We start from the raw sequence: 55,233 nt of genomic DNA on the forward strand, positions 1-55,233 counted from the left end.
TGGGTGCGCTCATCAGGGATCGGCCTCTCACTCGTGCGGGACGACGGCGACGGGGCAGCCGACGTGATGGATGGCGGCGTGGGTGACGGGGCCGGTGCGGGGGCCGGTCGGGCGGTCGGTCGTCCGGCGGCCCACCACCAGCAGGCTCGCCCCGGAGGCGGCCCGGACCAGCACGGACTGCGGGCGGCCCTCGGTCACGGTCTCGACGACCTCGATCTCGGGATACTTGTCCCGCCACACCTGCAGGACGGCGGTCAGGAACCCGAGCCACTCGTCGGCCTGTGCGGGACCCTCGACCAGACCGATGTCGCCCGGGCCGAGCCCGATCGGGGACTGCGCCTGCCAGGCGTGCACGACGTGCAGGCGCGCGCCGCGCAGCCGGGCCTCCTCGAAGGCGAATTCGATCACCTCGTCGCAGGGGTCACCGAGGTCGATACCGAGGACGACGTCCCGATAGCCGGTGCCGGTGGACGGGCTGCCGTCGCCGGCCAGCAGGTGCTCGTCCGCCGCCTCCTCGCCCGCCCGGACGAGAACGACCGGCCGGGTGGCGCGGGCCACCACGCCCAGGGCGACCGACCCGACCAGGAACCCGCTGAAGCCACTGAGGCCGCGCGAGCCGAGGACGAGCAGGTCGGCCTGGTCGGCGGCGTGGAGAAGGGCGGCGGTCGCGGGTCCCTCGATCTGCTCGTCGTCGAGTTTGACGCCGGGGCAGGTACGGCGGATGCGGTCCTCGGCCTGGCGCAGCGCGCGCCGGGCCAGGTAGCGCTGCGCTGCCGTCGCCGGCTCGCCGGCTCCCTGGCGGGGGTGCCAGTTCCAGGCGTGCACCAGACGCAGCGGCCGGTCCCGGCGCGCCGCCTCGCGGGCGGCCCACTCCGCGGCGGCAAGACTCTCGGCGGATCCGTCGACTCCGGCCATGACGGGCGGAAGCATGGCGCGCACCTCCTGCGGTCGGTCTGCTCCTCCATGCCAGCGTCGTCCCGCGCCCTACCGCCAGGTATGGGCCGCCAGGGCTCCGATCCGGGCCCGTTCGGCCCCCTGTGCAGAGGCCAAGGGCGCGGCGACGCTGGACCGGCCCGGGCATCGGGTTTCCCCGGGCGGAAGGCGGCACACCATGGAACGAGCCATCATCGCCGGCGTCGACGGGTCGGCACGCAGCCGTGCCGCCGCCGACTGGGCCGCACGCGAGGCACTGATGCGCGGGCTGCCCCTGCGGGTGGTGCATGTGTCGCCGCCGGACGGTCCGGATGCGGCCGGGCAGTGGCAGTGGCCGTACCGCCCCGAGACCGTGGCGGACCGGGTGGTCGCCGAACTCACCGACCGGCACCCGGCTCTGCGGGCCCATGGCCTGAATGTCACCGGGGTCCCGGTGGCGGCTCTGCGGACGGTGACCGAGAGCGCGGAGCTCCTGGTACTCGGGCTGCGGGGCGAGGGCAGTCATCCCAAAACGCCCGTGGGCTCGACCGCCACCGCCCTGGCCCGGACGTACGAACGACCGGTGGTCCTGGTCCCCGGCACCTTCACCGGCGAGGGACCGCCCGGCCGCGCCGACGGCGTGGCCCTCGGGATCGACGCGCACAATCCGCCGAGCGGCGCCGTCGGCCTCGGCTTCGAGGCGGCCCGGCTGCGCGGCGCACGCCTGCACGCCGTACATGCCTGGGTACTGCCCGCCCAGGCGGCGCGGCGGCCCTTCCCCGCACTGGAGGAGGACCGCGCCACCTGGGAGGACGACGAGGTGCAGCGGCTGTCGGACGTGCTGCGGCCGTGGCGCGCCAAGTATCCGGACGTCGACGTCCTGGAGGACGTCGTCCTGCTCGCGCCGGAGGAGGCACTCGCCCACGCCGCCGGGAACTCCGGCCTGCTGGTGACGGGCCGCCGCTCGGGCGCCACGGCGCTCGCGCTGCTGGGGCAGGTCAGGTGCCCGGTCGCCGTCGTGCCGGCATAGCGGACGACGGGTTTCACAGCAGGATCTCCCTGGGGAGCACCCCGCTCAGGGAGCGTCGGCCCTCCCGGTTGGGTCGTTCGGCCCATGCGGTGGGCGGCGGCCAAGGCTCACCGTGAAGGCATGAGGGGCCGCGGTGGGATCGCTGTCATCGGCGTCGGGAACGAGTTCCGGCGCGACGACGGCGTGGGCTGGGCCGTGCTCGGCCGCCTGCGCGAACGGGCCGAGGAACGGGCGTTGCCGCCGGACACCGTCCTCGCGACCTGTGACGGCGATCCCGGACGGCTGATCTGCCTGTGGGAGGGCGCCCGTGTCGCGGTAGTCGTCGACGCGGCCCACGCCCACCCGGGCACGCCCGGCCGCGTGCACCGCCTGGAGATCGACGGCGGGCTCCTGGTCCGGTCTGCGACCACGAGCTCGCACGGACTGGGACTCGGTGAGGCGGTCGAGCTGGCGCGGGCGCTGGGGCTGCTGCCCGAGCGGCTGATCGTGTACGCCGTGGAGGGCGAGGAGAGTGAGCTCGGCACGGGGCTCTCCCCCGCCGTCGCGGACGCGGTGGAGCCCCTCGTACGGGCCGTCGAGGACGAGATCGCACGCCATCGGGACGCAGCCTCGGGGAGGCCCGCATGACCGTGCGCCGGTTCCATGTGGAGGGCATCGTCCAGGGCGTCGGCTTCCGGCCCTTCGTCTACCGCACCGCGGCCGGGCTCGGCCTGGACGGCTGGGTGGCCAATGTCAACGGGCATGTGGAGGGCGAGGTCGCCGGACCGGCGCGGGCCGTCGAGGAGTTCGCCGCCCGGCTGCACACGGACGCCCCGGCCCTCGCCCGGGTTCGTCGCGTACGGCTGACCGGCGGCGCGCGGCAGTCGACGTACGACACGGGTTTCCAGGTACGGCGCAGCGCCCCCCGCGACTCGGCCGCAGCGCCCCGCGAGATTCCGCCCGACGCGGCGATCTGCGACGCCTGCCTCGGCGAACTGCGCGACCCGCGCGACCGCCGCCACCGCTACCCGTTCATCAACTGCACCGAGTGCGGCCCCCGCGCCACGATCATCGAGGACCTGCCGTACGACCGGATCCGCACGACGATGCGCCGCTTTCCGCTGTGCGCCGCGTGCGCCGCCGAGTACGCCGATCCCGGCGACCGGCGCTTCCACGCCGAGCCCGTCGCCTGCCCCGTCTGCGGGCCGCGGTTGGCCTGGGAGGAGCTGCGCGGTGAGGCGGCATTGCGGGCGGCGGTGAAGGCGATCGGCGACGGCGGGATCGTGGCGCTGAAGGGGCTGGGTGGCTACCAGCTCGTGTGTGACGCGGGCGATCCGACGGTCGTGGCGGAGTTGCGGCACCGCAAGCGGCGACCGACGAAACCGTTCGCCGTGATGGTCCGGGACATCGAGGCGGCCGCGCGGCTCGCGCAGATCGGCGCCGGCGAGCGTGCGGCCCTGACCTCCCCCGAGCGCCCCGTCGTCCTGCTGGGCCGGCGCCGGTGGCCTGGGCGTACGGCTCCGCTCGCTCCCGGGATCCACCCCGGGCTGACCCGCGTCGGCCTGTTCCTGCCCACCACCGGCCTGCACCACCTCCTCCTCGACGAGCTGGCCCGGCCCCTCGTGGTCACCAGCGGCAACCTCAGCGACGAGCCGATCGCCGTCGACGACGAGGAGGCCCGGGTCGCCCTGGCCGCCGTGGCGGACGGGTTCCTGACGCACGACCGGCCCATCCGCTCCCGGTACGACGACTCCGTGGTGCAGTTCACCGGACGGACCCGGATCACGGTCCGCCGGGCACGCGGGCTCGCTCCCGCCGCGCTGCCGCTGGCGGTCCGGCGGCCCGTCGCCGGGGTCGGCGCCCAGTTGAAGCACACGTTCACGCTGGCCGCCGACGGCCGGGCCCACATCGGACCGCACACCGGGGACCTGGCCGACCTGGCGACGTACGAGGCGTTCACGGCGTCGTACGACCACCTGAAGGAGCTCACCGGCATCGAGCCGACCGTCCTCGCCCACGACCTGCATCCCGGCTACCTGTCCACGCAGTGGGCCCAGGCGCAACCGCTGCGCCGGATCCCGGTCCAGCACCACCACGCGCACGTGGCCGCCTGCGCGGCCGAACACGGGGTGCGGGGCCGGTTCGTCGGTGTCGCCTACGACGGGCTGGGGCTGGGAGACGACGGCACACTGTGGGGCGGCGAGGTCCTCGTCGCCGATCGATGCGGCTACCGCCGCGTGGGCCGGTTCGCCTCGGCGCCCCTGCCCGGCGGCGACGCGGCGGTACGCCATCCTTCCCGCACCGCCCTCGGTCATCTGCTGGGCGGCGAGACGCTGGGCTCCCCGCGCCCGTATGCCTGGCTCACCCGCCCCTTCACCGACCGGCTCGCCGCGGACGAGGTCGCCGCCGTCTCCGTCATGATCGCGCGGGGCGTCAACTGCCCGCGGGCGTCCAGCGCGGGACGGCTCTTCGACACCGTGGCCGCGCTGCTCGGGCTCGCCGACCGGGTGAGTTACGAGGGTGAGGCGGCCGTCCTGCTGGAAGCGGCGGCGGGCGACGAGCATGTCGTGCCCCTCGCCCATCGGGTGGTGCGGGCAGAGGGTCTGTGGGTGTACGACTCCGCGGCGACGCTGGCCGATCTGCTGCGACGTCAGCTGGACGGGGAGCCGGTGGGGCGGCTGGCGGCGGCCTTCCATGCGACGCTCGCGCTCGTCACGGCCGACCTCGTCGCACGGGCCGTGGCCGAGGGCGCCCCGCGCACTGTGTGTCTGGGCGGCGGCTGCTTCGTCAACCGGCGGCTGCTCACCGAGGTGAAGCGCCGGCTGCACGCTCAGGGGTTGCGGGTGCTGGTCGGCGGTCAGGTCCCGGTCGGGGACGGCGGCATCAGTTACGGCCAGGCGGCGGTCGCGGCGGCGCGGCTGGCCCAGGAGGGGTGAGCGGACATGTGCCTGGGCATCCCCGGCCGGATCCTGGAGATCCACGACGACGCCGGGCTGCGCATGGCGACCGTCGACTTCGGCGGCATCCGGCGCGAGGTCTGCCTGAGCTGCACGCCCGAGGCGGATGTCGGGTCGTACGTCATCGTGCACGTCGGCTTCGCGATCACCCAGGTCGACGAGGCGGAGGCGCGGCGGACGCTCGACGTGCTGCGGGCGATGGCGGGCGCGGTGGAGGGCGAGCTGGGCGAGCCGCTTCCCGCCGAGGGGCCGTCCTGAGTCAGTCGCCGGCTGCGAACTTCCGCGCCAGATCGCGGTGGTGCTCCGCCACCCGGTGGGCCCGGGCCGGGGTGATGGTGGAGCCCGGCATGGTGGCCAGGTGTTGCAGCTGTTCGGCCAGGCGCAGGTGCTGGACGCGGGCGTGCTCGCGGCAGGCCAGGCACGTGACGCTGTCCGGACGCGGCGAGGTCATCGCGTACGGCACCCGCAGCCCGCACCCCGTGGCGATCGCCCATCCTGCTCCTCGGCGGGGCCCCCGGAGGTACCCGGTCGGCCCGTCGAGAGGGCCGGTCAGCCCCTGCCGCAGGCACCCTTGCGCGTCGGAACCTGACGGTGGAGAAGCACGGAGCCGCCCAGACAAGGAGGACCGTCATGACCGCCCCCGCAGCCCCGGCCGTGCTCGACCGGGATGGCCTGAACGCGCTGGTCGCGGCTCTGGTGGTGCAGGGGCGAACGGTCGTCGGGCCGACGGTCCGCGACGGCGCGATCGTGCTGGCCGAGCTGACCTCGGCGGATGCGCTGCCCTACGGCTGGGGCGTCGAACTCGACGCCGGACGCTATCGGCTGGTCCGCCGTGAGGACGGGGCGGCCTTCGCGCACAGCGCCGGGCCGCACTCCTGGAAGTCCTTTCTGCACCCGGCAAGGGAGCGGCTGTGGAGCGCCGACCGGACGCCCGACGGCGCCGTCTCCTTCACCCCGCACGAGCCGGAGGTGCCGTCGTACGCCTTCCTCGGTGTCCGCCCCTGTGATCTGCAGGCCATCGCGATCCAGGACCGCGTCCTGACCGGCGGGCGCTACGCGGACGACGGTTACGGGAGGCGTCGTCGCAAGGCGCTGCTGATCGCCGCCGAGTGCACCGAGCCCGGCGCGACCTGCTTCTGCGTGTCCACCGGCGGCGGCCCCGCAGCCGACCCGGGTTACGACCTGGCGCTCACCGAGATCGTGGACGGCAGCGGGCACCGCTTTCTGGTACGCGTCGGCAGCGACGAAGGCGCCGAACTCCTGGACGGGATACCGCACCGCACCGCCGACCAGGTGACCCAGGACACCGCCGATGCTGTCGTGGACGCGGCCCGCGACCGCATGGGCCGTTCACTGCCCCCGGTCGATCTGCGCACGCTGATGGGCGCGAGCCTCGACGCCGAGCGCTGGGACGACGTCGCCGCCCGCTGTCTGACCTGCGGCAACTGCACCATGGTGTGCCCGACCTGCTTCTGCACCACCACCGAGGAGGTCACCGACCTCACCGGTGACCACACCGAGCGCCGGCAGCGCTGGGACTCCTGCTTCGACCTGGACTTCTCGTATCTGCACGGCGGCCCGGTCCGCTCCTCGGCACGCAGCCGTTACCGGCAGTGGCTCACCCACAAGCTCTCCACCTGGCACGACCAGTTCGGCACGACCGGATGCGTGGGCTGCGGGCGCTGCATCGCCTGGTGCCCGGCCGGCATCGACATCACGGAGGAAGTCGCCGCCCTGGACGCCGAACGCGCCGAGGACCCGGAACACGCGCATGCTGGAACGGAGACGGACTGATGCCTCCCTCGATCGCGCTGCGCATGAACCACGCCCTGCCCGTCGAGCACCGCGAGCGGCTGCTGCGCCTCGGCCGCGAGGTGAGTTTCGCGCCGGGCACCCGCCTGTTCGAGGAGGGCGGGCACGCGAACCGCTTCTGGATCATCCGGGACGGTACGGCCGCCCTCGACATGCATGTGCCCGGCCGTCGGCCGCCGGTCGTCGAGACGCTCGGCGCCGGCGACCTCGTCGGCTGGTCCTGGATGTACGAGCCGTTCGTCTGGCAGCTGGGCGCGGAAACCCTGACGCCGCTGCGGGCTTTCGAGTTCGACGCCGTCGCCGTCCGCCTGATGTGCCTGGACGACCCCGTGTTCGGGCGTGCGGTCGAGCACTGGGTCGGCCGCGTGCTGGCGCACCGGCTGAACGCGGCCCGCGCCCGTCTGGTCGACCTGTACGGGATCCACGAGACGAAGGAAGCACGATGACCACAGTGCCGGTCCCCCATCGCGTGATCGTCCGCCGGCCGGAGACCGCGGACACGGTCACGCTGTGCCTGGAACCGGTGGGCGCGGCGCTGCCCGACTTTGCTCCGGGACAGTTCGCGATGGTGCACTCCTTCGGCCGGGGCGAGATCCCCGTCTCGGTGAGCTCCGTCCAGGCGACGGGCGGACTCGCGCACACCGTCCGCTCCGTGGGTGCCGTCTCCGAGGGGCTGTGCGCAAGCCGCGTGGGCGACGTCGTCGGCCTCCGCGGCCCCTACGGAAACACCTGGGAACTGGAGCAGGCGCGCGGCGCCGACGTGCTGGTCGTGGCCGGCGGCATCGGCCTCGCCCCGCTGCGGCCGCTGATCCTGAGCGCGCTGGCCGATCCGGAAGCGTACCGCCGGGTCAGCGTCCTGATCGGGGCGCGCACCCCGGACGATCTGATCGCCCGACAGGACGTGGCGGGCTGGGCCACGGCATACACCGGAGTGACGGTCGACCGGCCCGACGCGGACTGGCGCGGGGACGTCGGTATGGTCACCCAGTTGCTGGGTCGGGCGCCCTTCGAGCCGGACGGCACCTCGGCGTTCGTGTGCGGGCCCGAGCCGATGATCCGCGCCACCGCCCGCGAACTCGCCCAGCGGGGTGTGCCCCGCCGACGCATCCGTGTCTCGCTCGAACGGAACATGCGCTGCGCGACAGGGCACTGCGGACACTGCCAGCTCGGACCCCTGCTGCTGTGCCAGGTGGGCCCCGTCGTGAACTGGGCGCAGGCCGAACCCCTCCTGTCGGTAAGGGAGTTGTGAGATGGCCCCGACACTCGCCGTGTTCAAACTGGCCTCCTGCGACGGCTGCCAGCTCACCCTGCTGGACTGCGAGGACGAACTCCTGGCGCTGGCGGGCGAGGTGGAGATCGCGCACTTCCTGGAGGCGTCCAGCGCGGTGGCGCCCGGACCGTACGACCTCTCGCTCGTCGAGGGCTCGGTCACCACGGCCGAGGACGCCGAGCGGGTCCGCGCGATCCGGGCCGCCTCGCGCCACCTGGTGACCATCGGGGCGTGCGCGACCGCCGGGGGCATCCAGGCGCTGAGGAACTTCGCGGACGTCGACGAGTACCGGCGCGTGGTGTACGCGCATCCGGAGTACGTGGACACGCTGGCCACCTCCACGCCCGTGTCCGCACATGTGGACGTCGACTTCGAGCTGCGCGGCTGCCCGATCGACAAGCGCCAGCTCATCGAGGTGATCACCGCCTTCCTCGCCGGTCGCAGGCCCGACATCCCGGACCACAGCGTGTGCTTCGAGTGCAAGCGGCGCGGGACCGTCTGTGTGACCGTCGCCCACGGCACGCCCTGTCTGGGCCCGGTCACCCATGCCGGATGCGGGGCGCTGTGTCCGGCGTACGGCCGCGGCTGCTTCGGCTGCTTCGGGCCGTCCGGGTCGGTGAACCTGCCCGCGCTGATCCCGCTGCTGCGCCGCGACGGCCTCGACGACGCCGCCGTGGAGCGGTTCCTGCACACCTTCAACGCCGCCGCGTTCGAGAAGTTCGAGAAATCCGCGACACCTGCGAAATCCGCGAAGTCCGACAAGGAGGCGGCCAAGTGACGCACCGTGGTTCCCGTCTGCTGCACGTCGGCTCACTGTCCCGGGTCGAGGGAGAGGGCTCGCTGCGCCTGCACGTCCACGACGGAACGGTCACCGAGGCGCGGCTGGAGATCTACGAGCCACCCCGGTTCTTCGAGGCGTTCCTGCGGGGCCGTTCGTACACGGAGCCGCCGGACATCACGGCCCGGGTGTGCGGGATCTGCCCGGTGGCGTACCAGATGAGCGCCTGCGCGGCGATCGAGGACGCGTGCGGGGTGACGGTGGATCCGGTGATCCGCGATCTGCGCCGGTTGCTGTACTGCGGCGAGTGGATCGAGAGCCAGGCGCTGCACATGTATCTGCTGCACGCGCCGGACTTCCTGGGCCGCGCGAGCGCGATCGAACTGGCCCGCACGCACCGGGCCGAGGTCGCGCGGGGGCTCCGGCTGAAGAAGGCGGGCAACTCCCTGATGGAGCTGCTCGGCGGGCGCGCGGTGCATCCCGTGAACGTCCGTCTGGGCGGCTTCCACCGGGTGCCGACGCGAGCGGAACTCCGACCGGTCGCCGAGGAGTTGAAGCAGGCGCTCGACGACGCGTGGGACACCGTGCGCTGGGTCGCGGGCTTCGAGTTCCCCGAGGCCCGGGTCGAGGCCGACCTGCTGGCGCTGGCCGAGCCGGGCACGTACGCCATCGAGAGCGGGACGCCTACCGTCCTGCGCACCGACGGCGGCACGGGCTCCTTCGCCGTGCGGGACTTCACCGAGCACGTCGCCGAGACACACCTGCCGCACTCGACGGCACTGCACTCCCGGCTCGACGGACGGCTGCATCTCACCGGCTCCCTGGCCCGGTTCGCGATCAGCGGCGCACGGCTGTCGCCGGTGGCACTGCAGGCGGCCGTGGAGGCCGGGCTCGGCGATCCGCGGGAGGGGGCCGTATGCCGTAATCCCTTCCGGTCGATCCTGGTGCGGGCCGTGGAGACCGTGTACGCCGTCGGCGAGGCACTGCGGATCATCGAGGCGTACGAGCCGCCCGCGCGTCCGTACGCCGAGGTGCCCCCGGTCGCCGGCGTCGGCCACGGCGCCACCGAGGCGCCGCGCGGGGTGCTCTACCACCGCTACGCACTCGACGCCGAGGGCCTCGTCACCAGCGCGCTGCTCGTGCCGCCCACGGCACAGAACCAGGGCGCGATCGAGGACGACCTGCGGCGGCTGACGCAGCGGGCGATCGGCGAGGGCGACCCGGACGACGGCGAACTGACGGCCCTGTGCGAGCGGGCGATCCGCAATCACGATCCGTGCATTTCCTGCTCCACCCACTTCCTCGACCTGACGGTCGTCCGTACCTGAGGAGAGACATGCGGGAGGTTGCGATGCCTGAATCTCCGTACACCGTGAGCGACGTGATGACGCACACCGTCGTCGCCGTCGGCAGCGAGGCACCCTTCAAGGAGATCGTCGAGCTGCTCGACCAGTGGAAGGTCAGTGCGATGCCGGTGCTGGCCGGTGAGGGGCGGGTCGTCGGGGTGGTGTCCGAGGCCGACCTGCTGCCCAAGGAGGAGATGCGCGACGGCAACGAGGCCGGGAGCGATGTCGAAGTGCGGCTCAAGGCGGCCGCGCTGACCGCGGGTGAGCTGATGAGCACCCCGGCGGTGACCGTGCACGCGGACGCCTCGCTGGCCGAGGCCGCCCGCATCATGGCCCGCCGGCACGTCAAGCGGCTCCCGGTCGTGGACGGCGTCGGCATGCTGCAGGGCGTCGTCAGCCGCAGTGACCTGCTGAAGGTGTTCCTGCGGCGCGACGCGGAGATCGCCGACGAGGTCCGCGGCAGCGTGCTCACCCATCTCCCGGTCACCACCGATCTGGGGGTCTCGGTCACCGAGGGCGTGGTGACGTTGACCGGCGCGATGCCCGAGCGCGGGCTCGTGCCCGTGGTGGCGCGGGCCGTGCGCGCGGTCGAGGGAGTCGTCGACGTCCAGCTGGATCTGAGCCACCGATGAAGGGCCCGCGCGACCGATGAAGTACCTCGACGAGTACCGCGATCCCGTCCTCGCCCGGCGGCTGCTGGACGAGCTGCGGCGGGCGGCCACGTGTCCCTGGCGGATCATGGAGGTGTGCGGCGGCCAGACCCACACCCTCGTCCGTCAGGGCATCGACGAACTGCTGCCCGCCGGCATGCGGATGATCCACGGCCCCGGCTGCCCGGTCTGTGTCACGCCGCTGGAGACCCTGGACCGGGCCATGGCGATCGCCGCCCGCCCCGGCGTGATCCTCACCAGCTTCGGCGACATGCTGCGCGTGCCCGGCACGGAAACCGACCTGCTGTCGCTGCGGGCGCGGGGAGCGGACGTCCGGGTGGTCTACGCCCCGATGGACGCCGTACGCCTCGCCGCCGAGCACCCCGATAAGGAGGTCGTCTTCCTCGCCGTCGGCTTCGAGACGACCGCGCCCGCCAACGCGACGGCCGTGCTGCACGCGGACCGCCTGGGGCTGACGAACTTCTCGATGCTGGTCAGTCATGTCCTCGTGCCGCCCGCGATGACGGCGCTGCTGGACGACCCGGACTGCGAGGTGCAGGCGTTCCTGGCGGCCGGGCATGTGTGCGCGGTGATGGGCTGGCGGGAGTACGAGCCCATCGCCGCGAAGTACCGGGCGCCGATCGTCGTCACCGGGTTCGAGCCGCTGGACCTGCTGGAGGGCATCCTCATGGCCGTACGGCAGCTGGAGGCCGGTCGGTACGAGGTACAGAACCAGTACGTGCGGGCCGTGCGGCGCTCCGGCAACACCGAGGCGCAGGACGCGGTCCGTGAGGTGTTCCGGGTGACCGACCGGGCCTGGCGGGGCATCGGGGCGCTGCCCGGCAGCGGGCTGGAACTGGCCGGGAACTACCGGCGGTTCGATGCCGCCCGGCGCTTCGACGTGGGCGGGCTGTGTCCCGTCGAGGACGCCGAGTGCATCGCCGGCGCCATCCTCACCGGGGCCAGGCTGCCCACCGACTGCGCGGCGTACGGCACGCGCTGCACGCCCCGCCATCCTCTCGGCGCGCCCATGGTGTCGTCCGAGGGCACGTGTGCCGCCTTTTACGCGGCCGGACGCACTCCTGCGAGGAGGACGGCATGACCATCCAGTGCCCCACCCCCCACCACGACGACGAGGTCGTCCTGCTCGGCCACGGAGCCGGCGGCCGTCTCACCGCGGAACTCCTGGACCGGCTGATCCTGCCCGCCCTGGACGGCGACGCGGGCCCCCTGGAGGACGCGGCGCTGCTGCCCGGCTACCGGGAACTGGTGATCAGCACCGACAGTTTCGTCGTCAGTCCGCTGTTCTTCCCCGGCGGGGACATCGGGTCCCTCGCCGTCCACGGCACGGTCAACGACCTCGCCATGCGGGGCGCGTGGCCGCTCGCGCTGTCCGTCTCCCTGATCGTCGAGGAGGGGCTGCCGCTGACCGAACTCCGGTCGGTCATGGCCTCGTTGGGGAAGGCCGCGCAGGACGCGGGCGTGCCCGTGGTCACCGGGGACACGAAGGTGGTGGGGCGCGGTGCCGCCGACCGGCTGTTCATCAACACGACCGGCATCGGGCAGCGGCACGGCTCGTTGCATCCGTCCGCCGCGCTGGCCCGCCCCGGCGACGCGGTGCTGCTGTCCGGGCCGGTCGGGCTGCACGGCACGACCGTGCTCAGCACCCGTGAGGGACTCGGCTTCGAGGGGGACATCGCCTCCGACAGTCGGCCGCTGCACCGCCTGGTGCGCACCCTGGTGCCGTTCGGCGCCGACGTGCACGTGCTGCGCGATCCGACGCGCGGCGGGCTGGCCGCGGCCCTCAACGAGATCGCCCGTGACTCGTCGGTCGCCGTGGAGATCGAGGAGAGCGCGGTGCCGGTGCCCGAGGCGGTCGCCTCGGCGTGCGACCTGCTCGGCCTGGACCCGCTGGTCGTCGCCAACGAGGGCTGCCTGGTCGCCTTCGTCGCCGCGGACGCCGCCGAGGGCGTGCTGACCGCGATGCGGTCGGTGAGCGAGGGCGCGGCGGCGGTACGCCTCGGCGAGGTGCTGCCGGACGGCCCGGCGGGACGGGTGACCCTGCGCACCCTGGTGGGCGCCCGGCGCATCGTGGAGATGCCGTTGGGTGAGCAGTTGCCGCGGATCTGCTGAGGGGAACCGGTGGGGCGACCACCTGTGGAGCGACGTCCGGGATGAGCCGATGACGCCGTCCGAGGCAGCCGGGTTTGTCAGCCTGCGCTCCGCCGCCACCGCGGATCCGCCTCGGCCCACTCCGTGTCCCAGTGCCACAGCCGCCGCCGGTCCAGCCATCCGCATGCGCCCCAGCCGGTGAGGGCCACCATGACGCCGACGCCCACGGCGGCCACCGTGCCCAGCACGGCGCCCTGGTACGCGGCCTGGTCGACGGTCGCCGGCTCGGGTACCGGCTGCCCCTTGGCGTTCAGCCACACACGGGTCCTGTCCCCGGTCTCACTGCCCGGCTCGACGCGGGTCACGCCCGTCCGGGAGGTGCCGTCCGGCCCGGTCCAGCGCACGGTGGCCCAGGCTCGGGCGTCGTCGGTGCCCTCGGCGGCGGACGCGTCCAGGTCCGCATCCTCGGTGAGCACGGCGGTGACGGGGTGCCGTTCGGCCCGCAGGCCGCCCATGGTCCGCTCGACGGCGTGAGCGGTCCACACACCCGTACCGAAGGCCGCCGCGAACGCGAGGGTCCACGTCAGGAGCAGCAGCCAGGCCTCGACCACATAGCTGCGGCGCCTGAGGGGATTACGGCTCAGGCGCCAGCACAGTCGCCCGGTCCGGGTCATCGTCGCCACCGGACCGGTACGCCGTCGTGGAGCAGCACCTCGGCATGCGGGCGCCGCCGCGTGCCCCAGGTGTGAGGCGCACGGCCCAGGCGCAGGACCACCTGCGGGAACCGGCCGCCGACGAGGTGCGTGCGGATCTCCGCCCGCAGGGAGGGCAGTTCGAGGGGCTGGGTATGGAAGGCCGCCATGACGTCGTGGGCGGCGGCGTGGAGGAGGACGCGCTGGAGGGCCTGGCCCGCGCGGAGCCAGTCGGTGCGGCTGTCGTAGGGGGTGGCGAGCACGGCGACGGTGCCGGTGCGTCCGGCCCACCGGCGGCGCGGGCGGATGCAGTACTGGGCGAAACCGAGGTAGTCACGCCCGGCGAGCGGGGTGGCGTCGGGGTGGTGGCGGCAGGCCCCGACGGGTACCCCGTCCGGGCCCGCGGACCGGATGATCTCGGCGGCCTGACGTGGGTCCGCACGCTGGAGGTCCTCGGCGGTGCGGACCAGGTCCGCGAGCAGCCGGAGCTTCTCCGGTTCGTCGATGACCTGAAGGACGGCACCCTCGGTCCAGGCCTGGGCCGACAGGTCGTCGAGGAGCGCGTCCGGCACCGGGTCGGGGCCGAACGGCCCGCGGTGGGTGTGGCGACGGGGCATCGCGCGGGCCAGCAGGGTCTCCTCGGGGGTGGCCGGAGCGTGGGTCCCGTACCCCACGCGGGCCAGGAAGCCGGAATTCCCGGGTTCCGGCAGGAGGTCGACCACGGGCTGGAACCCCAGCCCGCGTACGGCGATCCGCACGTTGAACAGTGCCGCCCCGCAGGCGATGACCGCCTCCCGGCCACCGGGGTCGGTGAGGATCATCCGCCGCCCGCCCTGCAGGTGCACCTCGAAGCCGTGGTCGTGGCCCTCCTCGGCGAAGAGCCACGGCTGGCTGTTGTGCGGTGAGGGTGCCAGGGAGGCGGCGCGGGCCAGGTGGAGGGCGGCGTGGCCGGGACTCACTCGGGAGACGCGGCCGGGACTCACGTACGACACGGACATGGTGCTGCCACCCTTCAGAAGTCTCCTGGCCCGCGCAGCCTCGCTCAGCCCTTGGCAACCAGTTCGTCGGCGACCGTCCGCGCCCAGTCCTCGATCTGCCCGAAGTCCCGGAAATCACCGCCCTTTCCGTTCTTGACGATCATCCGGGCGACCCACCCCTTGGCGCCCTCCTGCAGGCAGCCGCCGAAGGTGACGTGCCCCTCGGCGCCCAGCCGCTGCATGTCCCGCTTCACTCCGGGCACGGGCGGGATGTCCCGCTCGGAGGCCGAGGGGTCCAGCGGGCCGCTGCTGAACAGCCACAGCGGGAGTTCCGCCAGCTCACGCCGGTTGCGGCGCAGGAACCGGCGCGCGTCCTTGTGCCAGCGCCCGGCATACAGCCCGCCACCGACGATCACGGCGTCGTACGGCGCCACGCTCTTGACCGAGCCGGCCGGGAGTGCCTCGGAGTTGAGGCCTTCCTTGCGCAGGATGTCGGCCACGGCTTCGGCGATCTCCGCGGTCGATCCGTTCGTCGTCCCATAGGCGACCAGCACCTTGGTGGTCACGGTGCTCCGCCTCCTTTCACAACGTCACAACGTCACAGCTTGCGCAGCCAGTCGTCGGCGACACCGTGCAGTGCCTGCTCGTCGGGCCGGACGTGCGAGTCGTCCAGCCGGTAGCTGAGCTTGTCGACGACCGCGACCACGCCGTCTATCTGACGGGTCATGGAGACGGCTATCTCCGTCTCGCTCTTGCGCTCCATCTGGCCCAGCAGCGTCACCACGCCCTCCGTCACGGAGACGACGATGCTGCGCGGAGGCAGCCACAGGGCCCGTACCAGCACCTCGTCCACGACCTCGGCGCGGATGTCCGCGTCCGGCCGCAGGAAGACCTGGAGCAGGTCGCGGCGGGTGACGATGCCGACCAGCCGCTGCTCCTCGTCGAGAACGGGCAGCCGTTCGATGTGGTGCTGCGCCATGGTGCGGGCGGCCTCGACGATGGTGTCGTCGGCGTGGACCGTGACCGGCGGCTCGGTCATCAGCTGACCGGCGGTGCGGGCCTGGGCCTTCACGGCCCGCTCGCGCCCGGCGCGGGTCAGCCGGTCGAGGCGGAAGCGCTTCTTCGGCTCGAACGGGTCGGGGGTCTCGGCCTGGCGGACCATGAGGTCCGTCTCCGAGATCACGCCGATGACCTTCTCGTCGTCGTCGACGACCGGCAGTCCGCTGATGCGGTGGTCACCGAGCAGCCTGGCGACCTCCTTGAACGGGGTGCCGTACTCGGCGCGGACGACCTCCGTGGTCATCACGGAGCCGACCTTGTTGTGCTTCATGGATGTCCCTCCTCAGCGGAGTCGGCGCAGATACGGGTCCTGGGGCCTGCGCGGCAGCAGGCGCACGCGCGCATCGAGCACGGTGACTCCGCCCGGTGTCGCGAGAACGGGGTTGAAGTCGGCCTCGGCCAGCTGCGGCAGGTCGCTCGCCATGCGGGACAGCCGCAGCAGCAGGCGTTCGAGACCCTGGAGGTCGACCGGGCGGCCGCCTCCCCCGGAGGGGGTACCCCCAGCGCCGAACAGGAGCGGGGCGCAGCGCGGGGCCGTGATCAGGTCGTGCACGTCGTGGTCGGTGAGCGGGGCGAGGCGGGCGGCGTGGTCGTTGAGGACCTCGGTCGCGGTGCCGCCCAGTCCGAACAGGACGAGCGGTCCGAAGACCTGGTCCTGGACGACGCCGGCGAACAGCTCGGTGCCGCGGTCGGCGAGCGGCTGGATCACCACTCCCTCCAGCAGACCGGCGAACCGGGTCTCCAGGTCCCGGAAGGCGGCGCGGACTTGGTGGTCTCCTCGCAGGTCGAGGTGGACTGCGTGCTCGGCGGTCTTGTGCACCAGGCCCGGCCAGTGGCCCTTCATCACCACCCGGCCGTCGGCGCCGCGCAGCCGCTCGGCGGCGAGGACGGCGTCGTCCTCGGTGGCGGCCCAGGCCCAGTTCAGCTGGGGAATGCCGTAACAGCCGAGGAGTTCGGCGCATTCACGCGGGTCGAGCCAGCCGCCGTCCGGGTGCCGGTCGAGGTAGGCGTCGACGACGGCGTGGGCGCGGTCCGTCTCGACATCGTCGAGGTCGGGGACGGTCCCGGCGGGCCGGGCCAGCCAGGCCGCGCGGCGGGCCGCGTGGGCCAGTGCCCTCGCCGCCGCCTGGGGTTCGGCGTAGGAAGGGATGGTGGAGGCGTCGGCGGCGGGCAACAGCTCGACGGGCAGGCCCTGTTCGAGCCGTACCGCGACGACCGGCTTCGGCCGTCGTCCGGGAGTGCGCGTGAGGGCTCTGACGAGGTCGTCGCCGGTCGCCGCGGCGACCGCCGTGGGGACGAGGGCCACGAGGACGGCGTCCACGGCGCCGTTCCGCATGATCCGGTCCACACAATCCGTGAGCTGCTCCTCCGTGACGGCCGCGGTGGCGTCGACGGGGTTGCCGACAGCGGCGCCTTCCGGCAGGACGGCGCGCAGGTCGCCGATCAGCTCGAGGCCGGGCGCCGGGAGCTCCAGGCCGGCCTCGGCGCAGGCATCTGCGGCGAGGACGCCCGCTCCCCCGGCGTTGGTGACGATGGCGATGCGGGGCCCTGCGGGCAGGGGCTGGGAATGCATGAGGGCGGCGGCTTCGAGGAGCTCCCCGACCGAGCGGGTGGCGGTGATGCCGGCCTGGGTGAACAGGGCGCCGCGCGTCATGGTGCGGGTCGCGGCGGCCGCGGTGTGCGAGGCGGCGGCGCGTCGGCCCGCCTCGGTGCGGCCGGCGTCGACGGTCAGGACCGGGATCCGGCGGGTCACGCGCCGGGCGGTGCGGGAGAAGGCGCGCGGGCTGCCGAAGGACTCCAGGTGCAGCAGGGCGAGGTCGGTGCGGCCGTCGCTCTCCCACCACTGGAGCATGTCGTTGCCGCTGACGTCGTACTTGTCGCCGAGGGAGGCGAAGGAGGAGACGCCGATGCCGAGCCGGGACAGCCCGTCGAGCAGCGCGATGCCGACGCCGCCGGACTGCACGGCGACGCCCGCGGTGCCGGGGCGCGGGTGGCCGGCGGCGAACGTGGCGTCCAGGCGCAGGTCCGGGTCGGTGTTGGAGATGCCGAGGCAGTTGGGGCCGACGAGGCGCATGCCGTGCGCGCGGCAGGCCGCGAGCAGTGCCTGCGCCTGGTCGGCGTCCAGTCCGGCGGTGACGACGAGGAGGGCCCGTACGCCCGCCTTCCCGCACTCCTCCGCGGTGTCCGGGACCGCGGCGGCGGGTACGGCGAGGACCGCGAGGTCGGGGGTCTTGGGCAGGGCGCTGACCGAGGGGTGGCAGGGCACGCCGAGGATCGAGCCGGCGCGCGGGTTCACCGCGAACAGGCGGCCGGTGTAGCCGCCGGTGTGCAGCTGGTGCAGGATCGCCCGGCCCACGGATCCCGCCTTGCGTCCGGCGCCGACGACGGCCACCGTGCGCGGCCGCAGCAGCGGTTCGAGGCTGGCGATGTCGGCGGCGCGGCCGCGTTCCTCCACGGCCGTGAGGTAGGTGTCGCTCTGGTCGAGGGCGATGGTGCAGCGCACCTCGGGGCCGTCGAAGCGGCGGGCCGTGCGCAGGCCGAGGTCGGCGAAGAGCTTCAGCACCTCGTGGTTCTCGCTGAGCGCGTCGGCGGTGAAGCCGGTGATGCCCTCGGCGCGGGCGGCGGAGACGAGGTGCTCGACGAGGAGGGTGCCGACGCCCCGGTGGTGCAGTCCGTCGGCGACCGCGATGGAGATCTCCGCCGTGTCCCCGGTCCCGCCGCTGTCGTACTCGGCGAGGCCGATCATCCGGCCCTCCGTCTCGGCCAGCAGTGCCCGGTATCCGGGGCCCGGCTGGGCGCAGGCGCGTGCGGCGGCCAGTGCGGCGGAACGCCGGCTCGCGGCGAAGAACCTCAGGCGCAGGTTCTCCGGGGACATCTCCTCGTACAGCCCCTGGACCTGGTCGTGGTCGTCGGGCCGCACGGGCCGGATGCACACGGTGGTGCCGTCCGCGAGCAGGGCGTGGACCGTGGGCCGGCTGAGCGCGTCGTCCGTCATCGCGGATCTCCTTCACGTCTTCTCGTCACTACGAGCGTCCAGCGGAACGGGCGACGGCCACAGGGGCTGTCCGGGCGGTCCGGGTGGGCCGGTCGGCCCTCACCGGAGGGCCGGGTATCGGGCCGGGCCGGAACCGCCCTGCGAAGGCCCGGTCAGGAGTTCCAGGACCAGTCCGCGATCTCCGGCAGATCCGTGCCGTGCTCGCGGATCCAGGCCTGGTGGCGGGTGCGGGCGTCCGCCATCTGCTGCCGTACGGCCGCGGCACGCACCGCGAGGCCCGGGACGCGGTCGATGACGTCCATGACCAGCCGGTAGCGGTCGAGGTCGTTGCGGACGACCATGTCGAACGGCGTCGTCGTGGTGCCGGACTCCTTGTAGCCGCGCACGTGCAGGTTCTTGTGGCCGGTGCGCCGGTAGGCCAGGCGGTGGATCAGCCACGGGTAGCCGTGGTAGGCGAAGATCACCGGCTTGTCCGCGGTGAACAGGCCGTCGTACTCGAAGTCGGTCATGCCGTGCGGATGTTCCTCGCGCGGCATCAGCCGGGTCATGTCGACGACGTTGACCACGCGCACGGCGAGATCGGGCAGGTGGCGGCGCAGCAGCTGGGCGGCGGCCAGGACCTCCTGCGTGGGTACGTCACCGGCACAGGCGAGGACCACGTCCGGTTCACCGCCGTTCCCGGAGCCCGCCCAGTCCCAGATTCCGGCGCCGCGCGCGCAGTGGGCGACGGCCTGGTCCATGGACAGCCAGTCGAAGCAGGGCTGCTTGCCGGCCACGACGACGTTGACGTAGTCCCTGCTGCGCAGCGCGTGGTCGGCCACGGACAGCAAGGTGTTGGCGTCCGGCGGCAGGTAGACGCGGACGACCTCGGGGCTCTTGTTGAGGACGTGGTCGACGAAACCGGGGTCCTGGTGGGAGAAGCCGTTGTGGTCCTGGCGCCACACGTGCGAGGTGAGCAGGTAGTTGAGGGAGGCGACGGGCGCACGCCACGGCAGCCCCCGGGACGTCTTCAGCCATTTGATGTGCTGGTTGACCATCGAGTCGACGATGTGCACGAACGCCTCGTAGCAGGAGAACAGCCCGTGCCGGCCGGTGAGGAGGTAGCCCTCCAGCCAGCCCTGGCAGGTGTGCTCGGAGAGGATCTCCAGCACACGGCCGTGGCGGTCGAGGTGCTCGTCGACCGGGAGGGTCTGTGCCTGCCAGGCCTTGCCGCTGGCGTCGAAGACGGCCTGGAGGCGGTTGGAGGCGGTCTCGTCGGGGCCGACGACACGGAAGTCTCGGCGGGCCGAGGTGTCCTTCATGACCTGTTCGAGGAAGTCGCCGAGGACACGGGTCGGCTCGTGCAGGGTCGTGCCGGGCTTGTCGACCGGCACCGCGAAACGGTCGAAGGACGGCAGCGGCAGCTCGCGCACGAGCAGACCGCCGTTGGCGTGCGGGGTGGCGCCCAGGCGGCGGAGTCCATCGGGGACGCAGGCCAGGACGTCGGCGACCGGCCGGCCGTCGGCGTCGAACAGCTCCTCGGGGCGGTACGACCGCAGCCACGCCTCCAACTGCCGCAGGTGCTCGGGGTTTTCACGGACGCCGGCCAGCGGGACCTGGTGGGCGCGCCAGGTGCCCTCGACGGGCACGCCGTCCACCTCGGCGGGGCCGGTCCAGCCCTTGGGGGTGCGCAGGACGATCACCGGCCAGTGCGCGCGCTCACCGATGCCCTCCTCGCGGGCCGTGCGCTGGAGCAGGGCGATCCGGTCCAGGGCGTCGTCGAGGGCCCGGGCCATGGCGCGGTGGACGGTGGCCGGGTCGTCGCCGGTGACGTGGAGGGGTTCGTGGCCGTAGCCGCGCAGCAGGGCGTCGAGTTCGTGCTCCGGCAGCCGGGAGAGCACCGTGGGGTTGGCGATCTTGTAGCCGTTCAGGTGCAGGATCGGCAGGACGGCCCCGTCGTGCACCGGGTCGAGGAACTTGTTGGAGTGCCAGGAGGCGGCCAGCGGCCCCGTCTCCGCCTCGCCGTCGCCGATCACGCAGGCGACCACCAGGTCCGGGTTGTCGAAGGCGGCGCCGTACGCGTGCGACAGCGCGTACCCGAGCTCACCGCCCTCGTGGATCGACCCCGGCGTCTCCGGCGCCACATGGCTGGGCACACCGCCGGGGAAGGAGAACTGCCGGAAGAGCCGCCCCATGCCGGCCGCGTCCCGGCCGACGTCCGGGTACGTCTCGCTGTACGACCCCTCCAGCCAGGAGTTGGCGAGCACGGAGGGGCCGCCGTGCCCCGGGCCCCACACGCACAGGGCGTCCAGGTCGCGCGCCTTGATGACGCGGTTGAGATGGGTGTACACGAGGTTGAGGCCGGGCGAGGTGCCCCAGTGGCCGAGGAGGCGCGGCTTGATGTGCTCCGCCTTCAGCGGCTCGCGCAGCAGCGGGTTGGCCAGGAGGTAGATCTGTCCGGCGGCCAGGTAGTTGGCGGCCCGCCAGTGGGCATCCAGGGTGCGCAGCTCGTCGTCGGTCAGTACGGTGCTGTCCTGGTGTTCGAGCTCGGGCATCGGTGACTCCGTAAGTCGTCGAGTGGGTCGTCGACGGGGTCGACGGGCGGTGGGAGGCGGAGGCGGCATGGCCGGCAAGAAGGCGGAGAAGCTGCCGCGCAAGACGTACGAGAAGGAACTGCTTCGCCTGCAGACGGAATTGGCGAAGCTGCAGGAGTGGGTACGCACGGAGGGCGCCCGCCTTGTCGTCATCTTCGAGGGGCGGGACGCGGCGGGCAAGGGCGGCACCATCAAACGGGTCACCGAGCACCTCAACCCGCGCGTGGCGCGCATCGCGGCCCTGCCCAAGCCGACCGAGCGCGAGCGCACCCAGTGGTACTTCCAGCGGTACATCGCACATCTGCCGGCCGCCGGGGACATCGTGCTGTTCGACCGCAGCTGGTACAACCGGGCCGGCGTCGAGCACGTCATGGGCTTCTGCACCAAGGAGGAGTACCAGCTCTTCCTGCGGCAATGCCCGCTCTTCGAGCGGATGCTCGTCGAGGACGGCATCCTGCTGCGCAAGTACTGGTTCTCGGTGAGCGACGAGGAGCAGCAGGAGCGCTTCCGGCGCCGCCTGGAGGACCCCCTGCGGCGCTGGAAGCTGTCCCCGATGGACCTGGAGTCGATCAGCCGCTGGGAGGAGTACTCCCGGGCCAAGGACGAGATGATGGTGCACACCGACATCCCCGAGGCCCCGTGGTTCGTCGTCGAGAGCGACGACAAGCGCCGGGCCCGGCTGAACATGATCGCCCACCTGCTCGACTCCGTGCCGTACAAGGACGTCCTGCCCCCGGTGCTGGACCTGCCGGAGCGCCCGGAGTCGACCGGCTACCAGCGGACGCCGCGCGAACTGCAGACGTACGTCCCCGACCGCACGGCCGACCTTTGAGCCGGGGCCTGGCGCAGTGACCTGCGGTTCGGCAGCGCCCCCAAGGGGCGCGGGGAACTGCGCGACCAGCCACGGCGGCGCCGCAGACGATCGACGGCATAGTGCGGCCCCGCGGCGGAGCCGCATATCGACACAGCCAGCGGAGCGCTCAGGCAAGGTTCTCACTCCGTCTGCGGTACGACGACGACCGGGCACGCGGAGTGGTGCAGGGCCGCGTGGGTGACACGGCCGAGCTGGAGGCCGAGGTGGCCGGTGCGGCGCTTGGCGCCGACGATCAGGAGGTCGGCGCTGTGCGAGGCGTCCACCAGTACGCGGCGGGCGTGGCCCTCGACGGTGCGGCGGAGCACCTCGACGTCCGGCGGGGCGTCCCGCAGGGCCTTGGCGAGGGTCTCCTCGGCGTGCTGCTCGTGCAGCCGGGCGGGTGCGTCGGCGAGCAGGGGGTGGTCGGTGCTCTCGTGCGCGGGGCACCGCCAGGCCCGTACGGCCTCCAGGGGGACCCCGCGGCGCCGGGCCTCCTCGTAGGCGAAGCGTACGGCCGCCGAGCTCTCGGCGTCCTCGCCGACGGCCACGACGACGCGGCCGTGGACCGGTGGCGTGGCCTGGTTGTCGTGGCTGCCGCGCAGGACGACGACGGGGCAGTGGGCGTGCGCGGCGACCGTCAGGCTGACGGAGCCGAGCAACGCCGCGGCGAGGCCGCTGCGGCCGCGGTTGCCGACGACCAGCGCGCAGGCGTCCCGGCTCTCCCGGACCAGGGCGTACTCCGGCTCCTCGAACACCACGTCGGTGGTCACCTTCAGGTCCGGGTGGCGGTCGCGGGCCCGCCGGGCGGCGGCGCCCGTTATCTCCTGCGGCAGTACCTGCGCGGAGGGCTTGCCCAGGTCCCGGGCGAGCGCGGCGCCTTCGTAGCGCTCCCACAGGCAGGCGTACACCACGCGCAGCGGCACTCCGCGCAGCGCGGCCTCGTCCGACGCCCAGTCCGTGGCGCGCAGGCTCGGCTCGGAGCCGTCGACGCCGACGACCAGAGGCAGGTCCACGGCGGTCACCTCCCCGCACCGAGGTCGAAGACGATCCGGGCCTTGACCTGACCGCGCAGCACGTCGTCGATGGACTCGTTGACGGAGGTGAGCGGACGGGTCTCGCTGATGACCCGGGTGCGGCCGGCCGCGTGCAGCTGGAAGACCTCGGCGAGGTCCTGCCGGGTGCCGACGATCGAGCCGATCACCGAGGTGCCGTTCAGGACGGTGTCGAAGATCGGGACCTGGACGGTGCCGTGGGCCGGAAGGGCGACCATGACGAGCTTGCCGCCGCGCCGCAGCCCGGAGTTGACGGCGGCGAACGCGTCCTCGTTCACGGCGAGGGCGATGGCCGCGTGGGCGCCGCCGTGCCGCCTCAGGACCTCGCCGACGTCCTGCTTGCGGGCGTCGATGGTGAGGTCGGCGCCGAGCTCGGCGGCGAGTTCGAGCTTGTCGTCGGTGACGTCGATGGCCGCGACGGTGGCCCCGGCGATCTTCGCGTACTGCACGGCCAGGTGACCGAGCCCGCCGACGCCGGAGATCGCCACCAGCTGGGCGGGCTGGACGCCCGCGACCTTGAGCGCCTTGTACGTGGTGACGCCCGCGCAGGTCAGCGGGGCGGCGTCGACGGCGCTGACGCCCTGCGGGACGGGCTGCGCGAAGTCGGCCCAGGCGAGCATCTTCTCGGCGTACCCGCCGTCGCAGCCGTAGCCGGTGTTGATCTGCTGCTCGCACAGCGTCTCCCAGCCGGACAGGCAGTGCTCGCACCGACCGCAGGCCTTGCCGAGCCACGGCACGGCGACCCGCTGGCCGACGCCGAGGTGGGTGACGCCGTCGCCGAGCTTCTCGACGAGGCCGACGCCCTCGTGGCCCGGCACGAACGGCGGACTCGGCTTCACCGGCCAGTCGCCGTGGGCGGCGTGGATGTCGGTGTGGCACAGGCCGGAGGCCTCGACGCGGATGCGGACCTGGCCGGGGCCGGGTTCCGGGTCGGGGCGCTCCTCGATGACCAGGGGTTCGCCGAAGGCTCGGACGACCGCTGCCTTCATGGGGTCAACTCCTCGGGGGTGGTGGTCGGGGGTGAGTGGCGGGGGTGGGCGATCGGTCCGTCAGGGGTGCGCGTTCGGTCCGTCAGGTGTGGGAGATGACGGCGACGGGGGCCGTGGCGTGGTGCAGGACGGCGTGGGTGACCGGGCCGATGTGGGCGCCGAACGGGCTGCGGCGGACACGCCGGCCGACGACGACGAGGGAGGCCTCGCGGGAGGCGTCCACCAGGCGGATGCCGGGGCTGCCGGACGGGACCTCCTCGGCCACCTCCACGTCGGGGTACTTCTGCCGCCAGGGACGCAGGACTTCGGCGAGCGCGGCGGCCTGCTGCCGGGTGATCTCGTCGTGCAGCTCGATGTCGGCGGACAGGCCGTAGACGTAGTACGGCGGCAGGTTCCAGCCGTGCAGTGCCCGCAGGCCGGTCTTGCGGCGTGCGGCCTCCTCGAAGGCGAACTCGATCACTGCGTCGGCGGGGCTCGCCGCGTCGAGACCGAGGACGACGGGTCGGTAGGGCGTGGCGGCCGACGGGATGCCCGCCCCGTCCGGCTCATGCTCGTCGGAGGCCTGTTCCCCCGCACGCACCAGGACGACGGGACGCTCGGCGTGCGCCACGACGGAGAGGCCGACGGAGCCGACCATGAATCCGCCGATCCCGCTGAACCCGCGGGAGCCGAGGACCAGCAGTTCCGCGGCCTCGGTCGCCTTGACCAGGGTGTCGGCCGGACTTCCGGTCAGCTGCTCGGTGGTGACCTCGACGCCGGGGTGGCGCAGCCGGATGCCCTCGGCGGCCTCGCGGGGCACCCGCTCGGTCCAGTGCTGCTGGGTCTCGGCGCCGAGCAGCGGGGCCTGGGCCATGGGCTCGGGGACGGGCTCCCAGACATGGACGATCTTCAACGGCAGGTCGCGCAGCTTCGCCTCGCGCGCCGCCCACTCGGCCGCGGCCCTGCTCTCGGACGAGCCGTCGAGACCTACGACAACACTGCGGACCATGGTCATGCCTCCTGAACGGGGATCTGTTTCCGGCGTCGGATTCCTCGGATTCCAGCGTCTGACGGGAAGTGCCGGTGGTGCAGGGGCCGCTGGTCCCCGGCCGGGACCGACCGGCCCAACGGCCCCCTGCATCGGGGAGGGGCGGACTCACCGCAGCCAGGGGTGGCGGCTGACGAACGGCAGCCGTGCCCAGGCCTTGCCCAGCCCCCAGACGGCGCCGGCACCGACAACCGCGAGGGCGATCAGGACGGCGGCGTAGACGACGTGGTACTCGGCGAACGGGTTGGTCGACATGCTCGGCGACCCGTCGGAGAGATGCTTGGCCGGCGGCCACTCCGCGATCCACATCAGCGCCATCATCAGCGTGCCCGCGACGGCAGCCAGGCGGAGTCCGATGCCCAGGATCAGGGCGACACCGATGCCGAGCAGACCGAGCATGAACAGCCAGTCCGCCCAGGTGTCCCCGGCCCAGTCGTGGAAGGTCGACCCCATCGGCCCGGCCGCGACCCCGCTGAGGAAGCCCTTGGTCGGCGAGCCGCCGTCGATCCAGCCCTTGCCGGACGGGGTGGCGTACCCGTAGCCGAAGGTCTTGTCGAGGAACGCCCAAAGGAAAATGAACCCGGTCAGCAGACGCAGCCCGGCGAACACATAGGCGCTCGTCGCCACGGTGTCGACGCCCGCCGCCTCGGCCGTCCCGGCCCCGCGCCGCGCCGGGAACCGGAAGCCGACGTGCCGGTGCGGGTGATCGTGAACTGCCATGATTGCTCAACCCCTTCGGGCGGATTCGTTGTTGACGCTTTCACTTTCGGGCGGCGGGACGGCCGTCGCCGGATGCCGAAGGTCGGTGTCCGGGGGGCTGAACGGCCCCTTCCACTGGTCCTGTCGGGCCTCCGAACCTTGAACCCCACGGCAGTCGGCGAAAGGAACCCCATGTCCCACGGCTCGGGCGGGCGCGCCTCGGGGAGACACCGTCCGGTGCCCTTGATCCGCCGTCTCGCGCCCGGGCTCTCCACCCTCACCGGCTACCGCCGCTCCTGGCTGCGCGGCGACCTGCTCGCCGGCGTCACGGTGGCCGCGTATCTGGTGCCGCAGGTGATGGCGTACGCGGGCGTGGCCGGGCTGCCGCCGGTCGCCGGGTTGTGGGCGATCCTGCCCGCGCTCGGCCTGTACGCGCTGCTGGGCTCGTCCCGGCTGCTGTCGGTGGGCCCGGAGTCGACGACCGCGTTGATGACGGCGACCGTGGTGGCCCCACTGGCCGGCTCCGACCCCGATCGCTACGCCACACTGGCCGCCACCCTCGCCGTGACGGTCGGCCTGCTGTGTCTGGCGGCCCGGCTGCTGCGCCTGGGCTTCGTCGCCGACCTGCTGTCCCGCCCGGTGCTGATCGGCTATCTGGCGGGCGTGGCGCTGATCATGATCGTGGACCAGCTGCCCAAGCTGACCGGCGTGGACACGACGGGCGCGGGCTTCTTCCCCCAACTGTGGTCGTTCCTACGGCACATCGGGCAGGCGGACGCGGCGACGGTGCTGTTCTCCACGATCACGCTCGTGCTGCTGTTCACGGTGGCGCGGCTGCTGCGTACGGTGCCGGGTCCGCTCCTCGCGGTCGTGCTGGGGACCGCGGCCGTGGCCGTCCTCGACCTCGACGAGCGGTTCGGCATCGCGGTGATCGGCGAGGTGCCGGCCGGGCTGCCCTCCGTCGCGGCACCCGACCTCACCGAGCTGCCGCACCTGGTGCTGCCCGCCCTGGGGGTCCTGCTCGTCGCTTACACGGACTTCATCCTCACCGCCCGCGCCTTCGCCGGCCGCGGCGAGGAGGGACAACCTCTCGACGCCGACCAGGAGTTCCTGGCGCTGGGCGCGGCCAATCTCGGCGCGGGCTGGCTGCAGGGCTTCCCGCTGAGCAGCAGCGCCAGCCGCACCGCGCTCGCCTCCTCGGCGGGTGCCCGCAGCCAGGCGTACTCCTTGGTGGCGGGTGCGGTGGTGCTCGCCGTGCTGCTGTTCCTCAGCCCGCTGCTGACCCGGATGCCGTCGGCGGTCCTGGGCGCGCTCGTCGTGTACGCGGCCGTCCGCATGACGGACCTCGCGGGCTTCGCCCGGCTGGCCGCCTTCCGGCGCCGCGAGCTGCTGCTGGCCGTCGGCTGCCTGGTCGGCGTGCTCGCCCTGGATCTGCTGTACGGCGTGCTGGTCGCCGTCGGCCTGTCCGTGGCGGAGCTGCTGACCCGGGTGGCCCGGCCGCACGACGCCGTCGAGGGGCTGGTCCCCGGCGTGGCCGGCATGCACGACGTGGACGACTACCCGCAGGCCCGCACGATCCCCGGGCTGCTCGTCTACCGCTACGACTCCCCGCTGTTCTTCGCCAACGCGCAGGACTTCCACCGCCGTGCCCTGGCCGCCGTCGACGAACAGACCGGCCCGGTCCGCTGGTTCGTGCTCAACACCGAGGCCAACGTGGAGGTCGACATCACCGCGCTGGACGCGGTCGACGACCTGCGCCGCGAGCTGGGCCGCCGGGGCATCGTCTTCGCCCTGGCCAGGGTCAAGCAGGACCTGATGGACGACCTGCAGGCCTATGGGCTCGCGGACTCGGTGGGCCGGGAGCGGATCTTCCCCACGCTGCCGACGGCCGTGGCGGCGTACCGGACGTGGGGCCGGAAACAGTGACATGCGGTGACGGACGTCAGGCGACAGGAAGATCGGGCCGCACCAGCGTGCCGGAGCGGCCGTGCACGATCTCGTACGCCGCATCCAGCGCCCCGATCGCGGCCAGTCGGCCGGTGTTCTCGACAAACCGGGCGGCGGCCTCCGCCTTCGGGCCCATCGAGTCATCGGGGTAGCGGGCGTGGCGCAGATCGGCGGGCGTGGCGTCCAGGACGGGCCGTTGGTCGGGCGTGCCGTAGCCGGCGTAGACATTCGGGACGTCGGTGAGGACGAGCAGGAAGTCGGCCTTCAGATCCTCGGCCAGCCGGGCGGCGGCGAGGTCCTTGTCGACCACGGCCTCCACTCCGCTCAGCGCGCCGGTGGCCCAGTCGGACACGACGGGGATGCCTCCACCGCCCGCGCACACCACCAGGGTCCCCATCTCCAGCAGCACCCGCACGGTGTCGGCCTCCAGGATCCGCTCGGGCGACGGCGCGGGGACGGCGCGCCGCCAGCCGTGCCGGTCCTCGACCATGTGCCAGTCGTACTTCGTCGCCAGGAACCGGGCCGCCTTCTCGGGATAGAGAGGCCCGACCAGCTGCGTCGGACGGTCGAAGGCGGGGTCGTCGGAGCGCACCCGGGTGTGCGTGACGAGCGTGACGACCCGGCGTCCGGGCAGGACGGCGCGCAGCGTGCGGACGAGGAGGGTGCCGATCATGCCCTGGGTCTGGGCGCCGAGCAGATCCACCGGGTAGGGGGCGGTGAGGGCCGCGTCGGCCGTGCTCTCGGCGGCGAGGAGGTCGAGCTGGGGGGTGTTGCCGTGGGTGACGACGAGTTCGTGGTCGTGGGCGAGCGCAGCGATCGCGGTGGCGACGCGGACGGTGTTGGTTTCCTGCAGGCCCGCGTCGGGGCGTTCGCCGCGGTGCAACAGGGCGTTGCCGCCGAGGGCGACGACGATGCGCATGGTTCCCGCCTCGCTTCTTTCGACTCGGCGCCGAGTGGCCTTTCTCCCACCCCCTCCATCATCGAACGGCGGACCGTCCGGCCGCACAGCGGGCCGAAGGGCTCCCCCGGCCCGCCGGCCGGCCCTGCCGGCGGGCCTGGTGGCCCATGGTCCCGGCGGTCGGGACTGCCCACCCTGGAGGTGGTAGCTCCGTACGCCCGACCTGGAGGCACCCCATGAACGCACCCGCAACGGCGAGCATGCCTCGCGCGCTGCCCGCCGGACACCGGGAACGGCTGCTGCGGATAGCGCGGGAGGTGTCGTACCCGCAGGGCGCCCGGCTCTTCGAGGAGGGCGGACACGCCGAGCGGTTCTGGATCATCCGGACCGGGACGGTCGAGCTCGACATGCGCGTGCCCGGCCGCCGGCCGGCGGTCATCGAGTCCCTCGGCCACAACGAACTCGTCGGCTGGTCGTGGCTGTACCCACCGCACACCTGGCATCTGGGCGCCGAGGCGGCCTCGCCATTGCGGGCGTACGAGTTCGACGCGACGCTGGTGCGCGCGCTGTGCGAGGAGGATCCGGAGTTCGGCCGGAACATCGCCCGGTGGGTCGGGGAGGTCGTCGCCCACCGGCTGCAGGAGGCCCGTGTCCGGCTGCTGGACCTGTACGCCCCGTACGGCAGCGGGACCGTGCGCTGACCGCGCCCTGCCCTTTGCCGCACGGGCGAACCGTTCGCGGAATTCGAGGAGTTCGAGAAGTTCGAGGAGTAATGGTGCCCGGATCCCCGCACATCGTGCGAGACGTGATGACCCGCGACGTCGCCGTCGTCGACCGCGACGCCGCGTTCAAGGACATCGTGCGGACCCTGCAGGCCCGCAAGGTCAGCGCTTTGCCCGTGGTGGACGGCGCGGGGCATGTCCTCGGGGTCGTCTCCGAGGCCGATCTGCTGCCCAAGGAGGAGTTCCGCGACAGCGACCCCGACCGGTACACCCAGCTGCGCCGGTTGTCCGACCTCGCGAAGGCCGGTTCGGTGACCGCGGGTGAGCTGATGACCCGTCCCGCCCTCACCGTCACGGCCGGCGCGACGCTCGCGCAGGCCGCCCGCACCATGGCACGGGCCAGGGTCAAGCGCCTGCCCGTGGTCGACGCGGACGGACGCCTGGAGGGGGTCGTCAGCCGGACCGACCTGCTGAAGGTGTTCCTGCGGGACGACGAGGAGATCGCCGAGGAGGTACGACGGGAGGTCGTGGCCTATCTCTTCCCGGCGCCGGAATCGGCGGTGCGGGTGGAGGTCCGGGACGGCGTCGTACGGCTGGCCGGCCGGCTCCGGGACACCTCGCTGGTGCCCGTCGCCGCGCGGCTGGTGCGTGCGGTGGAGGGGGTCGTGGACGTGGGGTTCGACCTGGACGGGCAGGACACACCCGCCGAGTGAGCCGGCCGGCACACGGCACGCCTGCCCACCGTGCGGCGTGCCGGTCAGTCGTACCCCGGTGACGGAGTGGGGCCGGTCGGCCCTAGTGGCCGAGGCCCGGGCGCGTCATGATCGCAGTCAGGCGGCCCGAAGGTCCGTCACACACCGCGGAACGAGGGCCGACATGACCGAGGTACGCACCTTCACGGCGCAGGACCCGATTCGTGTCTTCCTGCTGGACGACCACGAGGTCGTCCGGCGCGGGCTGTCCGACCTGCTCGACGCCGAGCCGGACATCTCCGTCGTCGGCGACGCCGGGAACGTCGAGCACGCCCTGGTGCGGGCCCCTGCCGTACGGCCCCACGTGGCCGTCCTCGACGTACGCCTCCCGGACGGCGACGGCATCACCGTCTGCCGTGAGCTGCGCAGCCGGATGCCCGAGCTGGCCGTGCTGATGCTGACGTCCTTCGACGACGAGGACGCCCTGCTCGACGCGATCATGGCCGGGGCGTCCGGCTATGTGCTCAAGCAGATCCGCGGCTCGGACCTGGTGTCGGCGGTGCGCACGGTCGCCTCGGGCCAGTCGATGCTCGATCCCGCGACGACGGCCCGCCTGATGCGTTCCCTGCGCACCGAGCCTGCCGAGGCGCCGGCCGAAGCGCCGGAGCTCGCCGGGTTGTCCCCTCGCGAGCGGGAGATCCTCGCGCTGATCGGCGACGGCCTCACCAACCGCGAGATCGGCAAGCGGCTCTACCTCTCGGAGAAGACCGTCAAGAACCACATCTCACGGCTGCTGGCCAAGCTGGGCGTCCAGCGGCGTGTCCAGGCCGCCGTGCTCGCCACACACCTGGAGCAGCCCGGGCCGAAGGCCGACCGTCCAGTGCGCTGACCGGAGGCGGGACGGTCCGGGGAGCTGACCCGACCCGGCCGGTTCTGAGCAAGCACCCCGGTATGAGGCATCCGAACGGCGGCCGTCCAAGGCCGGGTCAATCGCGCCTCCCGTATCGACGGGCACCCGTACGACCCCCGACGCACCGGCTGCCTCTCGCCCTGGCGGGCCGCAAGGACTCGCCGTTCCACTGCCACCTGCCGGCCACGAGAACCACGGAATGATGGGCCAGTACACCGTCGGGCGCCGTCGGCGCTAAGAGGCCGGCCGCCGCCGAGGGATCCGTCGCATCCCGTGGACCGCCACCTCGACGAGCAGCACCGAGGCTGCCGTGCCCAGGCACAGCGCCCATTGGCCCGCGTCGAGCGGCACCGTGCCGAAGACGGTGCGCGCCCACGGCAGATGGACGGCGACGACCTGCACCGCCAGCACACCGGCCAGGCACAGCCACAGTGTCCGGTTGCGCAGTTGGTGGCGGCCGAGCAGCGGGCCGTCGTCGACGCGGGCGTTGAGGGCGTTGAACAGCTGGAACAGGACGAACGTGGTGAACCCCATGGTCAGCGCGGTGTCCGTGTCGAACCACGACCGGGCCGTGGCCAGCAGCCCCACCGTGCCGAGGGCCATGACCACGCCGGCCCGGGTGATGGCCAGCAGACGACGGGCGTCCAGGATCCGCTCTTCGGGGTCGCGCGGCGGGTGGCGCATGACGTCGTCGCGGGCGGGGTCGACGGCCAGGGCCATGGCGGGCGGGCCGTCCATGATGATGTTGATCCACAGCAGTTGGGCCGCCGTCAGCGGGGCCGGCAGGCCGGCCAGGGAGGCGCCGAGCAGGGTCAGGATGGCGCCGATGTTGGTGGCCAGCTGGAAGCGCACGAACTTGACGATGTTGGCGTAGATCGCGCGTCCCTCGCGCACCGCGCGCACGATCGTGGAGAAGTCGTCGTCGGTGAGAACCACGTCCGCGGCCTCCTTGGCCACGTCCGTGCCGGTTCGGCCCATCGCCACACCGATGTGGGCGGCCCGCAGTGCCGCCGCGTCGTTCACGCCGTCGCCGGTCATGGCGACGATGTGGCCGCGGCCGGACAGGGCCCGCACGATCACGGCCTTGTGCTCCGGGGCGACACGAGCGAACACGCCGATGTCGTCGATGCGGGCGGCCAGTTGCTCCTCCGTCATCCGGTCCAGCTCGGCACCGGTCACCACCTCGCCGTCGATGTCCAGCTCGCGCGCGATCGCCGTCGCCGTGTCGGCGTGGTCCCCGGTGATCATCTTCACGGCGACGCCCGCCGAGCGGCACAGCGCCATCGCGTCCCGTGCCTGGGGGCGCGGCGGGTCGGCGATTCCGACGATGGAGACGAGGGTCAGCACGGGCAGGGCGGTCACGTCGGCCGGGCGGTCCACCTCGGCGGTGGCGGCGCCCAGGACGCGCAGGCCCGCGCCGCCGAGCCGCGCGGCCGCCGCCTCCGCCTCGCTGCGGTGCGGGGCGTCGAGCGACCGTACGCCCTCCCCCGTGAGTACGCCGCTGCACAGACCCAGCAGGACGTCCACCGCGCCCTTGACGTGGACGCGTGTGCGCCCGTCGGGCTCGGTGTGGAAGGTGGCCATGTACTTGGTCGCCGCGTCGAAGGGCAGCTCGCCGGTGCGCGGCAGCTCGGCGCGGAGTCCGTCTGCGTCGATCCCGGCCTTCGCGGCCAGGACGACCAGCGCGGCCTCCGTCGGGTCGCCGACGAAGCCGTCGTCGGTCAGGCGCGCGTCGTTGCAGAGAGCGAACGGCAGCACGGCGGACAGGAGTTGCTCGGTGCGCCCCTCCGCGCCGAGGACGACGCCCTGTGTGCCGTAGCCCTCGCCCGTCACGTCGTAGAGGCGGCCTGCGGTCCACAGAGCCCGTACGGTCATCTCGTTCAGGGTCAGCGTGCCGGTCTTGTCGCTGCACACGACCGTCGCCGAGCCGAGCGACTCCACCGAGGCCAGGCGCTTGACGATGGCGCCGCGGCGGGCCATGCGGTACACCCCGAGGGCGAGGGTCAGGGCCAGGACGGCGGGGAGCCCTTCGGGAATCGCGGCGACGGCCAGCGCCACGGCCCGCAGAGCGATGTCCGCGAGTGCCTCGCCGCGGATCAGGGAGACCAGTGCGTAGGCGACGACCGCGACGCCGCTCAGCAGGGCGAGCCGGCGGCCGAGGCTGTCGAGCTGGATCTGGAGCGGGCTGGGCGGCTCCGTACCGCTGCGCAACGCCTCGGCGATCGCGCCGAGTTCGGTACGCATGCCGGTGGCCGTGACGATCATCTCGGCGCGGCCCCGGGTCAGGGCGGTGTTCATGAACAGCATGCTGGTGCGCTCGGCGAGCGGCACCGTGCCGGACGCGGTCGGCCCGACCGCCGTGGCGCTCTTGGCGACCGGCTGGGACTCGCCGGTCAGGGCCGCCTCTGCGACCTCCACCGACTCCGCGACGGTGAGCCGCCCGTCGGCGGGCACGCGGTCACCCGCCTCCAGCAGGACGATGTCTCCGGGGACGAGAGTGTGGGCCTCCACCTCCCGTTCCCCGCCGTCGCGGCGGGCCCGGGCGGTGGGCACGAGCATCCGGCGCAGCGCTTCCATGCTGCGCTCGGCGCGCCTCTCCTGGAGGTAGCCGAGCACGGCGTTGATCTGGAGGACGACGGTGATCACCAGGGCGTCCTTGACGTCACCGATGGCGCCGGCCACGACGGCGGCGATCAGCAGGATGCCGATGAGCCAGTTGCGGAACTGGTCGAGGAACTTCAGCCATTCGGGTCGTCGGGCCGGTTCGGCCAGCTTGTTGGGTCCGAAGGCCGCCGCGCGCACGGCCGCCTCGCCCATGCTCAGTCCGGTCGCCGGGTCGACCCCGAGCCGGGTCGCCACCTCTGTCGGAGCCAGCTCGTGGACGTCCGCCACCGCCGCCGGTTCCGCCGCGACCTGCGCTGCCCGCCCCCCGCCCATGGTCACTCCTCACCCGTGCGGACGACCGCCACCGGGCAGTGCGCGTGGTGCAGCAGGGCCTGGCTGACCGAGCCCAGCAGCAGCCCGGTGAACCCGCCACGGCCCCGCGCGCCGGCCACGACGAGGCCGGCCTCGGAGCTGGCCTCGATGAGGGTGTGGCGGATCCGGCCACGCACCAGCCTGCGGTGCACGGCGACGTCGGGGTACTTCTCCCCCAGCCCGCCCAGCGCCTCGGAGAGCACCCGCTGCTCCTCGTCCCGCAGCCGGTCCTCGTCGTATGTGACGAAGGGCGGGTCGCCCGGGCCGTCGTAGGCGCGCTCGGTCCGGGTGTTCCAGGCATGCAGCGCGATCAGGTCCGTGCCGTGCAGGGCGGCCTCGGCGAAGGCGAACTCGACGGCTCCATGAGCTGCGGGCGAGCCGTCGACGGCCAGGAGGACGGGCGCTTCGGGGGTCGGTCTGCCGCGCACCACCAGCACCGGACAGGCGGCGTGGGCGGCCAGATGACCGGCGGTGGACCCGAGAAGCAGGCTGCCGAAGCGGCTGAGCCCCCGGCTGCCGACGACCGCCAGGGATGCGGTGCGCGACTCGGTCTCCAGCACCATCACCGGTTCGCCGACGAAGACCTCGCGCATGATCTCGATCGCGGGCGCGGCCTGGTGGGCGCGCCGCTCGGCCTTGACGAGCGTGCCGTCGATCAGTTCACGCAGTCCGGCGCCGCTCGGCTCCCAGGGCTGGCCGGGCGGCACGTGCGCGGCCGGCCAGCCGAAGGCGTGCACCAGCCGCAGCCCCACTCCCCGCAGTCCGGCCTCGCGCGCCGCGACCTCCACGGCCGCCATGCTCGACGGTGAGCCATCCACACCCACCACAACCGGCCGGTTCATCGCGCTCCCCTTTCCAGTCAAGATCCGCGGGTGCCGTACGACGTCTGCGGGCAGGTTCTGCCGGGTCCGTACGGCCTTCTCCGTGCGGGTCCCCGCCCCGTTCCCCGTCACGCGGCGAGGGCAGCACCGTGCGACCGGCCCCCGGCCTCGGTCCGGCGGCCCGTCCTCACTGCTGCTCTCCCCAGCCTCGCCCCGCCGGCCGGACCCCGCACAGGGCCGTACGGGCCCGCGGGGCGCCCCATCCGGCCCTCGCCCCCGGGCGGCCGCGCTCCGACCCTGGGAACAAGGGGAGGGAGCCACGCGCGGCACCTCGGGCTTCGGTGTCGCGCCGACACCGGAGGTGCGTCATGACCGGACCAGTCGTCGTCGGACTCGACGGTTCGCCCGCGAGCATGACGGCCGCCTGGTGGGCCGCGCGCGAAGCCGCGGACCGGCGTCTGCCGGTGGTGCTGCTCCATTCGTGGACCACGCAGCCCCTGGACGTGCCCATCCGGCAGGAGGCGCACACCAAGCAGCGCTATGGCCAGGACGTTCTGCAGCGAACCGAGGCCGAGCTGCTGCATCGCCACGGGGAGCTGGACGTCACCACCGAGCTCGTCTCGGCACCCGCCGCGCAGGCCCTCCTGAAACACGGCGCATCGGCATCGCTGCTCGTGCTGGGCTCGCGCGGGTTCGGTTCCGTGGCGAGCTTCCTGCTCGGCTCCATCAGCCTGCACGTGCTGGGCCTGGCGCCGTGCCCGGCCGTCGCCGTTCGGGCGGGAGACCCCGCCGTCGAGGCAGGATGGGCCCACCCCGCGGCGGCGGAGCGTGACGAGGTCGTCGTCGGGCTGCAGGAGACCCGCGTGGCGGCCGATCCTCTGCTGGGGTTCGCGTTCACCGCAGCCGCCGCGCGCGGAGCACGCCTGCGGGCGGTGCGGGCGCTGCCACTGACCTCCCTCGTGCCCCTGCCGGACGAGGACCTCGAGGTCGAGGAGCGTGTGCGGCTGGCCGAGACCCTGGTGCCGTGGCGGGACAAGTTCCCCGACGTGCCCGTCACCCAGCACGTCGCCACGGGCCCCGCCGCCCAGATCCTGCTGACCGCCTGCGCCCGCGGCTGCCTCGCCGTCATCGGCCGCAAAACCCATCCCTCGCAGCTGACCTGGAAGCTCGGGCCCGTCGCCCACGCGGCCCTGCATCACGTGCCGTGCCCCATCGCTGTCGTGCCGCACGACTGAGCAGGACGGGGGAGGCAGTGATGGACCGTGTCCTTCCGGAGAGGCCGTTGCATCGGGTGCTGACGGCCCTTCTCCGTATGCCGCCGATCGAATCGCTGCTGTTGGCCGACACGCTCGTCGCTTTGACCATCGGCGGCGCCTTTCGGCTGGCGGGTGCCGACGATCTCGCCGACCTGTGCTGGGCCCTGGGCACCGTCGTCGCCGTCGGCCCGGCGGTGGGCTGGGTGCTGGCCGCGCTGCGGCGCGGTCAGGCCGGCGTGGACCTCATCGCGGTCCTCGCACTGGGCGGCACGCTCGCCGTGGGCGAGTACCTGGCCGGCTCCCTGATCGCCCTGATGCTGGCCACCGGCCGCGCCCTGGAGGCCGCCGCCCGCCAGCGGGCCTCCCATGATCTGCGCGCCCTGCTGGAGCACGCCCCCCGCACCGCCCGGCGTCGCACGGGCGGCGAGGTGCGGACGGTGCCGCTGGCCTCGGTCGCCGTCGGGGACCTGCTCGTGGTGGGGCCCGGCGAGGTCGTCCCCGTCGACGGGACCGTGGTCGGCGACACCGCCGTACTGGACGAGTCGGTCCTCACCGGAGAGCCGTTGGCCGTGCGCCACGCCCCGGGCCGGTCGGTGCGCAGCGGCGCGGTCAACGCGGGCGGTGCCTTCGAGCTGCGCGCGTCCGCCACCGAGCGGGACAGCACCTACGCCGGGATCGTACGGCTGGCCCGGCAGGCCGGTGCGGAGTCGGCGCCGGTGGTGCGGCTGGCCGACCGGTACGCCGCCTGGTTCCTGCCGCTCGCCGTGGGCGTGGCGGGGCTGACCTGGCTGATCAGCGGTTCCGCCGTGCGGGCGGTGGCGGTGCTGGTGGTCGCCACGCCGTGTCCGCTGCTGCTGGCGGCGCCGGTGGCCGTCGTCTCCGGTCTGTCGCGGGCGTCGCGCCGCGGCGTGGTGATCCGGGACGGCGGTGCGCTGGAGAACCTCGGCCGGGCGCGCACCCTGCTGCTGGACAAGACCGGCACCCTCACCGGCGGTCGGCCCCGTGTGGTCGACGTGGTCGCCGCCCGGGGCTGGCAGCCGTCGCAGGTGCTGCGGCTGGCCGCCTCGCTCGACCAGTACTCGCCGCACGTACTGGGGCGGGCCCTGGTCGAGGCGAGCCGTGAGCGCGGTCTGCGCCTGACCGTGCCCGCGGACATGTCCGAGGAGCCCGGCCGCGGCGCGGTCGGCACGGTGGCCGGCCGCCGGATGGCCGTCGGACGCCTCGACGACGGTGCGGACAGGCCCACCTGGGCCCGCTCGGTGGACAACCGCGCCGTCCTGGACGGGGCGACCGTCGTCTGGCTCACCGTCGAGGGCCGCCCGGTCGGGGCCGTCCTGCTGTCCGACCCGCTGCGCCACGACGCGCCGCGCACCCTGCGCCGGCTGCGCTCCGCCGGCATCGAACGGCTCGTGATGCTCACCGGCGACCGTGCCGAACCCGCCCGCGAGGTCGGTGCCGTCCTCGGCCTGGACGACGTCCGGGCCGGCCTTTCCCCCGCAGACAAGGTCGCCGCGGTGCGCGCCGAACGCGACCGCGCGGTCACCGTGATGGTGGGCGACGGCGTGAACGATGCTCCCGCCCTGGCCGCCGCCGACGTCGGCGTGGCGATGGGCGCCCGCGGCTACACGGCGTCCTCCGAAGCCGCCGACATCGTGCTGACCACCGACCGGGTGGACCGTCTGGCCGACGCCGTCGCCATCGCCGTACGCTCCCGGCGCATCGCCGTGCAGAGCGCGCTCGGCGGCATGCTGATGTCGCTGGCCGCGATGGCCGCGGCCGCCGCCGGACTGCTCCCGCCCGCCGTCGGCGCGCTTCTCCAGGAGGGCATCGACGTCGCGGTCATCCTCAACGCGCTGCGGGCGCTGGGCGACGACCGCTCGGCGCGGCCGGCACTTCAGCCCTCCACCGAGGCGCTCATCCACCGCTTCGCGGCCGAGCACGACGATCTCCAGGACGTCCTGGAGGCCGTGCGCTCCGCCGCCGACCGTCTCTCGGACAGTCCCGGACCGGAGGCCCTCGCGACTGTTCGGAAGGTGCACCGCCTGCTCACCGAACGCCTGCTGCCGCACGAGTACGCCGAGGAGCACCAGCTCTATCCCGCCCTCGCTCCCACGCTCGGCGGCCCCGAGGCGACGGCCACCATGAGCCGCGCCCATGTCGAGATCGACCGCCTCGCCCGCCGAATCGCCACCCACCTCGCGCTGGTGGGCCCCGACGGGACCCTGGCCCCGGAGCAGCTCGACGACCTGCGCGCCTGCCTGTACGGGCTGCACACGGTGCTGCGGCTGCACTTCACGCAAGAAGAAGAGGACTACTTCTCGCTCGCGCCCTGAGGTGACGCCTGATGAACGGACCGGAGAGCATCCCTGAAACCCGGCAGAACGTGCTCGAATGCGCCCACCTCGTCCGCCGGTTCGGCGAGCGCACCGCCGTCGACGACGTCAGCCTCACCATCGCCCCGGGCGAGACCTACGGCCTGCTCGGCCCGAACGGCGCGGGCAAGACGACGACGATCAGGATGGTGTGCGGACTGCTGCGCCCCGACGGCGGGGCCGTGCACGTCGCGGGCCGCCCGGTGAACACCGCCGCCGGACCTGCCAAGCAGCTCATCGGTTTCGTCCCGCAGGACGTGGCGCTCTACCCGGACCTGAGCGTCCGCGAGAACCTCCGCTTCTTCGGCCGCCTCTACCGGCTGCCGCGCCGTCGGCTGGAGCGCCGCGTCGACGAGGTGCTGGACCTCATCGACCTCGGCTCCCGGGCCCGTGATCGCGTCGACTCCCTGTCGGGCGGCATGCGCCGGCGCCTCAACATCGGGGCCGGGCTGGTGCATTCGCCGACGCTGCTGGTGCTGGACGAGCCGACCGTCGGCGTCGACCCGCAGAGCCGGCACGCGATCCTGGAGAGCGTCACGCGGTTCGGCGAGGAGGGCATGGCCGTCCTCTACACCACGCACTACATGGAGGAGGCGGAGCGCCTGTGCGACCGGGTCGGCATCATCGACCGGGGCCGCCTGGTCGCCGAGGGCACGCCGCGTGAGCTGGTGGCCCTGGTGGCCGAGCGCGACCGGGTCCGCCTGACCGCCGTCGGCAGCCTCGCCGCCTACACGGACGCCTGCCGCCGCCTCGCCCGGGTCGAGGGCGCGGCACGCGGCGGCGACAACGGCGACGTGGTCGAACTGGTCGTCAAGGACGCCCGCAGTCTGCTGCCGGACCTCCTCGATCTGGCCCACGCCATGGACGTCGACATCCGCAGCGTGGAGATCGACGAACCCGACCTGGAGGCGGTGTTCCTCCACCTGACCGGCACCGCGCTGAGGGAGTGAGCCGCCGTGCGTGTCGTCCTCGCCATCGCGGCCAAGGATCTGCGCCAGCGGCTGCGCGACCGGTCGGCCTGGGTGCTGGTGTTCCTGGCACCCGTGCTGATCTCCGCCCTGATGGCTCTGGCGTTCAACAACAACGACGAGTTCCGCGCGAATCTGGGCGTCGTGGACCTGGACCGAGGTCCGGCCGCCGCCGGGCTCACCCAGGTCCTGAAGAGCCCGGAGCTCCAGGACACGGTCCACATGCGGTCGTACGACACCGAGGGCGCGGCACGCAGAGCCGTGGACGCGGGGGACGTGCACGCCGCGATCGTCGTGCCGAAGGGTTTCACCGAGTCGCTGCACGGCGGTGCCGCCGAGCCGGTCAGGGTTCTGGACAGCGTCGACTACGGCCTCCAGGCCCAGCTGGCCAAGGCGGTCACCGAGTCGTACGTGGCCCAGGTCAACGCCGACCGACTGTCGGTCGCCACGGCCGTCGCCGCGGGGGCCGCGCAGTCGGACATCCCCGAACTCGCCGCGAAGGCCGCCCTGTTGCGGCTGCCGGAGGAGGTGCGGGCGCAGGGGCTGCCCGACGACCCGCTGAAGGTGATCAGCTACTTCGGGCCGAGCATGGGCATGTTCTTCGTGCTGTTCACCGTGGGTTTCGGGGCGCGCAGCTACTTCGTCGAACAGCAGCAGGGCACCCTCGACCGCATCGCCGCGGCACCGGTCGGACGGGGCGCGCTGCTGATCGGCAAGTCGGTGTCGACGTTCGTCTACAGCCTGGCCGGACTCGCCACCGTGACGGTCGTGTCGTGGCTCGCCTTCGGCGCCCGCTGGGCCGACCCGCTCGGCGTCGCGGCGCTCAGCGTGGCAATGGCGGTGTGCACGGTGTGTCTGACCGCGCTGGTCATCTCGCTCGTGCGGACCGAACAGCAGGCGCAGGGGCTCGCCTCGATCGTCGTCTTCGCACTGGTCCTGCTCGGCGGCAACTTCGTCTTCGCCTCCGGCACCACACCGGCGATCCGCACGCTCGCCCTGTTCACGCCCAACGGCTGGGCCCTTCGCGGGTTCACGGATCTGGGCACCGGGGTGCGCGGCTGGGACGCCGTCGGTGCTCCGCTGCTCGGTATCGCCGTGTTCTCGGCGGCCGTGGCCGCGGTGACGGCACTGCTGCTGCGGCTGAGGAGGACGCCATGACCGCTCTTGCCGTGACCCGCGCCACCCTCGCGCGGGTGCTGCGCGACCGGACGGCGCTGTTCTTCATGGTGCTGCTCCCGGTCGCCATCATCGTCGTCATCGGCGTGACCGTCAGCGGCTTCGATCAGTTCCGCATCGGTCTCGTGCCGGCCGCCCAGCCGGGTCCGGTGGCCCGGGAGTTGACCTCGGACCTGAAGGACGCGCCCGGGCTGCGGGCCCGCACCTACGACACCGCGGCCGACGCCCGCACCGCGCTGCGCCGGGCCGAGCTGGACGCGGTCGTCGTGGTGCCGTCCGGGCTCGACGCGGACGTTCGAGCCGGGCGGCCTGTCACGGTACGGGTACTGGTGGAGCCCTCGGGCAGTGCCGGGCACTCGGCGGTGACCTCGGTGTCGGCCGTGGTGGCCGAGCATGCGGCGCGTATCCAGGCCGCCCGCTTCGCCGGTGAGGAGACCGGCGGCACGTTCGACGACACCCTGGCGCTCGCGCGCGGCGCCGAACGGGCCGCGTCGCCCATCGCCGTGCGCACCGAGACCGTCAACGGACAGAGCGACTACCTGCCGCTCGGCTACAGCTACAGCACGCCGACCATGCTGGTGCTGTTCGTGTTCATCAACGCCCTGGCGGGCGGCGCGGCCATCGTGCAGACACGCCGGACCGGGGTGTACGCCCGGGCGCTCGCGGCGCCGGTGTCCGCCCGCACCCTGGTGTCCGGCGAGACGGTCGCCTACCTGCTGCTGGCCGTCCTGCAGTCCCTGCTGATCGTCGGCATCGGAGCGCTGGTGTTCGACGTCTCCTGGGGCGATCCGCTCGCCGCCGGGGTCCTGGTGATGGTGTGGGCCTTGGTCGGCACGGGCGCCGGTGTGCTGGCCGGCGCGCTGTTCCGTACGCCGGAGCAGGTGCACGCGGTCGGCCCGGCGCTCGGCATCGGCCTGGGCATGCTGGGCGGCTGCATGTGGCCCCTGGCGCTCGTGCCCGACTGGCTGCGCACGGCCGGGCATGCGGTGCCGCAGGCCTGGGCCGTGGACGCGTGGACGACGTTGCTGTCCCGGGGCGGGGACCTGTCCGCGATCCTGCGCGAACTCACGGTCCTGGCCGCCTTCGCCGCCGCCCTCCTCGCCTTTGCCTCCCTGGCTCTGCGACACCGGGTGACGACCGACCCCGGGGCGTGAGGTACGCCTCGCCGTGCCGATCGGCCCGACCTCGGGCCGGTCGGCCCACGATCCCGGCAACTTCAGTGCGGTGTACTGGAGTTGAGGGACAAGTCGGTTCCTCCGTCAGGAGAGGAGTCAGGTCATGGCAACGGCACGTGCACTCAGTCGTGTCGCGATCGTAGGCGCGGTGGCGGCCCTCGGAGCGTCGGCGCCGGTGACCGCGAGCGGCGTCCGGGCGGACACCCCGGCCACCGTCACCACGGTGACCGACCAGGCTCGCAGCGGGAGCCCGGCAAGCGTGGTCGACCGGGTCGCCGACTTCTACGGCGCGTACATCGACGTCCTGTACGACTCCGGCCGGGGCCGACTGGCCGACTCGCTGCGCGGCCACTACCTGACCCCGAAGCTGCGCAGCAGCCTGGCCCGCTGGGAGGCCGCCCACCACAAGGACGGCGTCCTGCGCGCCAAGGGCGTGCCGATCTCCTGGCAGGTGGTCTACAACGACAGCGGCATGGGGCACTGCTGGACTCGCGTCACGCTCACTTGGCAGGATGCCGGGAAGCACGTCCACCGGACCCGGCTGATGGTCCAGTCCGACCTCGCGACGCGGCTGATCTCCGGCATCAAGCCCGCCTGACGACGGTCACGCAACGGCGACCGGGAAGGGGCGGTTCAGTCCGGAAGCTCCAGCCGGGCCGTCTCCCCCGGTTCCACGCTCACCGCGCGGTCCGGCAGCCGCACCTCGATCGGGGACGCGTCGGACGCCGGTACGGCGATGTCCAGCTTCCCGCGCTCCAGGTGCAGCCGCACCCCCCAGTGGCCCTGGTAGCGCAGGGCGAACCCGTACGAGGACAGCTCGGGCAGCGGCACGGGGTCGAGCCACAGGGCGCCGCCGCGGGTCTCCAGGCCGGTCAGTCCGCGCTGGACGAGGTCGAGGGTGCCGGCCATGGCGCCGAGGTGGATGCCCTCGCCGGTGGTGCCGCCCTGGACGTCGGCGATGTCGCCCTGAAGGGCCTCCTGGCAGAACTTCCACGCCTCGGCGCGTCGGCACCGGGCCAGCACCCAGCCGTGGACGAGGCCGCTGAGGGTGGAGCCGTGGCTGGTGCGGTGCAGGTAGTAGTCGACGGTGCGCTGCCAGATCTCCTCGTCCAGCCGCACCCCCAGCCGGCGGAAGAGTCCCTGGAGTTCGGCCGGCGAGAAGAGATAGCCGAGCATCAGCACGTCGGCCTGTTTGGAGGCCTGGTAGCGGTTGACGGTGTCGCCCTCCGCCTCCAGGATCCGGTCCAGGCGGCGGATGTCGCCGTACCGCCCGCGGTAGCCGTCCCAGTCGAGTTCGGCGAGTTCGCCGTAGCCCTCGAACTGGCTGATCACGTCGTCGTGGAACGGGACGTGCAGCGTGCGCGAGACGTCCTCCCACAGTTCGAGTTCGCCGCCGTCCAGCTCGGTGCGTTCGACGAGTTCGCGGCGGCGGGGCTGGGGCAGTGCGTCCAGGAGCTCCAGGGTGCGGGCGAGCACCCAGGCGGCGGTGACGTTGGTGTACGCGTTGTCGTCCAGGCCGGGCGCGTCGGCGCCCGGGTATGCCTCGTGGTACTCGTCGGGGCCGACGACGCCCTTGATGCGGTGCCGGCCCAGACTCTCGTCGTACTCCGCCCTGTCCGCCCAGAAGCGGGCGATCCGGAGCAGCATCTCGGCGCCCTTGGTGTGCAGGAACTCCATGTCGCCGCTCGCCTCGCAGTACTGCCACACGTTGTAGGCGATCGCCGAGCCGACGTGGTGCTGGAGGTGGGAGTGGTCGGGCAGCCAGCGTCCCGAGCGGGGGTTGAGGTGGAGCTGCTGGGTCTCCTCGCGTCCGTCGCTGCCGCTCTGCCAGGGGTACATCGCGCCCCGCCGGCCGGCTCGCCGCGCGGCCGTGGAGGCCTGTTCGAGGCGCCGGTGGCGGTAGCGCAGCAGGGCCCGGGAGACCTCGGGGAAGTGCAGGTTCAGATACGGCAGGACGAACAGTTCGTCCCAGAAGACATGGCCGCGGTAGGCCTCGCCGTGCAGCCCGCGGGCGGGCACGCCGACGTCCAGGTCGGCGGTGTGCGGGGAGAGGGTCTGCAGGACGTGGAAGAGGTGCAGCCGCAGGATGCGGCCCGAATCGCCCGGCACGTCGAGCTCGGCCCGGCGCCAGAGCTGGTCCCATGCGGTGAGGTGCGACTCGAGCAGCGCGTCGATGCCGGGGGCCCGGCCCACCCGGTCGACGGCGGCGTGCAGCGGGTCGCTGATGGCCGGGTCGCGGGAGGTGTGCAGGGCGATGGTCTTGTCGACGGTGACGGTGCGGCCGGGGACCAGGTCGAGGGTCAGCTGCTGGACGGCGTACGGCAGTTCGTGGCGGATCGTGGCGGACGCGTCGGCCGTGAGCCGGGACGCGATGCCGACGCGGATGTCGGAGGTGCGGGTACGGCAGCGCAGCCAGACCGTGTCGGGGTCGGCGGTGCCGGTCTGCACATGGGTGAGGTGGCGGCCGTCCAGATCCCGGTAGCGGGCCACTCCGGCGTTGGTGACGCCGCCGTCGAGGGCGGCCTCGACCTCCAGCTGCCCGGAGAATCCCTCGGCCGTGAACTCGGTGCGCAGGGCGGCCAGATGGGGATCGGCCATGTGCACCAGCCGCTGCTGACGCACCGTCAGCACCCGGTCGTCGCCGAGGTCGTACCGTGTCCGGCGCTCCAGCAGTCCCGCGGACAGGTGCAGCATCTGGCGGTGGTCGAGCACGGTCGTGTTGTCGGGGGTGAGCCAGTGCCCGTCGGGGAGGCGGAAGCGCAGCGGCAGCCAGTTCGGGACGTTGACCATGTCCTCGTTCTCGACCTGGCGGCCGGCCACCTCGGAGGTGAGCCGGTTGTAGATACCCGCCACATACGTCCCCGGGTAGTGGATCTCGTCGGCGGCGCACTCCGGCAGCGCCCCCCGGGTGGCGAAGTAGCCGTTGCCGAGGGTGCACAGCGATTCCCGCAGACGTTCGTCGGCGGGCCTGTAGCCCTCGTACTCCCAGCTCCAGCCGGTCACTTCGGCGCTCCTCCCGAGCAGAGTTCCGCAAGGTCGTGTACGACGATGTCGGCGCCGTGCCGCAGCAGCCGCGCCCCGGTGTCCGCGCCGGCGGCCCGGTCCACGCCGACCACGAGGGCGAAACCCCCGCGCCGGCCGGCCTCCACACCCGCCAGGGCGTCCTCGACGACGGCGGCACGGTCCGCGGGGGCGCCGAGCCGGCGGACCGCCTCCAGGAACAGATCGGGCTCCGGCTTGCCCGCGAGGCCCAGCCGGGCCGCCTCGCCGCCGTCCACGAGGACGTCGAACAGGTCCAGCACACCGGCCCGGCTCAGCAGCTCACCGGCGTGCCGGGACGCGGAGGCCGCCGCGCGGGGCACGCCGGCGTCGCGCAGTGCCCGGACCAGCCGTACGGTCCCCGGGTAGGCGTCGACGCCGTGCTCGCGCAGCCGCTCGGTGAAGAGGCGTTCCTTGTCCGCCGCCACCGAGCGCACCGTCTCGGCCGAGGCATCGATGCCGCGGGCGGCGAGGAAGGCCGCGGCTCCGTCCAGGCGGGACTTGCCGTCGACGTGCCGCAGATAGTCGTCCCGCTCGTCGAACGGGCGGCCCATGGCGGGGTCCGCGGGCGGATGGGCGCGCAGGAAGGCGTCGAAGGCCGTCTTCCAGGCGGCGGCGTGCACCCGGGCCGAGTCGGTGATCACTCCGTCGGTGTCGAAGACGACGGCGCGTACGTCCCGCAGGACCGGGGCGAGCACGGCGGGGGACGTCTCGGAGCTGACCGGCCGGCGCATGCTCACCCCTGCTCCGGGACGACGACCACCGGGCAGTCCGCGTGATGCAGCAACGTGTGCGCCACGCGGCCGAGCTGGAGGCCGCCGTGGTCGTGTCGCCGTCGGGCGCCGATGACCAACAGGTCCGCGGCGGCCGACCGGGCCGGCAGCACCTTGCGGGCGGGCCCCTCGACGGTGGCGCGGCGCACCCGGACGGACGGGTGGTCCGTCGCCGCGTCGTGCAGCGCGGCGTCGAGTTCCTCGGACGCCCGCTGTTGGTGATAGTGCGCCGGGCTCCCGCCCAGCAGGGGATGGTCGGCGCTCTCGTGCGCGGGCCGGCGCCACGCGCGTACGGCGTCCAGGGTGCATCCGCGCACGTCGGCCTCGCGGAACGCGAACCGCACGGCCTCCTCACCTCCACTCGACGGTTCTCCCACGCCCAGCAGGATCCGCTCATGGGTACCCGCGAGGCCCGCCTTGTCACCTCGGACCACGATGACGGGGCAGTGCGCTCGGCCGGCCACGGCCAGGGAGACCGAGCCCAGGAGCAGGCCGGCCAGCTCTCCGCGACCACGCGACCCGGTCACCAGGGCGAAGGCGTGGTGACCTTCCTCCAGCAGCGCGGAGACCGCGTCCTCGGGCACCACGTCGGCGGAGACCTTCACATCGGGAGCGCCGCGTACGGCGCGCTCCGTGGCGGTGCCCAGAATGCGTTCGGCCATCGCCTGCTCGGACGGATCCTCCTCGTCGGCCGGGACGGCACCTTCGTACCGTTCCCACAGGGAGGCGTACACCACGCGCAGGGGCAGTCCGTGGCGGGCCGCCTCGGCCACGGCCCAGTCGACCGCCTGGAGGCTGGGCTCCGATCCGTCGACGCCCACGACCAGGGGCAGCTCCATGGCACCCACCGCCTTTCGTCGGGCCGCAGCGGGGTGCGGCGCGGGGTCCCACTCCACGGTCGCACGCAGGGCGGGGCCGCAGCAGGGGTGAGTCGGCCCCGCGCCGGGACCGTTCGGCCCACGCCGGCAGTGAGGGCCGATCGGTCCGACCGCAGGCCCGAGCAGCCCCTGGGACGGGCCGCGCCGGACCGGGAGGGTGGAGGTGAGCCTGATCGGTGCGGCCGTGCTGGGCGCAAGCCTGGTGGCCTCGCCGACCACCAGCGCTACCGCACGTGATCACCACGCCCTTCGAAGGGATCGACCCATGGCTACCGAAGCACTGCGCCCGGCTCATCCCGCCCGGCTGACCGCGACGCTCGATCCGCACCTGTCGCGCTGGCTGTGGCTGGTGAAGTGGCTGCTCGCCCTGCCCCACTACGTCGTCCTCGCCTTCCTGTGGGTGGCGTTCGTCCTGGTGAGCGTGGTGGCGTTCTTCGCCGTGCTGTTCACCGGCCGCTATCCGCGCGCGCTGTTCGACTTCAACGCGGGTGTTCTGCGGTGGAGCTGGCGGGTGGCGTACTACGCGTACGGCGCCCTCGGCACCGACCGCTACCCGCCGTTCACGCTCGCCGACGTGCCCGACTACCCGGCCCACTGGGACGTGGCGTACCCCGAGGAGCTGTCCCGGGGGCTCGTCCTGGTGAAGTGGTGGCTGCTGGCCCTCCCGCACTACCTGGTGCTGGCGTTCCTCCTCGGCGGAATCCGGGTGGTGTGGGCCTCCGGCGGACTGATCGGGCTGCTCGCGCTGTTCGCGGGCGTCGCGCTGGCCTTCACCGGCCGCTATCCGCGCGGCATCTTCGATCTGATCATCGGGCTCAACCGCTGGGTCCTGCGCGTGGCGGCCTACGCGGCGCTGCTCACCGACGTGTACCCGCCGTTCCGGCTCGACATGGGCGGCGACGAACCGAAGGCGCTGTCGTGATCACCGCGCTGGTCTCGGCGTTCCTGTTCGCGCACGGACTGGTCCATCTGGCCGTGTGGCTGCCGCACGACGACACCGACCAGCCCTTCGACCCCCGGCACTCGTGGGCGCTGGCTTCGGCCGGGCTGCCGCGGGCCGGGGTCGTCGACAGGACGGCGATCGGTCTCGCATCGGTCACCGCGATGCTCTACGTCATCGCCGGCGCGGCCACCGCGGCACAGGGCAGCGGCTGGGCCGACGCCGCGGTGCTCGCGGCGACGGTCGGTCTGGTGCTGAAGTCCGTGTGGTTCAACGCCTGGCTGTCGCTCGGCGTACTGCTCGACATCGGCGTCATCGCCGCCGTGGCCCTGAGCTGGCCGGGCTCGCTGTACTGAGCCCGGCCGTCGACAAGGGACCGTTGGGCACGGCCCCCGAGACACTCGGCCCACGCATCGCCCGCCGGGGCGCGGCACGGTGGGAACACAGGCCGTCCGGGGAGGCAACCATGACCGAACGTACCGACGCCATCGTGGTCGGAGTCGACGGATCCGAGGCGTCCGTGTCCGCGCTGCGCTGGGCCGCTGAGCAGGCACGGAACCTCGGCACGTCGGTTCTGGCCGTACACGCCTGGGAGCGCGTCCCGGCGGCCGGGTACGCGCCCTACGCGCCGACAGCGGCCCGTCCGACGGCGGCGGATCAGCGAGAGCGGGCCGCCGAACTCCTCGCCTCGGCCGTGCGAGCGGCCATCGGGCCCCGCACCGGCCCCGACCTGCACGCCGTCGTGGAGGAAGGGCCGCCTGCCTGGGTGCTGCTGCGGCACGCCCGCGGAGCGCGGTTGCTGGCCCTGGGCCGCAGGGCCCACGCGCAGTGGGAGCTGCCTGCCATCGGCGCGGTGGGCCGCGAGTGCCTGCGGCACGCCACCGTTCCCGTGGTGACGGTGCCCGCCGGCGAACGGCATGCGACTGCCACCCCCGAGCTGCACTCTGTCGGAGCGTCTCGCGCAGTCCGCAGCGGAGCCGCATAGCAGTCCGAAGAGACCGAGCCGCTCCGAGGTGAGCGTCATGGATGTTCTGGTGGGATACGCGACCGCGCAGGGCTCCACCCGCGGGGTCGCCGAGCGACTGGCCGCCCGCCTGGGCCGGGCCGGTCTCAAGGCCGACGTGCGCCCCTTGGAGGCCGTCCACGACGCCGATGCCTACGGCGCGTTCGTCCTCGGCAGCGCCGTGCACAATCAGAACTGGCTCGGTCCGGCGAAGGAGTTCGTGAGCGAAAACCTCGATCTGCTGGTGTCGCGCCCCGTGTGGATCTACAGCGTCGGAATGCCGGGAGCGCTGCGGGGGCCGTGGAAGCGGCTGGGGCCGATGGAGGCCCCGGTGATCGTCCGGAGCCTGCCGGCCGGTCTGTCGTACCGGAGCCATGAGCTCTTCTCCGGCGTGATCCGCGCCTCCCAGCTGCCGCTCGGCGGACGGATCAGGTTCCGGCTGACGGGCGGCCGGTACGGCGACTTCCGTGACTGGGACGCCATCGACCGCTGGGCGGCCGGGATCGCCGCGGAGCTGCTGCGCGCTTGAGATTCCCGGCCGGGCGGCGTGGTGCCGTCAGGTATGGAGGGACGCACGCCTCAGGTGTGCACGGACGTACGGTGATCCGAAGTCCTGGGCCGGTGCGGGGCCCGGGGCGGCATGACCGGCTCGGTCGGCGGCCGGTGCGCGCGGCGGCTCTGCCTGCGCAGTGCCAGCGCGTCGAAGAGCGCGGCGAGGGCGAAGGTCACTCCCATCGCCGCGAACAGCAGGAGCGCGAACCGCTCCCAGAACTCCGGTGTGAGACTCGTGCCCACGGTCCTCTCCCCCTCGGGTCGGGTTTCGATCCCCCTCTGCTTCCAGCCAACTCCTTTACCGCCGAGGGCACATGAGCCATGCGGCCCGAACGCAGGGCTGGAGCGGCCCTTGCTCGCGGCCGTGGGAGGGGTTGTCCGGCTGTGAAGGAGTCGTCGAAGTCGGCCGTCATCGCGGTGCGCACCGCGCCGGGGTGGATCGAGCAGACACGGATCCGGTCCGGGGCCAGTTCCAGGGCCGCGGCCTTGGTCAGACCGCGCAGTCCCCACTTGCTCGCCCCGTACGCTCCGATGCCGGCGTATCCGGTGATGCCGGCGATCGAGGAGATGTTCACGATCACACCGCCGTCGTCGCGGCGAAGTGACGGTGCCGCCGTGCGCATGCCCAGCCAGGCACCCTGGAGGCTTGACGTCGATGACCCGCCGGAAGGATTCGAGGCTCTGTTCCTCGATGGTCCCCCACTCGATGACCCCGGCGTTGTTCACCAGCACCGACACGGGCCCGAGTTCCCGATCGGCCTGCGCCACCACCGCCTGCCAGCCGTCCTCGCTGCTGACGTCCAGGTGCGCGTACCGGGCCTGGCCACCGAGTTCCGCCGCCGGCTTCTCCCCTTCGCACCCGGTTGTCGAGACGTCCCATGATGTCCTCCTGACCCATGCGACGGCCGAGGATCGGTCAGGGAGGCGCGCATGATCTCGCCGAAATGACCTGCCTGCTTGTCGGAACCAGTTTCGATTGGCTGCCTTCCGCACGCATTCCGGCAGGCAGACACCCGCGTGGCGGAGAACCGGCGGCCGGGTGCGGGGCTCGGTCGTCGGTGGTGCATCGACGACGCGTCGATCCGGGTCTGCCGGCCCGGTTCTGGCCGTCGGCGCGGAAAGTGACGGTGCGTGCCTCGGCCTCCTGGACCGTCCGACGGCATGTTTCCGAGGCCATGAGGCGCGGAACGTCGCACGTGTCGACTGCCGTGCCGCGCCCGGGACGGAGGCCGCGGGCGGCAGGGCGACGGAGCGGTCGCGGCGTCCTGGGCCAGGGCGCCGTCCTCTCGTCGGACGACGTTCGTCGGCCGCACAGCGGCCTTCCTCGCCGAGGCGGCGGCACGCTGAGCCGGGGCTCCTCAGCGGCCCCGGGCCGCCTGCTCGTCGGCCGGAGTGATGCGGCGGCCCGTGAGGCGTGTGGGCCGGATCGACACCCACATGTCCCGTTCACCGCCTGCCCAGGGCGTGGTGTGGGCGCGCTGGGCGAGCCTGCGCATGGCATCGGGTTCCGTCACGGCGCTCGCGGGGCCGACGGCCAGCACGCTCCAGCCCTGGCTCATTGTCTCGTCCACGTGGTCGACCTCGAAGGCGACCTCCGTGCCGACGGCTGCCGCGGGCACGGTGCCGGGCGCGGTCCGGAACACGATCTCGTCATCGACGATCTCGTAGTTGACGGGGACGATCGCCGGGCGGCCATCGGGCGCCGACACCGCGATGCGCCCCACCCCGTGTGTGGACAGCTTGGCCCGGCATTCCTCGGGGCTGAGGTCCCGCAGCTGGGGGTGCAGCAGCGCGTGGCCCTGGCCGGGGGGCAGATCGATGCCTCCCCCGCGCAGAGTGGCGGCGGTGGTACCCAGCGCGTCGGCCAGCCGGACGAGCGTCGCCAGGGTCGGGTCGGCGGGCTGCTCCTCCAGGTACGTCAGGTAGTCCGGCGACATGCGGGCGCGGCTGGCCGTCTCCTCGCGACTGAGCCCCTGTCGGCGGCGTTCGGCCGCAAGGCGTCGGCCTATGTCGCCGGGATTGGGTGTCCTCGGCGGCGCCGCGGCCTCGCTCCGCGCCTCACCCGTGCCGGGACGGGCAGGCCCTTGGTGGGTGCTGGGTGGCTCGTGTTCGACGTGGTGGACGTGTGCGTCCGGACCGGGGAACACGAGCGTCACTTCGTCGGTGTCCGACCAGCGCACGTCGTAGGGAGGTGTCCCGTCCTCGTGGTGCAGTCCGACGATCTCGCCGTCGCGCCTGGTGGCGCCGGTGGCCGGGCTTTCGATGACGAGGTGGTCGCCGAGGTGAGCTCGCATGGTCGCCGCCCTCTCCTCACAATGGTGCTGTATCCAACGTGCCACGCGCGGCACACCGCCGCATGGGTCCACCGGCCCTTGTCCGAGAGAGCGTCGAGACGACCGGTCTCAAGCCCCGGACCGCGTAGGGACCATGGGCTGTCACGCCCGGGACGGGAGAGGCGACATGCATCACCGAACGGTCGCGGAGCTCATGACCCGTGACGTCGTGCGGGCGCGGCGTGACACGCCGTTCAAGGACATCGTCAGGCTGCTGTCGGAGAACGACGTCACGGCCGTACCCGTGGTGGACGAACAGGACCACCCGCTGGGCGTGGTCTCCGAGGCCGACCTGCTGCGCAAGAGTGCCGACCAGGCCGACCCGTCCGGACGAGCCCCGGTTCCGCACCTGGAGGCGTGGGAGCGGGCCAAGGCCACCGGTTCCCGCGCCGAGGAGCTGATGTCGGCTCCCGCCGTGTGCGCGCGTCCTGAGTGGAGCGTGGTCGAGGCGGCCCGTCTGATGGAGAAGCACCACGTCAAGAGGCTGCCCGTGGTGGACGAGGCGGACCGTCTCCTGGGCATTGTCAGCCGCAGCGACCTGTTGCGGATCTTCCTGCGCCGTGACGACGCCATCCGCGACGAGATCACCGAGGATGTGCTGCGCCGCACCATGGGGCTCCGGCCCTGGGAGGTGACCGTCGAGGTGCGCGACGGGCGGGTCGACCTCGGTGGCTCCGTCGAGTTCAGCAGTCTGGTCCCCGTCATCGAGCGCCTGTGCCGCAGTGTCGACGGCGTGGTGTCGGTCGACGGGCACATCGCATACGGGACCGACGACGCCCGGCGTCCTCCCACGGGCACCTGAGCGATCTCGCCCGGCTGCGCCCGCCGAACTCGGCCGCGCCCGACTTGGGCACCGCCGGTCACTCGGACCTGTCCGGTCGCCGCCCCGTCACCGGCCGGAGCGCCCGGACCACTGAGGCTCGACCACATCCCACTCGGCGTCCCACCGCGCGTACCTTCTGCGGTCCAGCAGGCGGTGCATGCCCACCCGAGCCCCCCAGGCCGCGGTGGCCACGCCGAGCGCCGCCATGCCGCCCACGAACCAGCCGGTGGTCGTCGCGTTGAGCGCGTTCATCGGTGGACCGGTGAGGCCGCCGTCCCGGTCCACCCACACGCGGACGGTGGCGCCCTCGGGTGTACTCACCTCCACGAGCGTGGTTGCGGTCCGCACGGTCCCGTCCCTGTCCGTCCAGCGGACCTGCGCCGGTTGCTTCGCTCCCTCGGCGTCACCCTCGGGCTTCGAAGCCAGTCGGGCGGCGACTTCATGCCGTGCCGCCTCCTGGGCGTGCACGGTGCGCATCGACGACTCGTACGCCGTCCACCCGACGCTGAGCGCCACCACGGGCAGCGCAAGGACGAAGACCAGCGTCAGGAAGCGGCCGAACCAGCATTCGAACCGGTCGGACGTACGCCTCAGGGGGTTCTCCCGTATCGGTACGTGCTCCTTGCGCCGCGGCGGCGGACCAGGGGTAAGCGGCGATTCCTGTGCGCTCATGAGTACGCCTCCGGCACCTCGCTGGTCCGTTCCTCCCCTCGGTCCCACCATCGGACGGCGGCGGATCTCGGTCACTGGGCCGAACGTCCCCCCGCGGTCCGCTTACGGCCCCGGCCGCGGCTCCTGCGCACCCCGCTTCCTCGTTCCGCATGCGCCGCGAAGGGGATTGAGGTACTCCTCGTAGGAGAGGACACGCCACGCCCGGCATGCCGCGACGTCCGGAGCATCCCAGGCCATCGGGCTCGTTCACCGCCATCCACCGGCGTTCCCACCTTCGGACGGGACGGAGGCCGCCGCTATGCAAGCAGTCGTCACCGTGGGCCTCGACGGCTCACCCGAGAGCCTTGCCGCGGCCCGCTGGGCCGCCGACGAGGCCGAGAAGCGCAACCTCACCCTCCGTCTGCTGCACGCGTGGCCGCTGCTGGTGCCGGAGTCGGCAGGCGTTCCCCCGGAAGTCGATCAGAACTTCTGGGCCAAGCGTCTCGTCCACACCGCGAGGGCGGAACTCGGGACGCGCCACCCGGGTCTGTCCATCGTCGGGAACCTGGTCGCCGAGGACGCACAGAACGCGTTGCTCCAAGCGGCGTCCGAGTCCGAGATGCTGGTGCTCGGTTCCCGCGGGCTGGAGCCCGTCGAGAGCTACTTCCTGGGCGATGTCAGCATGCCCGTGGTGGCACGGGCGGAGCGACCGGTCGTACTGGTCCGCGCCGAATCCCGGGAGGAGGGGCCGCCCGCGGCAGCCGCCGATCGCGTGGTCGTGGCTCTGAAGCTGCACGGGTCATCCGACGACCTGCTGGACTTCGCCTTCCATACGGCTGCGGCCAGGGGCGTTCCGCTCCAGGCCGTGCACGGCCACAGCGTGCCGCTGCACGCACGCGTGCCCTGGGGCGTGGACCACGACGTCACGGAAGAGATCACCCAGGAGGCCCGCAAGCAGCTGAGCACGGCGCTCCGCCCCTGGCGCGAGAAGTACCCCCGGGTGGACGTGACCGACAGCATCCGTCTCGCGAGTCCCGCCAAAGCCGTCGTACAGGCCGCCCAGGGCGCCGCCCTACTGGTCGTCGGCCGTCGCGAACACCGTCCTGCCCTGGCGCCCCACCTCGGGCCCGTGGCGCAGGCCGCCATCCATCACGGGCGCTGCCCGGTCGCCGTGGTTCCGCATGGCTGAACCCGGCCGCCGCCGGGCACCGCGCGGTCGGCACCGCGGGCCGGCGCGTCCAGGGCCCGTTCGCTGCCCTGCATGACGGCGCGACTCCGTCTCGTCCGTGACGTACGCGGAACTGGCCCGCCGTGCGGCCCGCTTCGCAAACGTCCTGCGGTCGCTCGGGGTCGGCCACGCGGACCGGGTGTTCACTCTCCTCGGCCGCTGCCCCGAGCTCTACACGACGGTGCTGGGCACGCTCAAGAACACCAGCGTGCTGTGCCCGCTCTTCTCCGCCTTCGGCCCCGACCCCGTTCAGCAGCGGCTGGCGCTCGGCGACGCGCAGGTCCTCGTCACCACCGCGCCCCTTTCCGGCGCAAGGTCGCCGAGCGCCGGGCATCGGTTCCCGGACTCAAGCACGTCCTGATCGTCGGACCCGGCGCCGAGGACCTGCCCGGAACCGCTTCCTTCGACGAGCTGATGTCCACCGCACCGGACACCTTCACCATTCCGCCGACCTCACCCGACGACATGGCCCTGCTGCACTTCACCAGCGGGACCACCGGCACTCCCAAAGGTGCGGTCCATGTCCACGAGGCCGTCTTCGCGCACTACGCCACCGCCGCGTACGCCCTCGACCTGCACCCCGAGGACGTGTACTGGTGCACGGCCGACCCCGGCTGGGTCACCGGCATGTCGTACCGCATCGTCGCCCCGCTCGTGCACGGTGTGACGGTGGTCGTCGACGAGGGCGACTACGACGCAAGGCGCTGGTACCGGATCCTCGGCGAGGAGCGGGTCACCGTCTGGTACACGGCCCCCACGGCCCTGCGGATGCTCATGCGCGCCACGCCCCGCCAGGGGCCCTACGACCTGCCGCGCTCCTACGACCTGTCGGCTCTGCGCTTCGTCGCCTCCGTCGGCGAGCCCCTCAATCCGGAGGCCGTCGTGTGGGGCCGGGACGTGCTGGGCCTGCCGGTGCACGACAACTGGTGGCAGACGGAGACCGGTTGCATCATGATCGCCAACTTCGCGGCCTGCGAGATCCGGCCCGGCTCGATGGGACGTCCGCTGCCCGGCGTCGAGGCTGCCGTGCTGAAGCAGGGCGAGGACGGCCGGGCACTGGTCGTCGACGGCCGCGTCACGGAGGTGGGAAGCCCCGATGTCGAGGGCGAGCTGGCCCTGCGTCCGGGCTGGCCGTCGATGTTCCGCGGCTATCTGCACGACATGGAGCGCTACGACGCCGCGTTCGCGGACGGCTGGGACCTGACCGGTGAACCTGGTCCGCCGGGACGCGGACGGCTGGTACTGGTTCGTGGGGCGCGCCGACGACGTCATCAAGTCGGCGGGGCATCTGATCGGCCCCTTCGAGGTGGAGAGCGCGCTGATGGAGCACCCGGCGGT

At 73.0% G+C, this 55,233-nt stretch carries 52 protein-coding genes and 2 pseudogenes (2 of these 54 only partly in view); 30 read left to right on the forward strand and 24 right to left on the reverse strand.

Going from position 1 to position 55,233, the window contains the following annotated elements:
• Both ppdK and ACIBU0_RS32365 read right to left on the reverse strand, forming a co-directional pair.
• On the reverse strand, window positions 1-13 hold the start of the coding sequence (ppdK, locus tag ACIBU0_RS32360; RefSeq protein ID WP_398825525.1) for a pyruvate, phosphate dikinase. It extends 2,675 nt beyond the left edge of the window; the window shows 13 of its 2,688 coding nt (coding positions 1-13); it begins with the start codon at window positions 11-13; its stop codon lies off the left edge, out of view.
• Between the two features lie 14 nt (window positions 14-27).
• Window positions 28-930: a universal stress protein gene (locus tag ACIBU0_RS32365; RefSeq protein ID WP_398825527.1), complete on the reverse strand. Its 903-nt coding sequence runs from the start codon at window positions 928-930 to the stop codon at window positions 28-30.
• 181 nt (window positions 931-1,111) lie between these two features.
• On the opposite strand from ACIBU0_RS32365, the gene ACIBU0_RS32370 reads away from it, so the two are divergent.
• From ACIBU0_RS32370 to ACIBU0_RS32385, 4 genes are all read left to right on the forward strand, one after another.
• Window positions 1,112-1,942, forward strand: a complete 831-nt coding sequence (locus ACIBU0_RS32370; protein WP_398825529.1) for a universal stress protein — start codon at window positions 1,112-1,114, stop codon at window positions 1,940-1,942.
• A gap of 120 nt (window positions 1,943-2,062) precedes the next feature.
• The gene (locus ACIBU0_RS32375) at window positions 2,063-2,569 is read left to right on the forward strand and encodes a hydrogenase maturation protease (RefSeq protein ID WP_398825531.1); all 507 of its coding nucleotides are present in this window, start codon (window positions 2,063-2,065) and stop codon (window positions 2,567-2,569) included.
• On the forward strand, window positions 2,566-4,857 hold the full coding sequence (gene hypF / locus ACIBU0_RS32380) for a carbamoyltransferase HypF (protein ID WP_398825533.1): 2,292 nt from the start codon (window positions 2,566-2,568) through the stop codon (window positions 4,855-4,857). Before ACIBU0_RS32375 ends, hypF begins: the two co-directional genes overlap by 4 nt.
• Window positions 4,858-4,863: 6 nt before the next feature.
• Window positions 4,864-5,136 (forward strand): HypC/HybG/HupF family hydrogenase formation chaperone, encoded by a 273-nt coding sequence (locus tag ACIBU0_RS32385; protein ID WP_398825535.1) that lies wholly within the window; start codon window positions 4,864-4,866, stop codon window positions 5,134-5,136.
• A 1-nt stretch (window position 5,137) separates the two neighbouring features.
• Here the strand turns inward: ACIBU0_RS32385 and ACIBU0_RS32390 are convergent, their stop codons facing one another.
• On the reverse strand, window positions 5,138-5,329 hold the full coding sequence (locus ACIBU0_RS32390; RefSeq protein WP_398825537.1) for a hypothetical protein: 192 nt from the start codon (window positions 5,327-5,329) through the stop codon (window positions 5,138-5,140).
• Between the two features lie 179 nt (window positions 5,330-5,508).
• Here ACIBU0_RS32390 and ACIBU0_RS32395 point away from each other — a divergent pair, with 179 nt between their 5' ends.
• Genes ACIBU0_RS32395 through hypE form a run of 8 tightly spaced genes read left to right on the forward strand, consistent with a single transcriptional unit; the run spans window position 5,509 to window position 12,867 of the window.
• The gene (locus ACIBU0_RS32395; protein ID WP_398825539.1) at window positions 5,509-6,672 is read left to right on the forward strand and encodes a 4Fe-4S dicluster domain-containing protein; all 1,164 of its coding nucleotides are present in this window, start codon (window positions 5,509-5,511) and stop codon (window positions 6,670-6,672) included.
• Window positions 6,672-7,136, forward strand: coding sequence for a Crp/Fnr family transcriptional regulator (locus tag ACIBU0_RS32400; protein ID WP_398825541.1), 465 nt, complete (start codon window positions 6,672-6,674; stop codon window positions 7,134-7,136). Before ACIBU0_RS32395 ends, ACIBU0_RS32400 begins: the two co-directional genes overlap by 1 nt.
• Entirely contained in the window at window positions 7,133-7,939 is an 807-nt protein-coding gene (locus ACIBU0_RS32405; RefSeq protein WP_398825542.1) for an FAD/NAD(P)-binding protein, read from the forward strand. Before ACIBU0_RS32400 ends, ACIBU0_RS32405 begins: the two co-directional genes overlap by 4 nt.
• 1 nt (window position 7,940) lies before the next feature.
• A complete protein-coding gene (locus tag ACIBU0_RS32410; RefSeq protein WP_398825544.1) occupies window positions 7,941-8,738 on the forward strand; it encodes an oxidoreductase in 798 nt (265 codons plus the stop codon).
• Complete coding sequence (locus ACIBU0_RS32415) at window positions 8,735-10,066, forward strand: Ni/Fe hydrogenase subunit alpha (protein ID WP_398825546.1); 1,332 nt, start codon at window positions 8,735-8,737, stop codon at window positions 10,064-10,066. The genes ACIBU0_RS32410 and ACIBU0_RS32415 overlap by 4 nt, the downstream gene beginning before the upstream one ends.
• A 23-nt stretch (window positions 10,067-10,089) precedes the next feature.
• The gene (locus ACIBU0_RS32420; protein WP_398825548.1) at window positions 10,090-10,716 is read left to right on the forward strand and encodes a CBS domain-containing protein; all 627 of its coding nucleotides are present in this window, start codon (window positions 10,090-10,092) and stop codon (window positions 10,714-10,716) included.
• A gap of 16 nt (window positions 10,717-10,732) precedes the next feature.
• A complete protein-coding gene (gene hypD, locus ACIBU0_RS32425; RefSeq protein ID WP_398825550.1) occupies window positions 10,733-11,836 on the forward strand; it encodes a hydrogenase formation protein HypD in 1,104 nt (367 codons plus the stop codon).
• Entirely contained in the window at window positions 11,833-12,867 is a 1,035-nt protein-coding gene (gene hypE, locus ACIBU0_RS32430) for a hydrogenase expression/formation protein HypE (protein WP_398825552.1), read from the forward strand. Before hypD ends, hypE begins: the two co-directional genes overlap by 4 nt.
• 77 nt (window positions 12,868-12,944) lie before the next feature.
• Here hypE and ACIBU0_RS32435 read toward each other — a convergent pair whose 3' ends face one another.
• The 6 genes from ACIBU0_RS32435 to ACIBU0_RS32460 form a co-directional block, all read right to left on the reverse strand.
• The gene (locus ACIBU0_RS32435) at window positions 12,945-13,520 is read right to left on the reverse strand and encodes a hypothetical protein (protein WP_398825554.1); all 576 of its coding nucleotides are present in this window, start codon (window positions 13,518-13,520) and stop codon (window positions 12,945-12,947) included.
• On the reverse strand, window positions 13,517-14,536 hold the full coding sequence (locus ACIBU0_RS32440; protein WP_398825556.1) for an Acg family FMN-binding oxidoreductase: 1,020 nt from the start codon (window positions 14,534-14,536) through the stop codon (window positions 13,517-13,519). The genes ACIBU0_RS32435 and ACIBU0_RS32440 overlap by 4 nt, the downstream gene beginning before the upstream one ends.
• 44 nt (window positions 14,537-14,580) lie before the next feature.
• The gene (locus tag ACIBU0_RS32445) at window positions 14,581-15,081 is read right to left on the reverse strand and encodes a flavodoxin domain-containing protein (protein ID WP_398825558.1); all 501 of its coding nucleotides are present in this window, start codon (window positions 15,079-15,081) and stop codon (window positions 14,581-14,583) included.
• 32 nt (window positions 15,082-15,113) lie between these two features.
• Window positions 15,114-15,845 carry a CBS domain-containing protein gene (locus ACIBU0_RS32450; protein ID WP_398825560.1) on the reverse strand — a complete coding sequence of 244 codons (732 nt, stop codon included), beginning with the start codon at window positions 15,843-15,845 and terminating at the stop codon, window positions 15,114-15,116.
• Between the two features lie 12 nt (window positions 15,846-15,857).
• A complete protein-coding gene (locus ACIBU0_RS32455; RefSeq protein WP_398825562.1) occupies window positions 15,858-18,569 on the reverse strand; it encodes a GNAT family N-acetyltransferase in 2,712 nt (903 codons plus the stop codon).
• Between the two features lie 152 nt (window positions 18,570-18,721).
• Window positions 18,722-21,103 (reverse strand): phosphoketolase, encoded by a 2,382-nt coding sequence (locus tag ACIBU0_RS32460; RefSeq protein ID WP_398825564.1) that lies wholly within the window; start codon window positions 21,101-21,103, stop codon window positions 18,722-18,724.
• A gap of 67 nt (window positions 21,104-21,170) precedes the next feature.
• Here ACIBU0_RS32460 and ppk2 point away from each other — a divergent pair, with 67 nt between their 5' ends.
• Window positions 21,171-21,974: a polyphosphate kinase 2 gene (ppk2, locus tag ACIBU0_RS32465; RefSeq protein WP_398825566.1), complete on the forward strand. Its 804-nt coding sequence runs from the start codon at window positions 21,171-21,173 to the stop codon at window positions 21,972-21,974.
• A gap of 161 nt (window positions 21,975-22,135) precedes the next feature.
• On the opposite strand, the gene ACIBU0_RS32470 is transcribed toward ppk2, so the two are convergent.
• From ACIBU0_RS32470 to ACIBU0_RS32485, 4 genes are all read right to left on the reverse strand, one after another.
• Window positions 22,136-23,017 (reverse strand): universal stress protein, encoded by an 882-nt coding sequence (locus ACIBU0_RS32470; protein WP_398825568.1) that lies wholly within the window; start codon window positions 23,015-23,017, stop codon window positions 22,136-22,138.
• A complete protein-coding gene (locus tag ACIBU0_RS32475; RefSeq protein WP_398825571.1) occupies window positions 23,014-24,036 on the reverse strand; it encodes a zinc-dependent alcohol dehydrogenase in 1,023 nt (340 codons plus the stop codon). The genes ACIBU0_RS32470 and ACIBU0_RS32475 overlap by 4 nt, the downstream gene beginning before the upstream one ends.
• Before the next feature lie 82 nt (window positions 24,037-24,118).
• The gene (locus tag ACIBU0_RS32480) at window positions 24,119-25,024 is read right to left on the reverse strand and encodes a universal stress protein (RefSeq protein ID WP_398825573.1); all 906 of its coding nucleotides are present in this window, start codon (window positions 25,022-25,024) and stop codon (window positions 24,119-24,121) included.
• Between the two features lie 147 nt (window positions 25,025-25,171).
• A complete protein-coding gene (locus ACIBU0_RS32485; protein ID WP_398825576.1) occupies window positions 25,172-25,783 on the reverse strand; it encodes a hypothetical protein in 612 nt (203 codons plus the stop codon).
• A 171-nt stretch (window positions 25,784-25,954) separates the two neighbouring features.
• Between ACIBU0_RS32485 and ACIBU0_RS32490 the strand changes: the two genes are divergently transcribed.
• On the forward strand, window positions 25,955-27,688 hold the full coding sequence (locus ACIBU0_RS32490) for a SulP family inorganic anion transporter (RefSeq protein ID WP_398825579.1): 1,734 nt from the start codon (window positions 25,955-25,957) through the stop codon (window positions 27,686-27,688).
• Window positions 27,689-27,704: 16 nt separating this feature from the next.
• Here the strand turns inward: ACIBU0_RS32490 and ACIBU0_RS32495 are convergent, their stop codons facing one another.
• On the reverse strand, window positions 27,705-28,628 hold the full coding sequence (locus tag ACIBU0_RS32495; RefSeq protein WP_398825582.1) for a carbamate kinase: 924 nt from the start codon (window positions 28,626-28,628) through the stop codon (window positions 27,705-27,707).
• A gap of 215 nt (window positions 28,629-28,843) precedes the next feature.
• Here ACIBU0_RS32495 and ACIBU0_RS32500 point away from each other — a divergent pair, with 215 nt between their 5' ends.
• The 3 genes from ACIBU0_RS32500 to ACIBU0_RS32510 all read left to right on the forward strand — a co-directional run bounded on the left by ACIBU0_RS32500 (window position 28,844) and on the right by ACIBU0_RS32510 (window position 30,910).
• Window positions 28,844-29,308 carry a cyclic nucleotide-binding domain-containing protein gene (locus tag ACIBU0_RS32500; RefSeq protein WP_398825586.1) on the forward strand — a complete coding sequence of 155 codons (465 nt, stop codon included), beginning with the start codon at window positions 28,844-28,846 and terminating at the stop codon, window positions 29,306-29,308.
• Between the two features lie 74 nt (window positions 29,309-29,382).
• Window positions 29,383-30,042, forward strand: a complete 660-nt coding sequence (locus ACIBU0_RS32505; RefSeq protein ID WP_398825943.1) for a CBS domain-containing protein — start codon at window positions 29,383-29,385, stop codon at window positions 30,040-30,042.
• Window positions 30,043-30,205: 163 nt separating this feature from the next.
• Window positions 30,206-30,910 (forward strand): response regulator, encoded by a 705-nt coding sequence (locus ACIBU0_RS32510; RefSeq protein ID WP_398825588.1) that lies wholly within the window; start codon window positions 30,206-30,208, stop codon window positions 30,908-30,910.
• A gap of 255 nt (window positions 30,911-31,165) precedes the next feature.
• On the opposite strand, the gene ACIBU0_RS32515 is transcribed toward ACIBU0_RS32510, so the two are convergent.
• A complete protein-coding gene (locus ACIBU0_RS32515) occupies window positions 31,166-33,868 on the reverse strand; it encodes a cation-translocating P-type ATPase (RefSeq protein WP_398825591.1) in 2,703 nt (900 codons plus the stop codon).
• A 2-nt stretch (window positions 33,869-33,870) separates the two neighbouring features.
• On the reverse strand, window positions 33,871-34,749 hold the full coding sequence (locus ACIBU0_RS32520; RefSeq protein WP_398825594.1) for a universal stress protein: 879 nt from the start codon (window positions 34,747-34,749) through the stop codon (window positions 33,871-33,873).
• 347 nt (window positions 34,750-35,096) lie between these two features.
• Between ACIBU0_RS32520 and ACIBU0_RS32525 the strand changes: the two genes are divergently transcribed.
• The 6 genes from ACIBU0_RS32525 (at window position 35,097) to ACIBU0_RS32550 (ending at window position 42,273) form a co-directional block, all read left to right on the forward strand.
• Complete coding sequence (locus ACIBU0_RS32525) at window positions 35,097-35,963, forward strand: universal stress protein (protein ID WP_398825597.1); 867 nt, start codon at window positions 35,097-35,099, stop codon at window positions 35,961-35,963.
• Window positions 35,964-36,040: 77 nt separating this feature from the next.
• Window positions 36,041-38,317, forward strand: a complete 2,277-nt coding sequence (locus ACIBU0_RS32530) for a heavy metal translocating P-type ATPase (RefSeq protein WP_398825600.1) — start codon at window positions 36,041-36,043, stop codon at window positions 38,315-38,317.
• An 11-nt stretch (window positions 38,318-38,328) separates the two neighbouring features.
• Window positions 38,329-39,306, forward strand: a complete 978-nt coding sequence (locus tag ACIBU0_RS32535) for an ABC transporter ATP-binding protein (protein ID WP_398825603.1) — start codon at window positions 38,329-38,331, stop codon at window positions 39,304-39,306.
• 6 nt (window positions 39,307-39,312) lie between these two features.
• Window positions 39,313-40,482, forward strand: a complete 1,170-nt coding sequence (locus ACIBU0_RS32540; RefSeq protein WP_398825606.1) for an ABC transporter permease — start codon at window positions 39,313-39,315, stop codon at window positions 40,480-40,482.
• Window positions 40,479-41,654 carry an ABC transporter permease gene (locus tag ACIBU0_RS32545; RefSeq protein ID WP_398825609.1) on the forward strand — a complete coding sequence of 392 codons (1,176 nt, stop codon included), beginning with the start codon at window positions 40,479-40,481 and terminating at the stop codon, window positions 41,652-41,654. Before ACIBU0_RS32540 ends, ACIBU0_RS32545 begins: the two co-directional genes overlap by 4 nt.
• 124 nt (window positions 41,655-41,778) lie before the next feature.
• Entirely contained in the window at window positions 41,779-42,273 is a 495-nt protein-coding gene (locus ACIBU0_RS32550; protein WP_398825612.1) for a hypothetical protein, read from the forward strand.
• Window positions 42,274-42,308: 35 nt separating this feature from the next.
• Here the strand turns inward: ACIBU0_RS32550 and ACIBU0_RS32555 are convergent, their stop codons facing one another.
• From ACIBU0_RS32555 to ACIBU0_RS32565, 3 genes are read right to left on the reverse strand one after another with little or no spacing between them, the layout of a single operon-like run.
• On the reverse strand, window positions 42,309-44,678 hold the full coding sequence (locus tag ACIBU0_RS32555) for a glycoside hydrolase family 65 protein (protein ID WP_398825615.1): 2,370 nt from the start codon (window positions 44,676-44,678) through the stop codon (window positions 42,309-42,311).
• Window positions 44,675-45,448 (reverse strand): HAD family hydrolase, encoded by a 774-nt coding sequence (locus tag ACIBU0_RS32560; protein ID WP_398825618.1) that lies wholly within the window; start codon window positions 45,446-45,448, stop codon window positions 44,675-44,677. The genes ACIBU0_RS32555 and ACIBU0_RS32560 overlap by 4 nt, the downstream gene beginning before the upstream one ends.
• 2 nt (window positions 45,449-45,450) lie before the next feature.
• The gene (locus tag ACIBU0_RS32565) at window positions 45,451-46,326 is read right to left on the reverse strand and encodes a universal stress protein (protein WP_398825621.1); all 876 of its coding nucleotides are present in this window, start codon (window positions 46,324-46,326) and stop codon (window positions 45,451-45,453) included.
• 304 nt (window positions 46,327-46,630) lie between these two features.
• Here ACIBU0_RS32565 and ACIBU0_RS32570 point away from each other — a divergent pair, with 304 nt between their 5' ends.
• From ACIBU0_RS32570 to ACIBU0_RS32585, 4 genes are all read left to right on the forward strand, one after another.
• A complete protein-coding gene (locus ACIBU0_RS32570; RefSeq protein ID WP_398825624.1) occupies window positions 46,631-47,287 on the forward strand; it encodes a DUF4389 domain-containing protein in 657 nt (218 codons plus the stop codon).
• Window positions 47,284-47,661, forward strand: a complete 378-nt coding sequence (locus tag ACIBU0_RS32575; protein ID WP_398825627.1) for a hypothetical protein — start codon at window positions 47,284-47,286, stop codon at window positions 47,659-47,661. Before ACIBU0_RS32570 ends, ACIBU0_RS32575 begins: the two co-directional genes overlap by 4 nt.
• A gap of 110 nt (window positions 47,662-47,771) precedes the next feature.
• Entirely contained in the window at window positions 47,772-48,290 is a 519-nt protein-coding gene (locus tag ACIBU0_RS32580) for a universal stress protein (RefSeq protein ID WP_398825630.1), read from the forward strand.
• Between the two features lie 37 nt (window positions 48,291-48,327).
• Entirely contained in the window at window positions 48,328-48,837 is a 510-nt protein-coding gene (locus tag ACIBU0_RS32585; protein ID WP_398825633.1) for a flavodoxin domain-containing protein, read from the forward strand.
• A 50-nt stretch (window positions 48,838-48,887) separates the two neighbouring features.
• On the opposite strand, the gene ACIBU0_RS32590 is transcribed toward ACIBU0_RS32585, so the two are convergent.
• The 4 genes and pseudogenes from ACIBU0_RS32590 to ACIBU0_RS32605 all read right to left on the reverse strand — a co-directional run bounded on the left by ACIBU0_RS32590 (window position 48,888) and on the right by ACIBU0_RS32605 (window position 51,154).
• The gene (locus ACIBU0_RS32590) at window positions 48,888-49,103 is read right to left on the reverse strand and encodes a hypothetical protein (protein ID WP_398825946.1); all 216 of its coding nucleotides are present in this window, start codon (window positions 49,101-49,103) and stop codon (window positions 48,888-48,890) included.
• Window positions 49,034-49,483, reverse strand: coding sequence for an SDR family NAD(P)-dependent oxidoreductase (locus ACIBU0_RS32595; protein ID WP_398825637.1), 450 nt, complete (start codon window positions 49,481-49,483; stop codon window positions 49,034-49,036). Before ACIBU0_RS32595 ends, ACIBU0_RS32590 begins: the two co-directional genes overlap by 70 nt.
• Window positions 49,484-49,553: 70 nt before the next feature.
• Window positions 49,554-50,297: pseudogene (locus ACIBU0_RS32600) on the reverse strand (SDR family NAD(P)-dependent oxidoreductase); the annotation flags it as partial.
• On the reverse strand, window positions 50,219-51,154 hold the full coding sequence (locus tag ACIBU0_RS32605; protein ID WP_398825640.1) for a DUF1918 domain-containing protein: 936 nt from the start codon (window positions 51,152-51,154) through the stop codon (window positions 50,219-50,221). The pseudogene ACIBU0_RS32600 and the gene ACIBU0_RS32605, both read right to left, overlap by 79 nt.
• A gap of 166 nt (window positions 51,155-51,320) precedes the next feature.
• Here ACIBU0_RS32605 and ACIBU0_RS32610 point away from each other — a divergent pair, with 166 nt between their 5' ends.
• Complete coding sequence (locus ACIBU0_RS32610; protein WP_398825643.1) at window positions 51,321-51,995, forward strand: CBS domain-containing protein; 675 nt, start codon at window positions 51,321-51,323, stop codon at window positions 51,993-51,995.
• A gap of 87 nt (window positions 51,996-52,082) precedes the next feature.
• Here the strand turns inward: ACIBU0_RS32610 and ACIBU0_RS32615 are convergent, their stop codons facing one another.
• Window positions 52,083-52,688 carry a hypothetical protein gene (locus ACIBU0_RS32615; protein WP_398825645.1) on the reverse strand — a complete coding sequence of 202 codons (606 nt, stop codon included), beginning with the start codon at window positions 52,686-52,688 and terminating at the stop codon, window positions 52,083-52,085.
• Between the two features lie 298 nt (window positions 52,689-52,986).
• On the opposite strand from ACIBU0_RS32615, the gene ACIBU0_RS32620 reads away from it, so the two are divergent.
• Window positions 52,987-53,856 carry a universal stress protein gene (locus ACIBU0_RS32620; RefSeq protein ID WP_398825648.1) on the forward strand — a complete coding sequence of 290 codons (870 nt, stop codon included), beginning with the start codon at window positions 52,987-52,989 and terminating at the stop codon, window positions 53,854-53,856.
• A 76-nt stretch (window positions 53,857-53,932) separates the two neighbouring features.
• A pseudogene (acsA, locus tag ACIBU0_RS32625) lies at window positions 53,933-55,233 on the forward strand (acetate--CoA ligase); its annotated part runs 280 nt beyond the window's last position; the annotation flags it as partial.

This window comes from Streptomyces sp. NPDC049627 (assembly GCF_044465645.1).
Taxonomy (GTDB): Bacteria; Actinomycetota; Actinomycetes; order Streptomycetales; family Streptomycetaceae; genus Streptomyces.

Coding starts and splice junctions, on each gene's coding strand:
- ACIBU0_RS32410 (WP_398825544.1), top strand. CDS start 7,941: ATGGCCCCGACACTCGCCGTGTTCAAACTGGCCTCCTGCGACGGCTGC.
- ppk2 (WP_398825566.1), top strand. CDS start 21,171: ATGGCCGGCAAGAAGGCGGAGAAGCTGCCGCGCAAGACGTACGAGAAG.
- ACIBU0_RS32570 (WP_398825624.1), top strand. CDS start 46,631: ATGGCTACCGAAGCACTGCGCCCGGCTCATCCCGCCCGGCTGACCGCG.
- ACIBU0_RS32595 (WP_398825637.1), bottom strand. CDS start 49,483: ATGCGCACGGCGGCACCGTCACTTCGCCGCGACGACGGCGGTGTGATC.
- ACIBU0_RS32515 (WP_398825591.1), bottom strand. CDS start 33,868: ATGGGCGGGGGGCGGGCAGCGCAGGTCGCGGCGGAACCGGCGGCGGTG.
- ACIBU0_RS32565 (WP_398825621.1), bottom strand. CDS start 46,326: ATGGAGCTGCCCCTGGTCGTGGGCGTCGACGGATCGGAGCCCAGCCTC.
- ACIBU0_RS32580 (WP_398825630.1), top strand. CDS start 47,772: ATGACCGAACGTACCGACGCCATCGTGGTCGGAGTCGACGGATCCGAG.
- ACIBU0_RS32370 (WP_398825529.1), top strand. CDS start 1,112: ATGGAACGAGCCATCATCGCCGGCGTCGACGGGTCGGCACGCAGCCGT.
- ACIBU0_RS32615 (WP_398825645.1), bottom strand. CDS start 52,688: ATGAGCGCACAGGAATCGCCGCTTACCCCTGGTCCGCCGCCGCGGCGC.
- ACIBU0_RS32500 (WP_398825586.1), top strand. CDS start 28,844: ATGAACGCACCCGCAACGGCGAGCATGCCTCGCGCGCTGCCCGCCGGA.
- ACIBU0_RS32550 (WP_398825612.1), top strand. CDS start 41,779: ATGGCAACGGCACGTGCACTCAGTCGTGTCGCGATCGTAGGCGCGGTG.
- ACIBU0_RS32455 (WP_398825562.1), bottom strand. CDS start 18,569: ATGACGGACGACGCGCTCAGCCGGCCCACGGTCCACGCCCTGCTCGCG.
- ACIBU0_RS32400 (WP_398825541.1), top strand. CDS start 6,672: ATGCCTCCCTCGATCGCGCTGCGCATGAACCACGCCCTGCCCGTCGAG.
- ACIBU0_RS32610 (WP_398825643.1), top strand. CDS start 51,321: ATGCATCACCGAACGGTCGCGGAGCTCATGACCCGTGACGTCGTGCGG.
- ACIBU0_RS32395 (WP_398825539.1), top strand. CDS start 5,509: ATGACCGCCCCCGCAGCCCCGGCCGTGCTCGACCGGGATGGCCTGAAC.
- ACIBU0_RS32530 (WP_398825600.1), top strand. CDS start 36,041: ATGCCGCCGATCGAATCGCTGCTGTTGGCCGACACGCTCGTCGCTTTG.
- ACIBU0_RS32405 (WP_398825542.1), top strand. CDS start 7,133: ATGACCACAGTGCCGGTCCCCCATCGCGTGATCGTCCGCCGGCCGGAG.
- ACIBU0_RS32560 (WP_398825618.1), bottom strand. CDS start 45,448: ATGCGCCGGCCGGTCAGCTCCGAGACGTCCCCCGCCGTGCTCGCCCCG.
- ACIBU0_RS32375 (WP_398825531.1), top strand. CDS start 2,063: ATGAGGGGCCGCGGTGGGATCGCTGTCATCGGCGTCGGGAACGAGTTC.
- ACIBU0_RS32475 (WP_398825571.1), bottom strand. CDS start 24,036: ATGAAGGCAGCGGTCGTCCGAGCCTTCGGCGAACCCCTGGTCATCGAG.
- ACIBU0_RS32390 (WP_398825537.1), bottom strand. CDS start 5,329: ATGACCTCGCCGCGTCCGGACAGCGTCACGTGCCTGGCCTGCCGCGAG.
- ACIBU0_RS32440 (WP_398825556.1), bottom strand. CDS start 14,536: ATGTCCGTGTCGTACGTGAGTCCCGGCCGCGTCTCCCGAGTGAGTCCC.
- ACIBU0_RS32485 (WP_398825576.1), bottom strand. CDS start 25,783: ATGGCAGTTCACGATCACCCGCACCGGCACGTCGGCTTCCGGTTCCCG.
- ACIBU0_RS32620 (WP_398825648.1), top strand. CDS start 52,987: ATGCAAGCAGTCGTCACCGTGGGCCTCGACGGCTCACCCGAGAGCCTT.
- ACIBU0_RS32535 (WP_398825603.1), top strand. CDS start 38,329: ATGAACGGACCGGAGAGCATCCCTGAAACCCGGCAGAACGTGCTCGAA.
- ACIBU0_RS32490 (WP_398825579.1), top strand. CDS start 25,955: ATGTCCCACGGCTCGGGCGGGCGCGCCTCGGGGAGACACCGTCCGGTG.
- ACIBU0_RS32385 (WP_398825535.1), top strand. CDS start 4,864: ATGTGCCTGGGCATCCCCGGCCGGATCCTGGAGATCCACGACGACGCC.
- ACIBU0_RS32545 (WP_398825609.1), top strand. CDS start 40,479: ATGACCGCTCTTGCCGTGACCCGCGCCACCCTCGCGCGGGTGCTGCGC.
- ACIBU0_RS32480 (WP_398825573.1), bottom strand. CDS start 25,024: ATGGTCCGCAGTGTTGTCGTAGGTCTCGACGGCTCGTCCGAGAGCAGG.
- ACIBU0_RS32510 (WP_398825588.1), top strand. CDS start 30,206: ATGACCGAGGTACGCACCTTCACGGCGCAGGACCCGATTCGTGTCTTC.
- ACIBU0_RS32605 (WP_398825640.1), bottom strand. CDS start 51,154: ATGCGAGCTCACCTCGGCGACCACCTCGTCATCGAAAGCCCGGCCACC.
- ACIBU0_RS32450 (WP_398825560.1), bottom strand. CDS start 15,845: ATGAAGCACAACAAGGTCGGCTCCGTGATGACCACGGAGGTCGTCCGC.
- hypD (WP_398825550.1), top strand. CDS start 10,733: ATGAAGTACCTCGACGAGTACCGCGATCCCGTCCTCGCCCGGCGGCTG.
- ACIBU0_RS32525 (WP_398825597.1), top strand. CDS start 35,097: ATGACCGGACCAGTCGTCGTCGGACTCGACGGTTCGCCCGCGAGCATG.
- ACIBU0_RS32460 (WP_398825564.1), bottom strand. CDS start 21,103: ATGCCCGAGCTCGAACACCAGGACAGCACCGTACTGACCGACGACGAG.
- ACIBU0_RS32520 (WP_398825594.1), bottom strand. CDS start 34,749: ATGAACCGGCCGGTTGTGGTGGGTGTGGATGGCTCACCGTCGAGCATG.
- ACIBU0_RS32495 (WP_398825582.1), bottom strand. CDS start 28,628: ATGCGCATCGTCGTCGCCCTCGGCGGCAACGCCCTGTTGCACCGCGGC.
- hypF (WP_398825533.1), top strand. CDS start 2,566: ATGACCGTGCGCCGGTTCCATGTGGAGGGCATCGTCCAGGGCGTCGGC.
- hypE (WP_398825552.1), top strand. CDS start 11,833: ATGACCATCCAGTGCCCCACCCCCCACCACGACGACGAGGTCGTCCTG.
- ACIBU0_RS32585 (WP_398825633.1), top strand. CDS start 48,328: ATGGATGTTCTGGTGGGATACGCGACCGCGCAGGGCTCCACCCGCGGG.
- ACIBU0_RS32435 (WP_398825554.1), bottom strand. CDS start 13,520: ATGACCCGGACCGGGCGACTGTGCTGGCGCCTGAGCCGTAATCCCCTC.
- ACIBU0_RS32365 (WP_398825527.1), bottom strand. CDS start 930: ATGCTTCCGCCCGTCATGGCCGGAGTCGACGGATCCGCCGAGAGTCTT.
- ACIBU0_RS32420 (WP_398825548.1), top strand. CDS start 10,090: ATGCCTGAATCTCCGTACACCGTGAGCGACGTGATGACGCACACCGTC.